Here is a 57,671-nt window from a genome sequence, read left to right as displayed (position 1 = left end):
GAACTGGGTCACCCCCACACGGTAGAGGATTGTGAATCGACCATAGGCGTGCGCATCGATCAGCTGGTGGCACACTGGTATCGGCTGCGCCCGTGGAACGGCCCGACCCAGGAAGAGGTGATGCAGCGTATTCTGGATCGGGTCAATGCCCTCATTCTGAGTGAAGGTCAAGCCAAGGCTGGCGTGCTGGACGCGCTCGACCTTATCGAAGCGCGCGGGCTGAAAGTGGGTCTGGCCACCTCCTCCCCCTTTGCCATGGTAGAGGCGGTGCTCGGCAAACTCGGCATCCGCGATCGCTTTATGGCGGTTCACTCCGCCGAGGTGGAGCGCTTCGGCAAGCCGCATCCGGATGTCTATATCCATGCTGCCGAGAAGCTCGGCGTCGAACCGGTGCACTGTCTGGCCATTGAAGACAGCTTTACCGGTCTGCTGGCAGCCAAGGCGGCCTCCATGACGGCGCTGATCGTGCCAGATCCGGCACTGGTAGGTGATCCGCGTCTGGTCATCGCCAACTACCAGCTCAGCTCGCTGGCCGAGCTGGATGCCGACATGCTGGCCAGCTGGATCAAATAAACCAGCGGGGGGCATCCAGCCCCCTGTTATTGCCAAACAACCGCTGGCAATCCCCCTCTTGTCACCCGAGTTCCGCCACCAGATGGCCCCTATCGCACAGGACCCGCCCAACCGGTTGCGGCTTGCCATCGCTCAGGCTTGATCTCTGTCATAAACGTGCGTTTGCTCGCGGTTAACTCTCTGCAGCCCGACTAGAATCAGGGTAGATAGGCGGCCCCATGGCCCGAGGAGGTTATCATGATCGAGTACACCAGCAAGCGCATCGTCTGCCCCCACTGCGGCCACCATACCCGGGTCGAACTGGATGCCAGCCAGGGTGATCAGGAGTTCTACGAAGATTGCATGGCCTGTTGCAACCCAATCCACCTGCGGCTTCACCGCGACGAAGTTCGCGACTGCCTGCAACTGTTTGTGGATGCCGACGACGAACAACTGTTTTAGTTGCGAGTCATAACAAGCCGAGCAACTGTTTTAGCTGCGAGTCATAGCAAGCCGAACAACTGTTTTAGTTGTGAGTCATAGCAAGCCGAGCAACTGTTTAGTTGTGGGCATAACCAGCCGAGCGGCTGTTAAAGGCAATTGAACAAGCCTAACAATCAACAAGGGCCTGCATGGTGCAGGCCCTTGTTGTTTGCGTGATAACCGCAATGGCAGTGAGCGTTACCCGTCTGCGCGGGCCGCCAACACCCGTTCCACGGTATCGACAATGGCCTGGGTCTGGGGATCGATCTCGATATTGGTCTGCCAGCCAGCCTTGACCCAACCGAGGTTGGTGCGGGCCAGGGTCTCGGGAATAAGGTGAACGCAAAACTCCCGCTCGCGCACCTCACCAAGGGTCAGACTGATGCCGTCGATGCCGATGTAGCCCTTGGTCAGCACATATTTCATCAACTCGGGGGCAAGGCGATACCACACCTGCCGGTTGTTGGGGGTGTCGATCACACCAGTGACCTCTGCCATGCCGATGATATGGCCAGACATGGCGTGCCCGCCGATCTCGTCGCCAAAGCGGGCAGCCCGCTCCACATTGACCTTGTCCCCTACCTGCAACAAGCCGAGGTTGGTGAGGCGCAGGGTCTCCTGCATCAGATCGAAGCTGACCAGATCCCCCTCGACCCGGGTGACGGTCAAGCAGCAGCCGTTGTGGGCAACCGAGGCGCCGAGGGCCAGCCCTTCCCCCCACGCCGGGCTCGGCATGCGGATCACATGGGTACGGAAGTTGGGTTGCGCCTCAATGGCCACCAGTTCGGCGGTCCCCTGCACTATGCCAGTGAACATCTCTCGTCTCCTGCTACGGCAAAAAGGGCAGGTTAACCTCGGGCAGAGGGTGAAACAAGGGTACAGGCTGACAAGCTTGCGCCCGATCGCTATAGTGACGCCGTTCAAATCAGGGTTAACAAGGAAAAAGAAATGCAGGTATATCAATGTTGCGAAGCGATCCGCATCGCCTATAACCAGATTGGCTCCGGTGAGCAGGGCTATGTTCCTAATGCCATTGCCGCCACTATCCGCGCCCTCAACGCCGTTGCCGCCGACGAGCGGGTGCCCGCAGATCTCCGTGAACAAGCCGCCTATGCCGCTGCCAACCTGCTGATCAGCGATCACGAAGACGCCTGATCCTGCCCTCGGGGGCGGCAACTATTTCGTCCTGGATGAATTTCAGGCTAGAATGCCTCCCCCCCTTTGCACCTTCGTCCGAATGTGCAAAGGATCTTCCCGATTTCCGCTCTTTTTACTCTTATCTGATCCACTCGGAGGTGTCAGTGCAACGTTATTGGTCCGAGGCGAAGCAGCTCGTTCGTTTAGCCAGCCCCATTCTGGTCGCTCAAGTGGCTCAGGTCGCCATGAACTTCGTCGACACCGTGATGGCAGGTCAGGTCAGCGCAGTGGACCTGGCAGCGGTCTCCGTGGCGTCCAGCTTCTGGTTACCGATCATTTTGCTGGTGCAGGGGATCATCATGGCGCTGACCCCCATCGTCTCCCAGCTCAATGGCGCCCGTAAGCGAGACGAGATCCGCCCGGCGGTGCATCAGGGCTTCTGGCTCGCCTTGATGGTGACGCCGCTGGCGATGATCGCCCTCTACTACAGCCCGCTGGCATTGGCACATATGAATGTGGATCCGGTGATGGCGGCCAAAACGACGGGTTATCTGCACGCCATCCTGTGGGGCCTGCCCGCCTTTGCGATGTTCCAGGTGCTGCGCAACTTTAGCGAGGGGCTCTCCCACACCATGCCCACCATGGTGATCGGCTTTGTCGGGTTGGCGGTCAATATTCCTGCCAACTACATCTTCATTCACGGCCACTTCGGCATGCCTAAGCTCGGTGGAGTAGGTTGTGGTGTGGCGACGGCCCTCGTGCTGTGGGCCATGCTGCTGGCGATGATCCTCTATGTGAAACTCTCCCCTCACTTCAGCAAGATCCGTCTCTTCTCCCAGCTGGTACGCCCCAATGGCAGCCGGATCTGGCGGCTGTTTCGCTTGGGGTTCCCCATCGCCATGGCGATCTTCTGCGAGGTGACCCTGTTTGCCGTGGTGGCGCTGATGCTGGCACCGTTCGGCGCTGAAATCGTGGCCAGCCACCAGATTGCCCTGAACTTTTCCAGTCTGGTGTTTATGCTGCCGCTCTCTATCGGGGTGGGAGTCACCATCCGGGTCGGCCACAGCATAGGTGAAGGGCAACCCCATCACGCCCGGGTGGCGGCCCGCACCGGTCTGCTGCTGGGGGTGAGTGTCGCGGCACTCACCGCGGCGGTGACCGTGCTGCTACGGGAGCAGATCGCCAGCATCTATACCGATGACCAGCAAGTGATCACCCTAGCGGCCACCTTGCTGTTCTTCGCCGCCATCTACCAGCTCTCCGACTCGGTGCAGGTGGTTGCGGCTGCCGCACTGCGCGGTTACAAGGATACCCAGGCGGTCTTCTACGTCACCATCGTCGCCTATTGGGGTCTGGGGCTGCCCACCGGCATGATCCTGGGTCTCACCGACTGGCTGGTGCCACGGATGGGACCGCAGGGCTTCTGGATCGGCTTTATCGTCGGCCTCACCAGTGCCGCCCTGATGCTGGGGGCAAGATTGCGCCATATCTATGGCCGCTTCGCCACTCCGGAGGCCTGCACCAGCTTGTCGCGGGCCCAGTAACCGAGCCCTGAAAAGCGACAACTCGCCTGCAAAATCAACAGGCTGCACAAGAACTGGGCAAACAGTCTGCTTTGTGCATATGGCTTGTTGACAGCCTTGGGGGGCATGGGTAGTATGCCGACCACGTCAGCAGTGCTGGCGATATGAAACGGGCATGCAGCCCGGTTCATCGAGTGGGTTTATAGCTCAGTTGGTTAGAGCACTACCTTGACATGGTAGGGGTCGTTGGTTCGAATCCAATTAAACCCACCACTTTTTCTGTGATGCGTCCTTAGCTCAGTTGGTTAGAGCACCACCTTGACATGGTGGGGGTCGGTGGTTCGAATCCACTAGGACGCACCATCTCAGAATACTGTTTATGCGTCCTTAGCTCAGTTGGTTAGAGCATCACCTTGACATGGTGGGGGTCGGTGGTTCGAATCCACTAGGACGCACCAATTTCAGTTTGAAAGAATTGAAGATCTGAACGTACAGCTCAGAAAATTCAATAAATGTGTTTGCAGATGTGGGTTTATAGCTCAGTTGGTTAGAGCACTACCTTGACATGGTAGGGGTCGTTGGTTCGAATCCAATTAAACCCACCACACCCCTGCAAGCAGTAAAAGTCGCATTGCGCACCCTGCGTCCTTAGCTCAGTTGGTTAGAGCATCACCTTGACATGGTGGGGGTCGGTGGTTCGAATCCACTAGGACGCACCAGATTCTAAAAAGCCCGCTCAATTGAGCGGGCTTTTTGCATTCTATTTTCCTGATTCACGCCGGGTAGTAGTGACCTGATGGCCAACTGACGCACCCAGCGTGGCGGGCAGTTCGGGCCCGCCACGCCCATACTATGCCCCTACTATGCGCCCCCGACAGTCACGCCAGCACAATGCGTTGGCAGCCGCTGTAGATCTCGGCCCGCCCTGGGCGGCAAAAACCCACCAAGGTCAGTCCGGTCTGCTCGGCCCGCTCAACCGCGAGCTCGGTGGCAGCCGAGATGGCGAGCAAAATCTCCACGCCAGCGCTCGCGCACTTTTGCACCATCTCGAAGCTGGCACGGCTGGTCACCAGAATGGCGCCATCCCGCCGACCACTGCGCTGCAGGTGCCCCACCAGCTTGTCCAGCGCAATATGGCGCCCCACATCTTCGCGAATGGCGAGGATGTTGCCCTCCCCATCCAGATGCACGGCAGCATGGGTGGCGCCGGTGCGCTGGCCCAGCAGCTGGAGCGGGCGCAGCGCCGTCAGCACCTTGTCGATATGAGCCACCGCCAGACGCTGGCTGTCGGGCAGCATTGGCTGGCTGCGGATCACCTGCTCCAGACTCTCGCTGCCACAGATGCCGCAGCCGGTGCGGCCCGCCATGGTGCGCCGCTTCTCTTTGAGGCGATGGACGCAGCGGTTGGCCAAGGTAATGTGCAGCTCAATCCCCTGACAGCCCTCTACCTGCTCGATGTCGTGGATATCGAGCAGGCTGTCGATGATCCCCTCAGAGAGGGAAAAACCGATGGCGAAATCCTCCAGATCGGAGGCCGAGCACATCATCACGCTGTGGGCGATGCCGTTGTAGACCAGCGCCACCGGCGTCTCGGAGGGCAGCGCCATTTCGCTGTCGCTGGTTACCGTATCGGCGCGGTAGTGCAGCACCTCGCGATGGATGGCGCAGCGGGCCAGCTCGCTCTGCTCAGGTTTCAACTCCGGCAGGGCGGCATCTGATCCGCTACTCATGGTGCGACCCCATCGATGATCTCGGGATCTCGGGCCGAGATGCCGAGCCGCTTCATTTTGGAGAGCAGCGTGGTGCGCTTCATGCCAAGGCGAGTGGCAGCTCCCCGCTCACCGGCCACGATGCCGTTGCAGTCGCGCAGGGCGGCGATGATCGCCTCACGCTCATCATGGGGGGCCTCGTTGGCAAACAGCGACGAGGTGGGCTCGTCATAGACCAGGGTCTCAATCTTGTGGTAGCCCTTGAGCGGCATCAGCTCGTCCGGCGAGAGGTTGAGCACATGGCCACGGGTCATCACCACGGCGCGCTCGATGACGTTCTCCAGCTCGCGGATATTGCCGTACCACGGCAGCGACACCAGCATCTTCATGGCATCGGCGGGGATCGAGGTGATGGTGCGGCGCATCCGCTTGGCGATCTTCTTGATAAAGAAATTGACCAGCAGCGGGATATCCTCACGCCGTTCGCGCAGGGGCGGCAACTCGATGGGAAAGACGTTGAGGCGGTAGTAGAGGTCGCTTCGAAAGCGCTTGTTCTTGACCATGGAGAGCAGATCGCAGTTGGTGGCAGCCACCAGCCGCACATCCACCGCGATAGGGTTGCTGTTACCCACCCGCTCCAGCTCGTGCTCCTGCAGTACCCGCAGCAATTTGGGCTGCAAGTCGAGCGGCATGTCCCCCACTTCGTCGAGGAACAGGGTGCCCTTGTGGGCCCGCTCGAAGCGGCCGATGCGCTGGGTCAGGGCGCCAGTAAAGGCCCCCTTCTCGTGGCCAAACAGATCGCTCTCGATAAGACCGGTGGGAATGGCGGCGCAGTTCACCTTCACCATCTCGTGGTCGCGGCGATCGCTCAGTTGATGAATGGCCTGGGCGATCAGCTCCTTGCCGGTGCCGGTCTCGCCGAGGATCAGCACGGTGCTGTCGCTCTCGGCCACCAGCCGCAGCTTCTCCAGCACGCTCTCCATCACCGCGCTCTGGTAGATGATATGGGGGAACTCCCCCTGCATCTGCGGCTCGTTGATGCGAATGGTCTTCTCTTTGGCACCGTTGGTGTTGGAGATCTCCTGCTGCGCCTGCACGTTGTTCATGGCAATCGCGGTGCGCGCCGCCACCTGCTCCAGCAGGGAGATATCGATATCGGCAAAGAAATCAGCGTTCGGGTGGGAGAGGATCAACACCCCCAGCAGGTTACCCCGATAACGCAGCGGCAAAATGCAGGAGCTCTCGGCTTCCGGCGGCAGGATCTGGGAGGTAAAGCGGCAGCGATTGCTGCAGCCGTGGCCGTGATCGCGATAGACGAAAAACGGCTCGCTGTGGCCGAGCGCCCCCTGCAGGCACTTCTGCTCGAAACAGGAGTGATCGATGATACCCGGCTGCTCACTCTGCTCGTTGTTCGCCAGATAGCTTTTGAAGCTGTCGGAGGTGGCGTTGTACTCGGCCAGACACAAGCTGCTGATGGCGAAGTGGTGCTGCAGGATGGTAAAGAGGCTCTTGGGCAGCTCGGCGATGCGCACCAGTTTGATCACCGCATTGGTGACATCCACCAGAATTTTGCAGCTGTCCCGTTCAAGGCGCAGGGAGTTGGCCTGCTCCAGGGTGCGCTCCTTGTCGAGCACGTTTTCCAGCGCAATGGCCACGATGGCCGCCAGCTGGGTCAGTTTTGCCAGCGTCTCCATGGTGAAGTTGTCGAGCCGGGTGTTGATAAACTCGACCCCACCAAGATGGCTGCGGGCGGTGGTAATGGGGAGCTGACAGTAGGAGCGCAGCCCGGCATAAATCCCTGCGGCATCGAGGGCGGGGCAGCGATTCTCAAAGCGGGCGGCTGAAAGAACGATGGCTTGCTCCTGGGTTTCCCGGGTAGGACGAGGGAAAACATGAAGCTCCGCTTTGGGGAAGACCAGGTGCTTTGGGCCGATCGCCCCCATAAAACAGAAAGTGGCCTCCTCGCTCGTGCCCATATTGAGGATCAGGTTGACCCGGGTCACACCGCCGAAACTGGCATCTATCTTGTTGAGTTTGTGGATAAAATCATCGAGCGTCACGGCCGACAAGAGGGATTTGGAGAGCAGGAGGAAACCGTCGTCCCAGATGGGAGAGATGTCGTCCAGAGGAATGGCACTCACATTTAGCATTCTGGTCTCACGTTACAGCTAGGCAGGAAAAACATCAGCAAGGACGGGGCGCTCCGTCAGATGTCGCAATAAAACACGTAGTCCATTAACGTTTAATCATAAAAATCAATACTCATTGGAATAGCATTGTATTGAGCGTTGAATCATAAGGTAGCCCTATTTTCAATACAACCATGGGGGCAAATAAGTGGGCTCATGGTTCCGGGTCGATGCCTTCCACACCTTTATTCGCCGCTCCATTCAGAGCAGATCCGTTATCGCCAGTGGACTGTCATTTTTCAGCAACCTTTTGTCACGGGTTGTCGCGCGCCCCGCACCAGGCCAACCATCTGATATTCCGCCATGAATACGCCATCCTTCGTCCGAATGCGGGGCTTGCGTCTCCCGAACCCGATGACAGCTCCTCTGGCTAACGAGCTCCCGTGTCATCCCTGCACGGCATAATCGAGGTGAGGTTGTCAGCGGCACTGATTGGCGATGAGCGGTTGCCCTTCGACAAGGCTGGGCTGCCAGACGGCGTCAAGCATCAATTTGAGTAACAGCTCGGGCGGATTATCGAGAAATCGGCCCGTTGCCTGCAGCAAACAGCCATCGGCCCGATACGCCTGGCTGGCCTGAACCTGCCCGGTTGCATCGACAATCTGGATGATACCGTTGAGTTTTCCCCGCTCACCAGGCTGACAAGAGAGTCTGAGCTCGCGCATCTCCCCCAACAGGGTGAACGCCCGACACAGTGGCGGGGTATCCTCGTAATCGGGCCAATTGAAGAACTTGTATTGCTTGGCGAGGGTTCCCGCTCGCTGGCAAAACTGGTCAAACAGCAGGGCGATGCCCTGATACTCCAGATCCAGCAGTTGCGCTTGCTCTTCAATACGTTTCATATATTTGACTCCTTACTACCGATTTGTTCGAAAATTGATTTTCCAATATTGCCTGGATGGAGCTTGAGTCCACCGAAAATAAAGCCAGCGGATAGCAGCTGAAACGCCACCAATAACCAACTGATATTTTGCGATATGTCTACCGACACCACCTGATGAGTCAGATAGACCACCAGAGCACAAAGGCCCAGCAGCAGGGTATTGACCAGCGTGGTGGAGAGAAAGGCAACGAGCCAGGCCAACTGCACGCTCAGGGCCGCCAGCACGGCGCCCATGGCGATGCGCGCGGCGATAAAACAGCCGAAGAAACCAAAGCCCAGCAGAAATATCAATTCGTCGTACCAGAGGTAACACCCCATCCCCAATAACATTGCCAACAAATAGGCTGAAACATAAAAAATCCCGAACGAGATCGTTAATTCACGGCTCATGGTGGATACCTGCCAGCTGAAAAAAGGATGAGGGGATCCGGGCTCTGTAAACAGAGCCTGGATCCACTTTATTTAACGATGATTACCCTTTGGCGGCGCTGCGCAATTTCGCCTTGAGCGCGCTGTATTCAGTCTGGACGTACACTTCCGCCTCAGCCTGACCTTCAATACGCTCAATCTTCACCGCACAGTACTTGTACTCGGGGGTGTAGGAGACCGGATCAAGGTGCTCGATGGTCAGCTCGTTGCAGGCCCCGATCCACCACTGGTAGGTCATATAGACCACACCGGCGTTAACCCGATCGTTGTAGTTGGCCCGGGTGATCACCTTGCCGCGTCGCGACGAGATCCACACCAGCGCCTGATCCTTCACCCCAAGCTTTTGTGCATCGCTCGGGTGGATCTGCACATAGCCCGGCTCATCGGCCAGGGTCTGCAGCGCCGAACAGTTGCCGGTCATGGAGCGGCAGGAGTAGTGCCCTACCTCCCGCACGGTGGAGAGCACCAGCGGATACTCGGCACAGGGCTGCTCCAGCGGCGCCCGCCATTCGGCGGCAATCAGCTGACCCTTGCCGCTCGGGGTAGTAAACACATTCCCCTCGAACAGGGTGCTGGTGCCCGGGTGATCCTCGGTCGGGCAAGGCCACTGCACGCTCTTGAGATCCGCGATCTTGTCGTAGCTGACCCCGGTATAGAGCGGGCAAAGGGCGCGCATCTCGTCCCAGATCTGTTGGGTATCGCGATACTCCATGGGATACCCCATAGCGGTGGCCATCAGCGAGAAGATCGCCCAGTCGGGCTTGACGTTCTCAGGGGGAGTAACCGCCTTGTAGAAGCGCTGGAAGCCGCGATCTGCCGAGCTGTAAACCCCCTCGTGCTCGCCCCAACTGGTGGCGGGCAAAATGACATCCGCCATCTCGGCGGTTTGGGTCATGAAGATATCCTGCACGATCACCAGATCCATGCCGCCCAAGGTGCGGCGGAACTGGGCCAGATCGGCCTCGGTCTGCGCCGGATCTTCGCCAAAGATATAGAAGGCCTTGCACTTGCCCTCCTCCACCTTGTGACTCAGCTCGGTCAGACGGTAGCCGGGCTTTTGGGAGAGGGACGGCACGCCCCACGCCTTGGCAAACTTGGCGCTGATCTCGGGGTCGCTCACCGACTGATAACCCGGGAACTGGTGCGGCAGCATCCCCATGTCGCAGGTGCCCTGCACGTTGTTCTGCCCGCGCACCGGACCGCAACCGGTGCCACGGCGACCGAAGTTGCCGGTCAGCAGCGCCAGACCCGCCAGCCCCTTGACCACATCCACCGCCTGACCGTACTGGGTCACCCCCATGCCCCACAGGATCATGGAAGCAGGCGACGCGGCATAGGTGCGAATGGCGGCGCGGATATCAGCGGCCTTGAGGCCGGTGATCCCCTCGACATATTCCGGGGTGTACTTGGCGACGGTCGCCTTGAAGGTATCAAACCCTTCGGTGTAGTTGGCGACGAACTCCTTGTTATAGAGACCCTCGCTGATCAACACGTTGGCAAAGGCGTTAACCAGCGCCATGTTGGAACCGTTTTTGAGCGGCAGCCACTGATCGGCGATGCGGGCGGTCTCCACCATGCGGGGATCACACACAATCACCTTGGCCCCGTTCGCCTTCGCCTTGAGGATATGGCGGGCAACGATGGGATGAGAGTCAGCAGCGTTGTAACCAAACACCAGCAGGCACTTGGTCTCTTGAATTTCGGGAATGGCGTTGCTCATGGCGCCGTTGCCTACAGTTGTCTCCAGACCGGAGACTGAGGGTGCGTGTCACACCCTCGCGCAGTGGTCGACGTTATTCGTCCCCAGCACTGCGCGGGCAAATTTCTGCATCACATAGTTGGCTTCGTTACCCGGGCCACGGGCAGAGCCGGTGGTCATGATGGCGTCGGCACCATATTTCGCCTTGATGGCAGCCAGACGGCTGCTGGCAAAGCCGATCGCCTCATCCCAGGAGACAGATTCGAGCTTGCCACCGCGCTCGCGGCGGATCATCGGGCTCTTGAGACGGGGGGTCAGCAGGTTGGTGTCGTTCAAGAAATCCCAACCGTAATAACCCTTGAGGCAGAGCTGCCCCTCGTTGGTCCGGCCGTTGGCGCCTTCGGCACCCACCACCTTGTCGTTTTCAACCAGCAGGTTGATCTTGCAACCGGTGCCGCAATAGGGGCAGACGGTAATGACTTTTTTCATGACTCACACTCTTGTTTGTTAACGGTAAAAGGCGGTTAACGCTAAAAGGCCTTTAACAAGAAACGGCTGAGAGACGGCGCCCAGAGCCAGCAAGGGCCAAATGCGCACGCAACTCTGATGCCTCAACCCTGTGCCAACACCGGCTGGCGCTGGCAGACCGCCATCGCCTCGGCACTGGCCAGCTGCTTCTGGCGATTCAACTCACCGAGGGATTCCGGGGTCACCAGACGCAGCGCCTGGGTCGGGCACACCTCGACACAGGCCGGGCCCGCTTCACGGTGACGGCAGAGATCGCACTTCAAGGCTTGCGCCTTGGTCTGCGGGCGCTTGAACAGCGCACCGGCAGCGGGCGCCACCTCTTTCACCACCACCGCCATGGCACCGTAAGGACAGGCCACCACACAGGATTTGCAGCCGATGCAGCGCTCCTGCAACACCTTGATGCAGCCATCTTCGGTCACGATGGCATTGTTGGGGCAGGCCACGGCGCACGGCTTGTCTTCACACTGGCGGCAGAGCACCGGCGTGGTCACCTTGCTGCCGACGATCACCTTCAGGCGCGGCTGGAAATAGCTGTCCTTGGAGACCAGATGTCCATCCTCGATGGCAAGACGCAGGCCGCCCTCCCGCTCAACGGTACCCGTGCAGGACGTTGACTGGTGTGAAACGGCGCAGGCCACCTCACAGGTACGACACCCAATACAAAGACTGGGATCTGCAATCACGAAGCTGTTCATAGAGAGGGATCCTAAATGTTTCGTTACTGCCGCACTGGCATCGCCCGGTGTGGCCAAGTGCCAACCCCGGGGGGCCCACACTCGCACAGCGACGATACAGCCGGCTCACCCACAAAGCATTTATCAGACCAAAAACGGGGGCGAACGAAATAAAATTCGCAAACAACTGAAAATAAAGGGGTAACTAGAATGGAGAACTGCGATTTTCAGGCAGGTGACGATGACGACCGTCCCGCAGAACTGTGATCGACACGACAAAAGTGACGAGCTCGACACCGGCTGACAAAGGAGTATCCCCCTGCCTTTGCAGGCCAAACGCACAAAAGAACGCCAATAAATGACTAATTTATTGATCTTGGACAGATTTTACGCCGATCACTCTTTTTCCCTCCTACCCGATTGGATAGCATGCTTCAGTTGGCAACCTGCCCCATTGAGTCGCTTTCAGGATGTTAAAAAATAATGCTGCGTAAACTAAAAGCAGCAGATTGGATATCTGACACTTAGGTTACTTAGTTTTATTAGATGAAAATTGATAATACAATCACACTATATGGTTATAAAAGCAAAGAGAAATATATGTCAATTGTACAAAGTGTTGCTAGTACGTTATCCGAAGAAGATAGAATAATATTTACATCCAAGGAAATTAAAGACCTTACATTCAAGAAACATAAAATAAAACCTACATCGATTATACCTAGCGACTATTGTTACAATAGAACCAACTATGGCATTGACAAGTCAGGAGTTCTTAAAAACAAATTCCTTTCTATAAATCCTGATGGTACATACTTATATCTGGGGTTCAACTATCCGTTTAATGGTTATGTTTATCATAAACCAAAGGATAGTAAAATAGAGATGACTGTTGGTTATTGGAATCATGGGAATTATTTTCCCATTGACCCATATCAAAATGACATAGAGGATCTATCGAGCAGCTCTTTTATTGAAGGAGCAACAAAAACAATCAGCGTGAATGCGTATGAGCGGAACACTAACGCTAGATCAATATGTATAGAACATCATGGAAACAAATGTTGGACATGTGGTTTTGATTTTGAAAAAACATATGGAGATTTAGGTAAAGGATTTATTCATGTTCATCATATCATTCCATTATCTCAAATCGGACACAACTATAAATTAGATCCGGTGTTAGATTTATTACCTTTATGCCCTAATTGCCATGCTATGGTTCATAGAAAAAAACCTGCTATGCATCCACAAGAACTGAAACTATTAATAATCGAAGTTCAAGAAAGCGAATAAATTTAAACTACTAAAAGGATTAGTAATACCATGAGAAAAGAACAGGATCCTATGACTGGATTTAAGACTTTAGAACTGGCGTTTTCTCAAGGGTTTCGCATGCAGCGAATTCCATTCAATGATGATTTTTATTATACTCGTGATAAAGCTTTTAACACTTATCGTTATACATATGCCAGACTAAAAAAGCTAAAAGTACAACAAACCGTCGTATTACATGAAAACGAACAATTGAATGGCTTACACTGCTACTGCTTATTTTATGGAACTTTACCAGAACTACGAGGTAAAGGCCTAACCTTCACATTTATTAACAAAGTTATCGATCAATTTAAAAAGGATCTGCCAAGGCGTATTCGAGAGTTTTATATAGAAACAATTGTCGACATAGATAACGCACCTTCATTATCTCTTGCAAATAATATTTTTGGTGAAGCCTCTGATGAAGGTATAGATGAAAGTACTGGATCTCCAACTAGAATTTGGCAGACAAAATTTACCCGATAAATAATAACTATTAATTCCAAATAACTTAGACACTAGTATATATAAGTGAGGATATATGTGGAAAGATAGATTTGAAGCTGCAACAACAAGTGGATTTAACCGCGATGAATTCAGTCGTGATCGTGCACGAATTATTCATTCTGCATTTTTTAGGCGACTACAGGGAAAAACTCAAGTTCTAGGGTTGGGAGAAAGTGACTTTTATAGAACAAGATTGACTCACTCCTTTGAGGTTGCACAAATTGGAGGTGGTATCGCAGAATTTCTCAAAGGGACATATTCTGATAATGAAGAAATACTGAACCTGCTACCGGAACAAAATCTCATTGAGTCAATTGGTTTGGCTCATGATATTGGCCATCCACCTTTTGGTCATGGCGGGGAAGTAGCTCTTAATTATTCGATGAGAAATCATAATGGGTTTGAAGGTAATGCTCAAACATTGAGAATTTGTACAAAGCTTGGTGAATACTCAGATTGTGGAGGGTTAAATCTAACTAGAAGGACTCTACTTGGTCTGATTAAGTATCCTGCATATCACAGTTCCGTAGTTAACAATGAAAAATATAACAATGAAGGTGGTATTAACTTAGACTCATACCACCCCCCAAAATGTATTTTTGATTGTGACGAAAGTCATGTTAATTGGATATTACAGCCATTCAATGCTGATCAAAATAAATTTCAGTCATTTAAGGATGTATCTGGAGATCACGGTAAACCGCTATATAAATCATTAGATACCAGTATTATGGAGATGGCTGACGACATTGCCTACGGTGTTCATGATCTTGAAGACTCCATTGCTCTAAGACTGGTCAGCGAGCGAAGCTGGAAAAGTGAGGTTGTAAATATAATAAAAGATCCATTAAGGATGCTCCCTTTATCTGGCCAAATTGATCTTTTAACACAACAACTTTTTTCGGGAGAAAATAAGACAAGAAAAAGAGCAATAAGCTATCTGGTTAATTATTTTATAATAAATTCAGAAATGATAAAGCAGGATGCTTTCTCACACAATTTACTTGACTATCAAGCAAAATTAAAGCAATTGCCAAATGAAGAACTTAAGATATTTAAAAAGTTCGTGGTTAAAAATGTCATCAAGACACCCGAAGTACAAACTCTAGAGTATAAAGGGCAACAAATGATTGTTAAGTTATTTGATGTCATTGCCAACAATCCGTCTAGACTACTCCCAACAAAATATTATGAAAGATATAAAAATGAAGGTCAAAATATGAGGGTTATTTGTGATTATTTAGCAGGAACAACTGATGACTATGCAACTCGTCTATATCATAAGATTTTCACTCCTTCATCAGGCTCAATATTTGATAGATTATAATTTTTAGCACATAGATTATATATGGCAGGGTGCAATAAGCGCAGCGCAGCGCATTGCACCTCTGCTCTTACGCTTTTAATGAGTGGTGCAATTCACTGCGTTCATTGCACCCTACCTATATATCCACTCTCGTTTTACTTGATAGTGGCTGCTGTTGTGACGGCCACGTTACGTTTCCGTCACCCCTTCCCTCTCACATATAAAATAAAGACTCCATTGCCACCCCATTCTGGCCTCTTTACCCACCTCACCATCCATTTATTAGTCAGCATTTTATCGTCTGTTTTTCAGCCGCTTCGATAAAAAATAGCGGCCAAAAAAGATCCGCAGATAAAGCAAACGGTTGTCCGCGTTGTGGTGGTCTATTTCAATCGTTGGATAATTAATAATCTTACTCAAATTGAACTTTTGATTATTTATAACTGAGCATAGTCCCGCAGAGTGTGTGTCATTATAAGCTTAACAACAGATGAACAGACTGTGTTCCATGACAAGCAGATCACCATTCGGTTAGTCCCCTTTCCCATCGCAATCCATTTATTCTATCCCGATTAAATATCACTATTTTGCTGATATGTCGGGCCCCTGTGCGTTGGCAAACGTGTAAACATCAAACTGACAAGATGAACTCATGAACTGTGATAAACAACAAGCCATGTCCGGCGTGATGCTGGCGGCGATTGGCGTGGTCTATGGCGATATCGGCACCAGCCCGCTCTATACCTTGCGCGAGTGCCTGTCAGGGCAATTCGGGTTTGGCGTTGAACCCGCCTCCATTCTCGGTTTTCTTTCGCTGATCTTCTGGCTGCTGATCCTGGTGGTGTCGGTCAAGTACCTCTCTTTTGTGATGCGGGCCGACAACGCCGGTGAAGGGGGCATTCTCACCCTGATGTCGCTGGCCACCCGCAATACGCCAGAGAAGCTGGTCCCCTTGCTGATCATCCTCGGCCTGATTGGCGGCAGCTTCTTCTATGGGGAGGTGGTGATCACCCCGGCGATGTCGGTGATGTCGGCCATCGAGGGGCTGCGGCTGGTCGCCCCTTCCCTCGACCCTTATATAGTGCCGCTCTCGGTCTTGGTGCTGACCCTGCTGTTTGCCATTCAAAAACACGGTACTGCCATGGTGGGCAAGCTGTTTGCCCCCATCATGCTGATCTGGTTTGCGACGCTGGCGCTGCTGGGGCTGCGCAGCATCATTCATAACCCCGAGGTGCTGGCGGCGCTCAACCCGGTCTGGGCGATGCGCTTCTTTATGACCTATCAGGGCGCCTCTTTCTTTGCCCTCGGCGCCGTGGTGCTGGCCATCACCGGGGTGGAGGCGCTCTACGCCGATATGGGCCACTTTGGCAAAAAGCCGATCCGCCGCGCCTGGTTTATGGTGGTGCTGCCCTCACTGGTGCTCAACTACTTCGGGCAAGGGGCGCTGCTGCTCGATAACCCCGCCGCCATTGCCAACCCCTTCTTCCTGCTCGCGCCGAAATGGGCGCTGCTGCCGCTGCTGGTGCTGGCGACCATGGCGACGGTGATTGCTTCGCAGGCGGTGATCTCCGGGGTATTTTCCCTCACCCGACAGGCGGTGCGGCTCGGTTATCTCTCACCTATTCGCATCGTTCACACCTCCGAACTGGAATCCGGCCAGATCTATATTCCGGTGATCAACTGGCTGCTCTATATCTCGGTGGTGATTGTGATCGTGAGTTTCGAGCACTCCAGCAATCTGGCGGCCGCTTATGGCATCGCGGTGACCGGCACCATGGTGCTCACCTCGATCCTGTTCTGCTCGGTGGCAAAAAACAGCTGGGGCTGGAACGGCTATCTGGTGGCGGCCCTGCTCGCCGCGCTGCTGGCCATCGATGTGCCGCTGTTTGCCGCCAACGTGGCGAAGATCTGGTCCGGTGGCTGGCTGCCGCTCACCCTGGGTGCGGTGATGTTCACCCTGATGACCAGCTGGAAGAGCGAGCGTTTTCAGCTTATTCGCCGCTTGAACGAGCACGGCAACTCGCTGGAGCCGATGATCGCCTCGCTGGAAAAATCCCCGCCGACCCGGGTGGCTGGCACTGCGGTCTATATGTCGCGGGTGGTCAATGTGATCCCCCATGCGCTGCTCCATAACCTCAAGCACAACAAGGTGCTGCACGAGCGGATCATCCTGCTCACCCTGCGGGTGGAAGAGGTGCCCTACGTCCACAATGTGCGGCGGGTCTGCATCGAGCAGCTCTCCCCCACCTTCTGGCGGGTGGTGGCGAGCTACGGCTGGCGCGAGACCCCCAACGTGGAGGATATCTTCCTGCGCTGCAACGCCGAGGGGTTGAGCTGCCGGATGCTGGAGACCTCGTTCTTTATGGCCCACGAGTCGCTGATCATGAAGGAGCGCCCCTGGTACCTCTACCTGCGCGGCAAGCTCTTTATGCTGCTGCAACGCAACGCCCTGCGCGCCCCGGATCAGTTTCAGATCCCGCCCAATCGGGTGATCGAACTGGGCTCGCAGGTGGATATCTGATGGCATTTTGATGACCTAAAGCACGCCAGCAAAAGAGAGAGGGAGGCTTTGGCCTCCCTCTCTCTTTGCGGTTAGGCACGGGGATGCTTCACCTCATCCCCAACCCTGCTCCCGCGAGAAGAGAAGAGAAGAGAGCGTACCGCAGGTGTAGCAAGGCGGCTGCCATATGCCGGGCGGATGCAACTGACCAACAGCTGATGTGCGACAAAAACAAAAAGCCCTGCCAGATTGGCAGGGCTTTTTACATCAACCATATAGCTGTGGAGCCAGGCTCCCGAGCCGCTTACTGGTTGTGAGTGGAGCGACGGGGGCGACGGGCTTGCGCCGGTTTGCCAGCACCATCAGCCGGACGCTGGCCACCTTGCGGCTTGGGCTTGCCACCGTTACCGGTACGTGCGCCACCGGCGTTAGCACCGGAAGAGGTACGACCTGCACCCTGACGCTGACCTTGCGGACGGGGCGCACGACGCTCTTCACTGGGATCGCGAGGCTCTTTGCGCAGCGGCGCGCCGATACCACGGGCGATGTTGTCCAGGGTCTCGCGGGAGGCTTCAAAACCGGCCACCTGCTCACACGGGATGTTCTGCTTGGTCAGACGCTCGATCGCCTTGATAAGCTTGCCTTCATCGGCAGCGACCAGGGAGATGGCGTGACCGGCAGCACCGGCACGGCCAGTACGACCGATACGGTGAACGTAGTCTTCTGCCACGTTCGGCAGCTCGAAGTTGACCACTTGCGGCAACTTGTCGATATCCAGACCACGGGCGGCGATGTCAGTCGCCACCAATACCTTGACGCTACCATCTTTGAAACCGGCCAGCGCGCGAGTACGGGCACCCTGGCTCTTGTTGCCATGGATGGCGGCAGCACTGACACCGGTCTTGTCGAGGGTCTCGGCAACGCGGTTGGCCATGTGCTTGGTACGGGTGAACACCAGTACCTGCTGCCAATCGTTGCTGGTAACCAGATGACTCAGCAGGCCGATCTTGTTGGCCTTGTCGCACGGGTGCACCAGCTGCTCGATACGCTCGGCAGTGCTGTTGCGCGGGGCAACTTCGATCACCGCCGGGTTGTTGAGCAGGCCAGTGGCCAGCTCGCGGATCTCTTCGGCAAAGGTCGCGGAGAACAGCAGGTTCTGACGCTGTTTCGGCATCAGTGCCAGGATCTTGCGGATGTCGCGGATAAAGCCCATGTCGAGCATGCGGTCCGCTTCGTCCAGTACCAGGATCTCGACTTCGTCGAACTTGACGGCGTTCTGGTTGTAGAGATCCATCAGGCGGCCAGGGCAGGCCACCAGCACGTCCAGACCACGGCGAGTTGCCATCATCTGCGGGTTGATGCTGACGCCGCCAAAGACAACGTGGCTGCGCATCGGCAAGTGTTTGCCGTAGTTACGCACGCTCTCGCCCACCTGGGCAGCCAGCTCGCGAGTCGGGGTCAGCACCAGCGCACGAATGCGGTTGGGCGAAACCCGGCGCTTGCTCTCCATCAGACGTTGCAGCATCGGCAGGGTAAAGCCTGCGGTCTTGCCGGTCCCGGTTTGGGCCGCCGCCATCAGGTCACGACCAGCCAGAACGGCGGGGATCGCTTGCAACTGAATGGGAGACGGGGTGTCGTAGCCTTGCTCGGCAACAGCACGCAACAAGGGTTCGGACAGACCGAGGGAAGTAAAACTCATAGATACCTGCTAGGGATAGTGGCGCCGGATAACGTTGTGGTGGGGCTCCTCTGCTGAGCCGATGCCATCTCACAAGTCTGGGCCTATTGAGAAAACAACGATTTCCCCGGGGAGCAGAGCAAAGGGGAAAGAATAGAGGCGCAGTCTAACGGAGTTGCCCGGGATAAACGAGAAAAATGTGACATTCCTCCCAGCACGAACAGAAAAGTCCTCTGTAGCCTCCCGAATAATCCCGTTAATCGGTGACACAAGCACCACACTATTAACTGACAACTTAATATCTGCCCCCGCAGCCATGGTGAGCGGCAGGCAGAGGCTCGGGATAGCAAAACAAAATAATGAGGTTTAGCGATGACCACGCGATGTTTTCCCCATGGTCGCAGGCTTACCCTGATGAGCTTGTTACTACTACTGGCCCCGACGCTGCAGGCCGATCCATCCCTCACGGTGGCCTGGAGTCACTGGCCCCCCTTCAGTCAGATAGATGACAAGGGACAGCTCGATGGCCTGGATGTCAGCCTGACCCGCCAGATTTTGCAACGGGCGGGCTTTACCCCCAAATTTCGTGAGCTCCCCTGGGCGCGAGCCCTGCATCTGGTGGAGCACGATCAGCTGAATGTGGCGATGGCCGCCCTGCCACTGCCGGAGCGCCAGAGCTATGCCCGCTTCTCGGCCCCCTATCGCCAGAGCGCCTATGTGCTGCTGAGCAATAACCCTATCCCCGGCCATCAGGATCGCTGGGACAAGCTCGATACTCTGGCCGCGTTGTGCAACGAGAAAGGGCTAAAGATCGGCAAGTTGCGGGGTACCCGCCCCATGCATCAGATGGATAGCTGCCCGGCGCTTAAAATGGCGACCGAATACAATGCCGATGACCGACTGATCGATCTGCTGCTGGCCCGTCGTCTCGATGGCGTCATCATGGAGTGGCAATATGCCCACTATCGGCTGGCCCAACTGGGGGCCGACCGGTTTATCAGCTGCCAGTTGTTGCTGCACCACCAACCGGTCAGCCTGATGTTTGCCAAAAACAGCGTGAGCGAAGCGCAGCTCCTCAAGGTCAACGAGGCCATTCATGCCTTGCCCAAACCCCACAGCAAGTTCTCGCCCCCCACCTGTCGCCTCAATGCCGATCCGGGGGCTGCGGATCTGCTGACCCGCACCCTCCGCAAACATTGACGAAATAATCCATCCCCCGGAAATAGCAAAGGCGACCCGAAGGTCGCCTTTGTGTTAGTGATCAAACCGGATCACCGAACAGGGGGTGATCAGCCGATAGACAGCAGCACCGATCAGCGCAGCTGCGGGGTCTGAGTTAACACCCCTTGATTCTGGCCGCGATGGCGCAGCAGGTGATCCATCAATACCAGCGCCAGCATGGCTTCGGCGATGGGCACCGCGCGGATACCGACGCAAGGATCATGACGACCCTTGGTGATCATTTCGATTGCCTCACCCTCGGTATTGATGGTCTTGCCCGGCACAGTGATGCTGGAGGTCGGTTTGAGCGCCATGCTCACCACGATATCCTGACCAGACGAAATGCCGCCCAGAATGCCGCCCGCATGGTTGCTGGCAAAGCCAGCCGGAGTCATCTCGTCGCGGTGATCGGAGCCTTTTTGCTCCACCACCGCGAAGCCGTCGCCGATCTCCACCCCTTTCACCGCATTGATACCCATCATGGCGTGGGCGATGTCGGCGTCGAGACGATCGAAGACCGGCTCACCGAGCCCCACCGGCACATGGCGCGCAATGACCTGCACCTTGGCACCTATGCTGTTGCCCTCTTTTTTCAGGTCGCGCATGTATTGATCGAGCTCCTCCAGCTTGCCCGCATCGGGGAAGAAGAAGGGATTTTGCTCGATCTGCGCCGCGTCGAACGCCTCGGCCTTGATGGGGCCGAGCTGGGAGAGGAAACCGGTGATCTCGATGCCATGCACCTGTTTGAGGTACTTCTTGGCAATGGCGCCCGCCGCCACCCGCATCGCGGTCTCACGGGCAGAAGAGCGACCGCCGCCGCGATAGTCGCGCTGGCCGTACTTCTGGTGATAGGTGTAGTCCGCATGGCCGGGCCGGAACAGATCCTTGATCTCGGAGTAATCCTTGGAGCGCTGATCGGTGTTTTCGATGAGCAGCCCAATAGAGGTGCCGGTGGTCTTGCCCTCGAACACCCCGGAGAGGATCTTCACCTCGTCCGGCTCGCGCCGCGGTGTGGTGTAGCGGGAGGTGCCCGGCTTGCGCCGATCCAAGTCCCCCTGCAGATCCGCTTCGCTTATCTCCAGCCCCGGTGGGCAGCCATCGACCACGGCGCCCAGCGCCAGACCGTGGCTCTCGCCAAAGGTGGTGACCCGAAAGAGAAGACCAAAACTGTTCCCTGCCATGCGTGCTCCTGCTTAGTTCTTGTAGATGGCGAAATGATCCTGATACTGCACCAGCTCTTCACGGGTCATCACGAACACCCCGTGACCGCCGTTCTCGAATTCAACCCAGGTAAAGGGGATCTCGGGGAACTGGGCTTCCAGATGGATCATGCTGTTGCCCACTTCGACCACCAGCACGCCGTTATCCTTGAGGAAGTCAGCGGCATGGGCCAGCATGCGCTTGGTCAGTTTCAGGCCGTCAGAGCCCGACGCCAGTGCCAATTCAGGCTCGTGACGGAACTCCTCCGGCAGATCCGACATATCTTCGGAGTCCACATAAGGCGGGTTGGAGACAATCAAATCGTACTTGTCACCGGCTGGCAGATCGCGGAACAGATCGGAGCGGATCGGAATAACCTGCTGCTCCACCCCGTGATCGTCAATATTGCGCTCGGCCACGTTCAACGCATCGATGCTGATGTCGATGGCATCTACTTCGGCTTCCGGGAACTCGTGGGCCATGATGATGGCGATGCAACCGGAGCCGGTGCAGAGATCCATGATGCGGGTCGGTTCATGCTTGAGGAACGGCGCGAAACGGTTCGCCACCATTTCGGAAATCGGCGAGCGCGGGATCAGTACCCGTTCATCGACATAAAACTCCCAACCGGCGTACCAGGCCTTGTTGGTCAGGTAAGCGGCAGGCACCCGCTCCTGTACCCGACGAATGATCAGCTCCGCCAAACGATGGCGCTCGCTGCTGGTCAAACGGGAGTGGCGCATGGCCGGGTCTACATCCGGTGGCAGATGTAACGCGGGCAGTACCAATTGCACAGCCTCATCCCAGGCGTTGTCGGTTCCGTGTCCGTAGAAAATCCCGGCGTCGTTGAAACGACTCATGGCCCAACGCAACATGTCCTGGATGGTGTGCATCTCGGCAACCACCTCATCGATAAATATCTTGTCCAAATCCACCTCCAAGTCGAGTAATATCCGGCCCGAGCACCCACTGCATAGCGGGCACGACGCATACCTAGTAAAAAAATGAGCATCTGATGAAAAAAACGCCCTCACAGACAGAAGAGGAAACCCTGCTGTTCCGCGATGCGATAAAAGGTACCCGGAAAATCAAGCAAGATACCATAAGGGCCGAGTTACGCCCGGTCAAGCAGAAACGCGAATTGCGTGAAACCCGCGAAAAGCTTGGGGTTGACCACTATTTCAGCGATGAGTATCAGCCTCATCTCGAGGAAGATGGGCCGACCCGTTACGTGCGGGAGGATGTATCAAAATTTGAACTGAAAAAGCTCAAGCGGGGCATTTATCCGCCGGAGATCTATCTCGATCTGCACGGCATGAACCAGCAGCAAGCAAAACAGGAGCTGGCCGCCCTGCTCACCCTCTGCCAAAAAGAGAACATTCACGTTGCATCTGTGATGCACGGCATCGGCAAGCATATTCTCAAACAGCGTATTCCCAGCTGGCTGGCCCAGCACCCCAATGTCCGCGCCTTCCATCAATCCCCCCGTGAATGGGGTGGCGACAGCGCCATTCTGGTATTACTCGATATCGAAGAGTAGTTGGCCATCCATGCGCCCTATACTGACTATCAATAGGTTATTGACAGTGGAGGTCGCATGTTTACACAAGGCTCCCATGCCGACATCAAGGCATCCCTCGATGCCATTGGCGCCGCCGTGGCAGTGTTCAGTCTCGATAAAGATGACCATTTTGTGCTGGTCTCGGCCAACGATACCTTCGCCAATGCCTTCGAGCTGGATGTGCTTGGCTGCATTGGCAAGCCGCTAAGCGAACTGTTCCCCCGCTACATCACCAACACCATCGAACAGCCAATGCACGAGTGCGTCAGTCAACAGACGGGGATCGAAAGCGAGCTGCCCATCGATACCCTCTCTCGCACCAGTTGGTGGCGCTTTGTGCTCTCTCCCATCATGCCCGAACAACCGCGCATCATCCGCATAATCGTCACCGCCATCGACATCACTGCCAAAAAGCAGCTGGAAGAGGCGCTCGCCACCAGCCGACGTCGCTTTGAAGCCGTCGTCAACTCAGCCTATGACGGCATCATCAGCGTCAGCAGCGAATCGCGCATCGAGCTGATTAATACCGCCGCCTGCGAGATGTTTGGCGTCGATCAAAGTGTAACCGTTCACCGGCAGGGGCTTGACGCACACAACTCGGCAGGGATGGGGTAATCCGTTTTCTCGATGCAAGCACGAACAACTGCGCGCAGCCAATCCTGCGGGCAACGTCCCAGTCGTTTGCCGTCTCCACCAATGACAGTATTCGCTGACGAAACAGTTCCCCACGATGTGAACACACACCATAGCTCCCTTTGCGCCACAGTACATAGCCGCGCAGCGCTCGCTCCGCTTCGTTATTCGTCAGCGGAATATCGTCATCATTCATAAACTGCCACAGCATTTCGTCATCCTTGATGAGCCACTCGCAGCGCCCCCGATACCGCTTCGAGCAAAGCAGTGTCCCTCGCTCTAACTGCTTTAACCAACTCTGTCGATAGTGCCTGAGCCGGCGCAGATACAGTTCCTTGCTGATTTCACCATTCTCATAGCGGTGGCGAGCGCGAAACACACTGTTGGCCAGCAGCACCAGCCTTGTGCCGATGGGCTGATTAACCTGCTCACCACTCTGAGCGATGGCGGCCACGTTGCGCAGCACATGGGCCCAGCAAAGCTGACGCTGACTCGTGTCTACAAACCGGTAAGCGGCATACTGGTCCGTCACCAGCACGCCTGCAGGCTCCTGCCCCAGCAGCCGTTTGGCGGCATCGATACCACGACCGTAGGCTGTCATGAAGCAGACCGCTATCTTGCTTAGCGCCATCCACATCCACCGCCGCTCGCCACCCCGTTGATGACGGGTCTCGTCGGCATGGATGAGCGAGGCCGACTGCACCTGCTGCTTGATGGCCTGATGGGTAGGCGTCAGCATGGCACTGACCCGCCCTTGTGCTTCGCTGATAGCCCCGCGACTGAAGCCCAGACCAACGTGCTGTTTAAGCTGCTGCTGTATCTGGCTGACGCTCTGATGGAATTGACCACTTTGCAGGGCGATGTAACTGAGCAGGTTCGGGCCCATCTGGGTGTCACTGACCGTGTCGGGCAGCGTCGCCTCTGCCGTGTTGATGCAGTGAGTACAGGTGGCACGGAACAGTTGATGCTCGGTAACGAAGTAACTCACCTCTGGCAGCTCAAACACCTGATGCACCCGATAAGGGCAGCGAATTCCCCCTTGAAGTGACCATCGCCAAGATCAACCTTGGTCAGACCACAGAGATGACCGCCATCTTGCGGGATATCTCCGAGCGAGCCCGGTTGGTGGAAGAGTTAAAAGTGGCCGCCACCACGGATCCGCTTACCGGTATTGCCAACCGGCGCCGTTTCGGTGAACTGGTCAATGCCGAGATGCAGCGCTGCCAACGTTTTGGCCGCACCATGAGTCTGCTGATGATCGACATCGATCACTTCAAACAAGTCAACGACACCTATGGCCACCAGCAGGGGGATCAAGCGTTGTTGAGTCTGGTTAACCGGATCGGCAAACAGCTACGGGAGGTCGACATGCTGGGCCGCTGGGGCGGAGAAGAGTTTATCGTGCTGTTGCCGGAGACGGCGCTGGATCAGGCTTGGGCCAGCGCAGAGCGGATCCGGCTGGCGGTGGCGTCGGCGGCCCACCCACTGGCAGACTCCCTCGAAGTAACCCTCACCATCAGTATCGGGATCAGCACCAGCAAGGGCCCCCTCGACAGCGTCGAACAGATGATCACCCGGGCCGACACCGCCCTCTATCTGGCCAAAAAACAGGGCCGTAACTGCTGCCGCAAAGAGGTGCAGGAACCGACCTGATGGCACACTCATCTTTCTTGGTTAAAACCGCAGACTACTTCCCTTTCGGATAACGGGGATAGTCATCCTGGATCGGCAACCAAGGCAGTTGGCTGGCGGTATGGATGTGATAGGTCGGCGAGACACTCTCCGGATTATCAAGAGAAGCGATGGCCAGAGTCAGATATTCGGGATATTGAATGCTGCGATAACTGAGAGTGGCACCACAGGTTGCACAAAAACCGCGGCGAATAGTCTCCGACGACGCATACTCGGTCGGTTTACCGCACAACCACTGCACCTGCTCTACCCGAAAATCCATCCAGGCTCCGACAGGCGCCCCTGTAGTGCGCTGGCAATCCCGGCAGTGGCAGAAATCAGCAGCAAAAGGTGCCGCCAGCACCTTGTAGCGGATAGCACCGCAATGACAGCCCCCATCCATATCACGCACCTCCTCGATTATTTTGCAATCCCGCAAGATTACCCCGCTCGTAGTCAAAATTAAATACGCTTAATTACGCCCCATCCCCCGTCAAGAAATAGGTACATGAAATCTTTACATCCAATATTTCGACGTTCTATAAAAACACGAAAAATATGTGCATAACAGGCGTAATCTGCAGCCAGATTACCTAGCAAAAAACCAAACGCAACATGATTAAATTGCTCGACAGCAGGCATTAACACAGTGCTCGGCCATTAACCATCAAGGTTGTTTGATAGTCGTAGCCCGACGAAAATTAAAATGCGAAAATAAATATGCTCAATAAATAGAGCGATGCCCCCGGCTGACTCAGCACATTGATAGATGGATATCTGCATCAACACTGCCAAATATTATCTGCCATTAATCAAATATGTAAAAAAAGGGGGCCAAGCCCCCTCTCCTTAACCCATTAACGGCTGGACTATCTCTTTATTTGGCCGTCACCAACGCCCATGGGCCACCTTTGGCGGGATCATCCCCCTGCGTCCACCATTTGGCCTGATAGACGGCACCCTTGTAGCTCACCTTGCTGCCAGCGGTATAGACCTTGCTGACATCCCAGGCCGCATTGCCATTAATGGGCGGATCGACCGGATCTATCGGTGCAGGATCAAGCTTGGCGACGATCCGCACTTTAGGCCAACTGGCGTGCGATCCATAAAAATTGGTCACGCACTTCTCGTAATCACCCGGCACCAGCGCAGAGTAAGCGGTCTGGAAACCCACCAGCTCGCACTCAAAGGAGTAACCACCCGGGCGATCCGGATAGTATTTCCAGTTACCATCCCAGTTGGTGTAGAGCACATCGGTGGCGCCGTTGAGATTGAGGCTGCCATAAGGGGTCTGCTGCCAGCAGGTGTTCTTCTCATCCCCCTTGACCGGGATCTGGTAGTGCTTGGCCAGCCCTTCCCAGTAGCGGATGCGATTGACCGGTTGCCCCTTGTCCTTGTTCTGCTCACCGCACTCGATGCCACCGTTGATGACGTTGATGGTGGTGCCAAAGCCGTAGCCGATACCGGCGTCAGTTTCCCGCTTGGAGGGCACCCAAGTGCGATCAATCACGTGCAGCATGGCTGGTTTCGGGGCCTGCGGAGTGAGGAAGAACCAGATGGCCGAAGCGAGGTTGAGCCAGGAGTCTGCCACCAGCCCAGGGTTGTTGAGCAGCACCGAGGCATCGCCATCAAACATCACCTCGGAGAAGGCGCCGTAGTTAAAGTGGTAGGAGAGCTGCTTGGCGCCGCGGCCGAAGTATCCTTGACCGGTGCTGCAGGGCCACTTCTTGTTCTGCCAGTCATTCTGGCCGCAGCCGGTGGTGTAGCCGGTCTGTCCCTCTGACCAGCCCATCTCCCGTACATGCACCAGCGCCTGCTGCCACTCTTCCAACCCCTGCGGGTTATCTGAGACGTTCTCCTTGGCGATATGGCCACCGGTCTCCTGCGAAAAATGCGCAAAGGCGGTCACAATGGATTTTTTACAGATGGCATCAGCATCACGCCCGTCAGTATATTCCCCGCAGAACGCCGGGAATTTACCGATGGCTCGCAAGAAGCGGACATAAGTATATTCCGGCGCAGCCATCTGGGTTAAATATTCCCATTCAGATTGGGGAAATACCCGTTCAACCCGTTTTACGTTGTCAGGATTGCTTGCCAGACCCGGTTCAATGGCATCAACGATTTTATTGGACCGGGTGGCCAATGCCTTGGCCCATATTGCATACATGGGATTGGCCGTCTTGGCTTTTTCCACGGCGGCCAGATCCGGTGCCGCAATCACATATCCTCCCGCATTTTGCGGATCGGGTTGAATATTCATGGCTGCACTCATTGCGGCATAGCTTGGCAATGCGCAGGCAGCAGCGATCAGCCAGGCGCAACGCTTGGGTTTGAACATGTGTATCGTCCTTGTTTGGGAATAACGCGCTCCAAGAGTAGGTGTTTCAACCACTAAATTCACGATGAGAATTAAGGAATAGACGGAATTTGTGAGCCATTTCACCTTGTGATATCCAGCACACCTGAAACGAAGCAAAAGAACTCAAACGAAAACAATAAAGCGTGATCTGTCGCCAGTTTTTGCCCGAGTGAGACGATCAGTCGAGCTGCCAGCAACTCATTATTCGAGATGCAAAAAATGGCTGACACGCTCAGCCTGTCAGCCATCATCAATGTTCAAGAAAAATGCTCAAAAGAGCCCGGCGTCAGGCGCGCACGGCACGGATCAGAATATTGCGCGGGGTCATGGGTTTGGCACAGAACTCCCCCACTTCGACCCGATAGCCCTGCTCTTGCATAAAGAGCGCGCGATCCAGTGCCAGCCAGATCTCGAGGGGACGGCGAAACAGGTGGCGCACCAGCTCCATGCGGGCAACATCACCAAAGCGGCGCTCCCCTTGCGCCAGCAATGCGGGATAGTCGAGTCCGGCAGGCAAGGTTATGCCCTTGCGCTCTGCCGCCCACCCGCAAAATGCCTCGAAACTGCCGGTCAGCTGACTCTTTTGCATATTGGGCACCGGCAGATACTCATCCACCCCGCGCACCTGCCGCTGCAGGCAGTCAAATCCGAGCCGCCATATCACCTCCAGCTCTCGCAAGCGGGCGATCCGCGCCCCGCCGGTCACAGTCTCCTGCAACGGCAGCTTGAGATCCGCCTTACTCAACACCAGCTCGCTGGCCTTTGCCGCCGCAGACAGCGGGCGATAGTGGCTGGTGCGGATCAGGTGATAGCAGCAGGGGGAGATGGTCACCCCGCTGGCACTGCGCTCGGCCACCCGCTCCAAGAGATGGGTATGCAGCTCGCCGCAGGCATGGAGCGCCATGGCGTGGTGCTCGGGGGCGATCAGCGCCGCCGACTCGGGGGCAAAGGCATCGGCGCAGGTAAAAGTCATATTGGCGCCATCCCGCTCGGCCAGCAGCCGCCCTTCGTCGCAGAGCTGCGGTTGCAGTTCAAGGCTCAGGATCGGAGCTTGTCGGTGGAGCGACACCAGCCGCCCGAGGTGGCCCTTGCCGGCACACCACTCCAGATAAGGGCCCTGGTGGACGGGCAAGCAGGCAGTGAATGACTCGATCTGGGCCTGTTTGCGCCCCGGCATATTCAATGCCATTGCCTTGCTGCAGGTGATGGGTTCAGGGGGAAACAGGGCAAGCTGGCTCAGTTGTTGCAGCTCGGCCCCTTCGGCAATCCAGGGCGCCAGCAAGCAACTGAGGGCCCCCATATCCCCATCAAACTCGGCCAGCTGGGCCAGGGTCAATCCATTGAGCAGGGCTGCCAGATCAGGGGCCTCATCAGCAAAGGCCATCGCCAAATGATGGTATGGCTGATATTGCCACCAGCGCCGGTAGCGGGTGAGCAGTCGATCCAGTTGTTGAAAACGTTGAGCCAGCACGCGCGCCCCTGCCTTGCAGTCAAAAAAGAGGCTCATTCTAGCGATCCCGCTTCAAAATGCACCCTCAATACCCGGTAAATCCACCGTTAACAGCAAGCGGCGCGCCTTTCGCTCGCAGCCATCAACCAGGGTGACCTGACAAAGTAGGCGGTTTTATGCTATATTCCGCCCCCTCTTTCACGCGCCCCGCCCCTCGCGGGTCGCTTTACCACTAGCTATGGGACCAACAACATGACCATCAACGCCATCCTGCAAGCGCGCGCGGGCGCCAAGTGTGAACTGTGCAGCGCCGAGCAGGCGCTGACCGCCTTCGTGGTGCCTCACTCCCCCGCCAGCGACGATGATCACAGCGTTGCCATCTGTGACACCTGCCGTGGTCAGCTGGAACAACCGGATACCCTGGTAGTCAACCACTGGCGTGGCCTGAGTGACAGCATGTGGAGCCAGGTGCCTGCGGTGCAGGTGATGGCATGGCGTCAGCTGAAAGCACTCTCCGGCAAGGGGGAAGTGTGGGCTCAGGATCTGCTGGACATGATGTACATGGAAGACGAGGCCAAGGCCTGGGCCGAAGCCGGACTGGCTGACGAAGATGACGACAGCGTGCCGACCGTTGACTCCAACGGCGCCGTGTTGCAAGAGGGCGACTCCGTCACCCTGATCAAGGATCTGGAAGTGAAAGGCGGCGGTTTCACCGCCAAGCGCGGCACCCTGGTCAAGGGCATCCGTCTGACCAACAACCCGCTCCATATCGAAGGTAAGGTCAACGGCGTGCAGATCGTACTGGTCGCTGCCTACCTGAAAAAGGCCTAAGCCAGGCGCGACCGCTCTGCTGGCAACAGCATGAGCACAACGAGAAAGGATGGCGTCACGCCATCCTTTTTTATGCCTGCTTGCCGCTCTCAGCCAACCGCCAGCAGCAAAAAGGCGCATCCGGATGGACGCGCCTTTTTTACATTGCCACTGCCGTTAACCGGCAGCGGGAACGGTCACTCAGGAGGAGAGTTTGCCGTCCAGCTCTGCAATTTTGGCTGACCAGTAGGCCGGGCCGGTTTCGTGGATATTGTTGCCTTCGGAGTCGACCGCAACGGTCACCGGCATATCTTCCACTTCAAACTCGTAGATCGCTTCCATGCCGAGATCGGCAAAAGCCACTACCCGCGCCTTCTTGATGGCCTTGGCCACCAGATAGGCGGCGCCGCCCACCGCCATCAGATAGACGGCCTTGTGCTGCTTGATGCTCTCGACGGTTTTCGGGCCACGCTCGGATTTGCCGATCATGCCGATAAGGCCGGTGTCACCCAGCATCATGTCGGTGAACTTGTCCATCCGGGTGGAGGTGGTGGGGCCAGCCGGGCCAACCACTTCGTCACGCACCGCATCGACCGGACCAACGTAGTAGATGAAGCGGTTGGTGAAATCGACCCCTTCCGGCAGCCCTTCGCCATTTTTCAGCATGTCGGCGATGCGCTTGTGGGCGGCGTCACGACCGGTGAGGATCTTGCCAGAAAGCAGCACGGTATCACCGCTCTTCCAGCTGGCCAGCTCGGCCTTGGTGATGCCATCGACGTTGACACGGCGCACGTTGCCACCCGCTTCACGGGTGATTTCCGGCCAGTCGCTCAGTTTCGGCGGGGTCAGTTCGGCGGGGCCTGAACCATCCAGTTCGAAGTGAACGTGACGGGTGGCGGCGCAGTTGGGGATCATCACCACCGGCTTGGAGGCGGCGTGAGTCGGGGCAGATTTGACCTTCACATCCAGCACTGTGGTGAGGCCGCCCAAACCCTGGGCACCAATCCCCAGCTTGTTGACCTTATCGTAGAGCTCGACCCGCAGCTTCTCTTCGGTGGTCTTGGGACCACGGGCGATCAGCTCCTGAATGTCGATGTGCTCCATCAGGGCCTCTTTGGCCAGTACCGCCGCTTTCTCGGCAGTACCGCCGATGCCGATGCCCAGCATGCCGGGTGGGCACCAGCCTGCGCCCATGGTCGGCACGGTTTTCAGCACCCACTCGACCACATCATCGGAGGGGTTGAGCATCACCATCTTGGATTTGTTCTCGGAGCCGCCGCCTTTGGCCGCGATGCTCACTTCTACCTTGTTGCCGGGGATCATGTCGATATGCACCACAGCAGGGGCATTGTCTTTGGTGTTCGTGCGACTGCCAGCCGGATCGGCCAGCACCGAGGCGCGCAGCGGATTGTCAGGATTGGTGTAGGCACGGCGGGTGCCTTCGTCCACCATCTCCTGCACTGTCATGTCGCTGTCCCACTGGACTTGCATGCCGATCTTGACGAAACAGGTCACGATACCGGTGTCCTGGCAGAGCGGACGATGACCTTCGGCGGACATGCGGGAGTTGATCAGGATCTGGGCCAGCGCATCTTTGGCGGCCGGGTTGGCCTCACGGTCATACGCCGCTTTGGCAGCCTGAACAAAATCTAACGGGTGGTAATAGGAGATGTACTGGAGGGCATCTGCGATAGAATCGATGAAATCCTGTTTTTTTATAATGCTCATATCATCCTCACTGGTCCTTTTCCCTGCCAGACGGCAGAGCAAGGGCTTCCATATGATGGGCCGTGCTGACGTGCTGGCTAAAAACTATCAACCAGCAAAAAACGAACGACACGGCAGTTTTTTCTTAAGTCACCGACACCTATGATACGCTTGCCCACCAGCACCGACTAGGGTTCAGGGACTAAACTGTTGCCTGTGTAACATAAAATGACGCCAACACTTCATATCCATCATCTAGACCATAGCGCTGAACTCCATCAGCTTTTTGCCCGCCTGCAACATCAGCCGTGGGCCATGTTACTGGAATCGGCGGGGCCACTCGGCGCCGACAACGGCTTTGATATCATCAGCGCCGATCCGCTGGCGACCCTCGAGACCAGAGGTCTTGTCACCACCCTCAGCCAGCATGACCACGTCAGCGAACACCATGGGGATCCCCTCGCCCTGCTGGCCCGCACCCAGCAACAACTGCTGGGGGAGCGGGATCTGTGCGCCACTCGCCTTCCCTTTATTGGCGGCGCCCTCGGTCTGTTTGGCTATGATCTGGGCCGCCGCTTCGAGCGGCTGCCGGTGCAGGCCGCCGCCGATATCGCGGTACCCGACATGGCGGTGGGCATTTATGACTGGGCGCTGCTGCGCAATGTGGCGACCGGTGACTGGCAGCTGGTGCACTGGGGGCATGAAGCAGGCCTTGCCAAACGGCTGGCCTGGCTTGAACAGCAACAGGCCAAACCGGCCCCCGCTTTTGCCTTGCAGGGGTCATGGCAGAGCAATATGAGCCGCGCGGAATATGGCGAGAAGTTTGCCCGCATTCAGGAATACCTCGCCGCGGGGGATTGCTACCAGATCAACCTGACCCAGCGTTTCAGCGCCCCCTATCAGGGGGATGAGTGGCAGGCCTACTGCCTGCTGGCAGCCGCCAACAAGGCCCCCTTCTCTGCCTTTATCCGCCTGCCAGACAGCGCGCTGCTCAGCCTCTCCCCCGAGCGGTTCCTGCTGCTCGATGGCCGCCATATCGAAACCAAGCCCATCAAGGGCACTCGCCCTCGCCACCCTGATCCGGCCACCGATCGGCAAGTAGCGCTGGAGCTGGCACAGGCCGACAAGGACAGATCAGAGAATCTGATGATCGTTGATCTGCTGCGCAACGACATCGGTCGGGTCAGCCGACCAGGCTCGGTCAGCGTGCCTCATCTCTTTATGGTGGAGTCGTTTCCGGCGGTGCACCATCTGGTCTCCACCATTCACGGGGAGCTCGATGCACGCTGGCAAGGGGTCGATCTGCTGCGCGCCTGTTTCCCGGGTGGCTCGATCACCGGCGCCCCCAAGATCCGCGCCATGGGGATCATCGAGGAGCTGGAGCCCCAGCGGCGCAATGCCTATTGCGGCAGCATCGGCTATCTCAGCCAGCACGGTCGGATGGATACCAGCATCTGCATTCGCACCCTGATCGCCGAAGCGGGTCGTCTGCACTGTTGGGCCGGTGGCGGCATCATCGCCGACTCCGATGCCGACAGCGAATATCAGGAGACCTATGACAAGGTCGCCCGCATCCTGCCGCCCCTCTCGGCGCTGTAACCGCCCCCACCGTCAGGCCACCGTACAGGAGAACGCCCCCGCCATGGATCGCCACGAACTGTTGACCCGCTTCCAGTTGCAGCAACCCGCGCCGGCCCATCGCCTCGCCATTGGCGGGCTCAGTCCGGCGGCGGTGTTGATCCCGGTGGTGATGCGCAACGAGGGTCTCAGCGTGTTATTGACCCGGCGCAACCCCCGACTGCGTCATCATGGGGGGCAGATCAGCTTCCCGGGCGGGCGACAGGATCCGGGCGATGAGAACCTGATTGCCACGGCGCTGCGGGAAACCGAAGAGGAGCTCGGCATTCCGGCGCAGCTGATCGAGGTGATCGGCACCCTCAACCCGCTCAATACGGTGTCACGATTCGAGGTGCTGCCGGTGTTGGGGCTACTCGATGGCAACTATCCCCTCATTCTGAGTCCGGATGAGGTGGATCACGCCTTTGAAGTGCCGCTGGCCCATCTGCTGGATCGGCGCAACCACATCCCCCTGACCCTGACCAGAGGGGGGAAACAGCACACCCTCTACTGGATCCCCTGGCAACAGCACTTTATCTGGGGGGCCACCGCCAGCATGATCTGCCAACTTGCCCACCACCTTGCAAGATAACAATTCACCTACATTTGCCAGAGCGAAATTTAATCATTAACACTAAACTAACGTGCCAAATGGTAAACAAAAATTGAATTTTTAGTATTTCGCTCACATTTCCATAAAAAAGTAGGGTTTTTAGCCTTTAAAAAATGAATCTGATCAACATTTTTGATTAAAAAAACCGTATCCTTGCGCCGACTTAATAAGAACCACACATTCGGGGTGAGATAGATGTCTAATACTGTCACTGGCACGCAAGATGCTGCGACTGCAACGAAGCCACAAACCGGCTTCACTCAATCCACTGGTTGGCAAAAACGTGACTCTACCTGGGTCATCAGCCTGTTCGGCACCGCGGTCGGCGCAGGTATCCTGTTCCTGCCGATCAACGCGGGCATGGGCGGCTTCTGGCCGCTGGTAGTGATGGCGCTGCTGGTTGGCCCCATGACCTATCTGGCCCACCGTGGTCTGGCTCGTTTCGTACTCTCCTCCAGCAAGCCCAATGCTGACATCACTGAAGTGGTAGAAGAGCACTTCGGCGTGGGAGCCGGTAAATTAATCACCCTGCTCTACTTCTTCGCCATCTACCCCATAGTGCTGATCTACGGCGTTGGTATTACCAACACCGTTGAGAGCTTCATGGTCAACCAGCTGCAGATGAGTGCACCACCGCGCTGGATGCTCTCTATCGTGCTGATCCTGGGCATGATGTCGGTGATGCTGGCCGGTGAGAAGTTGATGCTGAAAGTGACCGAGTTTCTGGTCTATCCGCTCATTGCCATTCTGGCCGGTATCTCTTTGTACCTGATCCCGGACTGGACCGGTGCTGCACTAGCGCAAGTGCCCTCCGCCAAGGATTTCGCCTCTACCCTGTGGCTGACCATCCCGGTACTGGTGTTCTCTTTTAACCACAGCCCGGCTATTTCCAGCTTTGCAGTGGCCCAGCGCCGTGACTACGGTGATCAGGCGGTCCAGAAATCTGATGCCATCCTCAAGCGCACCGCTGGCGTACTGCTCTGCTTCGTGATGTTCTTCGTCTTCTCTTGTGTGATGAGCCTGACGCCTGCCCAGCTGGCTGAAGCCAAGTCCCAGAACATCGCCGTGCTCTCCTATCTGGCCAACCAGCATGCCAGCCCCATCATCTCCTACTTCGGTCCGCTGGTTGCGTTTGTAGCTATCGTATCCTCCTTCTTCGGTCACTATCTGGGTGCCCGTGAAGGTCTGAAAGGGATGATAGTGCAGAACATGCGCAAATCTGGCAGAGAGCCGAATGCCAAGAAAGTCGAGATGTTCATCATCGCCTTCTTCATCCTGACCCTGTGGGGCACCGCCATTGCCAACCCCTCCATCCTGGGCATGATTGAATCCTTGGGCGGCCCGATCATCGCCACCATCCTGTTCATCATGCCGATGTACGCCATCAAGCGTGTACCGGCCATGGCGAAGTATCAGGGCCATATCAGCAACGTATTTGTCGCTGTGATGGGGATGATCGCTATCTCCGCCATCCTGTTCCAATTGGTTGGTTAATCCCCGCCTCTGATAGCAAAAAGCCAGCCGGTTAACCGGCTGGCTTTTTTTATTGCGTTTGTCCCGCCCTGAATATGTTCTACACCTCATCATGCGGTTATTGCGGTGTCGTAATCCGAACTCACACAACCATCAGGGGCCGCGCCCTTATCCCGTAGCGGCACAATGATACCGTCAGCGACCCAATTCAAACCTCAGCCAACAAAAATGCCAGTCGGGTAAGCGACTGGCATCTCTTGCAAAGCACGCACCATCTCTGGCTGATTAGAGCGGCTGCACTTCCAACACGAATGGCGTGATACCGGTGATTTCAGGAATGCCGATCATCAGCGTATCTTTCTGACCATTGCTGTTACCCGGCTTCATGGTCAGATAAGCGGTGACACTGGCGTTACGATTGGCAAAATCGCGCATCGTTGTTTCCCAGAGCCCCTCATAAATTTTTCCGTCTTTGATATCAGCAGACCCTTTTAAGGTATTGAAGCTGCATGAGCGATTATTCCAACCGGTCAGCGTCAGCTTGTTCAGATCTTTAGTGTTGGCCTCTGTCTCACCGCTGACAGAACACCCCTCTTTAAACAGGATGGTCAGCTTGATCCCCGAACCATTGTTGCTGCGCTCGGTTTTGAAATCCTGAAACAGTGCGCTCTCCCCAAGGTTGTACCAAGAATCCGCATTGATCGGCGCGGTTACCATTGGCTGCAATGCCACTTGGCCGCCCCAATTCTGAATAGTGAGCGCTGAATCGATTTTGGCTTTAACGGCTCGATAATCGAGCACCCAGAGTGACTGGCTGCTTCCCGCCGTACCAGGCACAGACGCCATCTTGACCAATCCATCGACATTGGTGTTGGACTTTTGCTCTGCCGAGTCAAAGACACTGGGCTGGCTTTTGCTCACCAGCAACGACAACGTCAGTGGGTAGCCCTCACCTTTGTTCAGAGAAGAAAAGCCTTGAGGGAAGGTATAAGTGCTGACTGTGGTGCTTCTTTTTTCAGCAATGTTCATCGCCCAACCCGTGCCCTCTGTGGACGCCGGATAGACAAAACCCACCGCACGATAGCTGTCGTTGACCGGGCGGTTGATTAACTGCCCCTGAGCGTCCATCAGGACGGGGAGATAGACGCCAGCATCCGGCAGCGCCCTTGGTTGTGGCTCCGGTGGTGTGGTACCACCACCACTATCCCCACCGCCGCCGCCACAACCAGCCAACCCCAATGCCCCTACCATTGCCAACCAAAGTGTTGTTTTCTTCATTATTGAATCTCTTTTTTAGCCTGAACTTTATTATTCCGCTGCTATTTTAGGGGGGCGGTTCTCCCGCTGTCTGCCTGCCATTTGTAACCAAACATTTCGTCAAAATAGATGTTCTCTTGCGCACAGCTCCCCTCAACAAATCTTGGCCAGCTGATATAAAAAGCCCCTCACAGAGAGGGGCTGAATCGAATAGGCAAGCTACCGGATCACCCTTCGCGGCTGGGCAGCGCTGCGGTCTCCAGCAGGGTTTCATCTTCGGCCATGCAAGCAGCCGCGGTGAACAGCACGTCGGTGGAACTGTTGAGCGCTGTCTCGGCAGAATCCTGCAGCACGCCGATGATAAAGCCGACGGCCACCACCTGCATGGCGATGTCGTTGCCGATACCAAACAGGCTGCACGCCAGCGGGATCAGCAGCAAAGAGCCACCGGCTACGCCGGACGCGCCACAGGCACTGATGGTGGCAACCACGGAGAGCAGCACAGCAGTCGCCAGATCCACTTCCATCCCCAAGGTATGTACCGCCGCCATGGAGAGCACGGTAATGGTGATGGCCGCACCGGCCATGTTGATGGTGGCACCCAGCGGGATGGAGACCGCATAGGTATCTTCCGGCAGACGCAGTTTTTCACACAGGGTCATGTTGACCGGAATGTTGGCGGCAGAGCTGCGGGTAAAGAAGGCGGTCACGCCGCTCTCTTTGAGGCAGGTCAGTACCAGCGGATAGGGGTTGCGCTTGATCTTCCAGAACACGATCAGCGGGTTAACCACGAAGGCGATAAACAGCATGCAGCCGATCAGCACCACCAGCAGTTGGGCATAGCCAAACAGGGCGTCGAAGCCGGTCTCGGCCAGGGTCGAGGCAACCAGACCCAGAATACCGAGCGGGGCGCAGCGGATCACCGCTTTCACTATGGTGGAGACACCGTGAGAGAGATCGGTGATCAGCGCCTTGGTGCTCTCGTTGGCATGGCGCATGGCGATCCCCAGACCAATGGCCCACGCCAGGATCCCGATATAGTTGGCCTCCATCAGCGCCTTGACCGGGTTGGTCACCACGTTGAACAGCAGGGTCTGCAACACCTCGGTGATGCCACCCGGCGGGGTGATCTCGGCGGTGTTGGCCACCAGATGGAGGTTGGTGGGGAACAGGAAGCTAGCTACCACTGCGACCACGGCCGCAGAGAAGGTGCCAAACAGATAGAGCAGCAGGATCGGTCGCATGTTGGTCTTCTGACCCTGCTTGTGACCGATGATGGCCGCCATGACCAGTACGAATACCAGCAGCGGCGCCACCGCTTTCAGTGCGCCAACAAACAGGCTGCCGAGCAGACCTGCCGTTTTCGCCCACTCGGGTGCAAACAGAGCCAGCAAGATACCAAATACCAGACCAACCAGGATCTGGCTGACCAGACTGGTGCTATTGACCAGCCGAAGGAGGGGGTGTTGTTGTGTCATCAAAAAAGTCCCTAAGCACCGTAGTGCATGAATCATGAGTCCTGTCAGCAATCTTGCACCCGAGAAACCCCTGTCGCCCGAGTGTGGTGTCTGTGGCCAGCCTTCTGTCGGGCCGATCCGCCAGTCACCGGATTGCATGACGGAATATCCCATTCGCCATCTTTTTTTTCCAGAGACTCACCAAAAAATATCCCGTTTCCATCACAAAAAACCGCAACAAAACCTTAACTACAGCGCAACCACCCATTTTTGTACGTTTTATCAACACTCTCTACCTTCGCCTTCGCGACCATCCCTGTGCCATCCGTGACCGGCTTCGCTGTGCTATCATCCCCCATTTGCTGCGGAGCCTTGCCATGATCCCATCCCTGCTCAACCAATATTTTGGTTTCTCCGAACTCAGACCAGGTCAGGAACAGGTCATCAGCCGGGTGCTGGCTGGCCAGAGTGCCGCCGCCATCTTTCCCACCGGCTCCGGCAAGTCTCTCTGTTACCAGCTGCCTGCTCTTGCCCTGCCCCATCTGACCCTGGTTATTTCGCCACTGATTGCGCTGATGCACGATCAGCTCGCCTTCCTGAAAGGCAAGGGGATCAGCGCCGCGACCCTCGACTCAAGCCAGAGCCCGGAAGAGAGCCGCAGAGTGATGCAGCAGGCGCTGGATGGTCAGCTCAAGATCCTGATGATCTCGGTAGAACGACTCAAGAACGAGCGCTTTCGCCGCTTTATCGAGCAAGTGCCCCTGTCACTGCTGGTGGTTGACGAAGCTCACTGCATCTCGGAGTGGGGCCACAACTTTCGCCCCGACTACCTCAAGCTGCCAAGCTATCGCCATGAGTTGAAGATCCCGCAGGTGTTGCTGCTGACCGCCACCGCCACCCCGGCGGTTATTCAGGACATGCAGGCCAAATTTGGCATTGAGCCAGCGGGGGTCGTGGTCACCGGTTTCTACCGTTCAAATCTTGATCTGGCGGTCATGCCACTGGCACCCGATGCGCGGGATGGCTGGCTCGCGCAGGCGCTTGCCCAAGAGCCGACAGCCCCCACCATCGTCTATGTCACCTTGCAGCACACCGCCGAAGCGTGCGCCGAGCAACTCATGGGGCAAGGGATCAACGCCCGCGCCTACCATGCCGGACTCGACTCGGCGCTGCGCAGTCAGATCCAGCACGACTTTATGGCAGGCAAGGTGGCTTGCATCGTCGCCACCATCGCCTTTGGCATGGGGATCGACAAAGCGGATATCCGGCGGGTCATTCACTACGATCTGCCCAAATCCATCGAAAACTACAGCCAGGAGATTGGCCGCGCCGGGCGGGATAGCCAGCCATCACGCTGCATCGTGCTGGCCAACCAGAGCCAGTTGCCGGTGCTGGAGAACTTCGTCTACGGCGATACGCCGGACTTGAGTGCCATCCTTCAGCTGCTCGCCATCATCGGACAGAGCGGTGCCGAGTGGGAGTTCACTCTGCTACGCCTCTCCAATGAGACCAATATTCGCCAACTGCCACTGAAAACCCTGCTGGTCTATCTGGAGATGGCGGGCATCATCACTCCTGCTTACAGCTACTACGCCGACTACCGCTTCAAGTTTGTGCTGGATAAAGGCGAGATCCTGAACCGCTTCAATCCGGATCGCCGCCAGTTTCTGGGGCAGCTGTTCGCCTGCGCCCCGCAAGCACGCAGCTGGTGCACCATGGACTTTGACGCGCTCTGGCAGGGCTATCAGGGGGAGCGGCAACGGGCCGTTGCGGCGCTGGACTACCTGCAACAACAAGGCTGGATCGAGCTCGAAAGCAAGCAGATGACCGAGGTCTACCGGATCACCCGTCAAGGGTGGGACAACGAGCAGGAAGCAACCGCCCTGCACGCCCTGTTCCTGCAAAAAGAGCAGAGCGAGCTGGCCAGACTGCAAGCCATGCTCGACTTTTTCACCTCCCGGGAGTGCCTGAGCCACCGCCTCGCCCGCTATTTCGCCGATGAAGCGGCGCCGGCTCACTGCGGCCACTGTTCGGTCTGTCGCGGCGAGGTGGCGCATCTGCCTCCCCTGCCCCAACTGGCCATGCCAAACGAGGCAGGGATCCGCGCCTGGTGCGATCCGCTGATAGCCAAGACCGGCTCGGTAGATACCCGGGTGCTGGCCCGTTTCCTGTGTGGTATCGCCACGCCGCTGACCAGCCGGGTCAAGGCCAAATCGCTGGCGGGCTCTGGCCAGTTGGCCGCACACCCGTTTGCCCGTGTCCTGGCGGCGGTGCAGCAGGCCTATCCCTGATCGGTGTTCACATACGCCCTCTACACCCACCAGCAGACATTCACTTCTGCAGGCGCTGGAAAAAGAAGACCCTCGCGGTTGCGAGGGTCAAGCCAACGGAAACGTGCTTAAACAGAGCTTGGTGAGGCAACAGTCAACTCTCTTGCTAAAGCGTCTTGCTGATCACACGCTGCCAATCTAGGGCACCCGAAATGTAGCGTCAATGTAAAAAATAGAGCTTTAACACCAAACAGTTCAACTGACGTTAACGTGCACGTAATGATGATTTTGTTCATAATGGCGTTAGCCGTTGTCCCCACTGATTTTCCCTTCCCGCCGTCTCACTCGCGCAACAAGTTTCCACTCCCTGATAAACATTTATTTTTTATGTCTTTGACATTTACCTCACTATCGTGGCAAAAATAATTTAACAGTCAGTAACATAGCGGTGTTGTTGACTGACCCGGCCCGCATAAGGAACGAGCTGGTTTCTTCAGAATTTAACCAATCCACCGTGATGGACTACTGGGTGCCGTTGACTAGTCTTTAACTAGGTACCACACAACAACAGTGTTCCACTTTTTCAGGGTAAGCGACTATAACGAGGGCAAAGTTATGGGCATATTCGAGCATTACCAACAGCGATATGAGAAAGCAAGGGAAGAGGAGTACACCATTCAGGAGTTCCTGGATATGTGCAAGCAGGACAAAGCCTGCTACACCTCTGCAGCAGAACGCCTGCTGACCGCCATCGGTGAACCTGAGATGGTAGATACCTCTGCCAACCACCGACTGAGCCGCCTGTTCTCCAACCGTGTCGTGGCACGCTATCCCGCATTCAAGGATTTTTACGGGATGGAAGAGGCCATCGAACAGATTGTCTCCTACCTCAAACACTCCGCTCAGGGGCTGGAAGAGAAGAAGCAGATCCTCTATCTGCTGGGTCCCGTTGGCGGCGGTAAATCCTCGCTGGCAGAGAAGCTCAAATCACTGATGCAAAAGGTACCTATCTACCGCATCAAGGGCTCACCGGTTAATGACCATCCCTTCTGCCTGTTCGACATTGAAGAGGATGGCGAGATCCTCGAAAAAGAGTACGGCATCCCGCGCCGCTACCTGCGCCCCATCATGTCCCCCTGGGCAGCAAAACGGCTGCACGAGTTTGGTGGCGACATTACCCAATTCAAAGTGGAGAAGGTCAATCCTTCCATCCTCGATCAGATCGCCATCGCCAAAACTGAACCGGGTGATGATAACAACCAGGATATATCCTCGCTGGTCGGTAAGGTCGACATCCGCATGCTGGAGCACTTCGCCCAGGATGATGCCGATGCCTACTCCTACTCCGGTGCGCTGTGCAAAGCGAACCAGGGGGTGATGGAGTTTGTCGAGATGTTCAAGGCGCCCATCAAGGTGCTGCACCCGCTGCTGACAGCGACCCAGGAGGGAAACTACAACGGCACCGAAGGGCTCTCCGCCCTCCCCTTTGACGGCATTCTGCTGGCCCACTCAAACGAGTCCGAGTGGCAGCAGTTCCGCAACAACAAGAACAACGAAGCCTTCCTCGACCGGGTCTACATCGTCAAGGTGCCTTACTGCCTGCGCGTGTCGGAAGAGGTGAAGATCTACGAAAAACTGCTGATCAACAGTGAACTGACCGAGGCCAAATGTGCGCCGGGCACCCTCGAGCTGTTGGGCCAGTTCTCAGTTCTCTCTCGCCTGAAAGAGCCAGAGAACTCCAGCCTCTACTCCAAGATGCGGGTCTATGATGGCGAGAGCCTCAAAGACACCGACCCCAAGGCCAAGAGCTATCAGGAGTACCGTGACTACGCCGGTGTGGATGAAGGGATGCATGGTCTGTCGACCCGTTTTGCATTCAAGATCCTCTCTCGCGTCTTCAACTTTGACCACGCTGAGGTAGCGGCCAACCCGGTGCATCTCTTCTATGTACTGGAACAGCAGATTGAGCGTGAGCAGTTCCCGCAAGAACTGCATGATCGCTATCTGGAGTTCATCAAGGGTTACCTGACCCCACGCTATGTGGAATTTATCGGCAAAGAGATCCAGACCGCCTATCTCGAGTCGTATTCAGAATACGGTCAGAACATTTTCGATCGCTACGTCACCTACGCCGATTTCTGGATCCAGGATCAGGAGTACCGTGACCCCGAAACCGGCCAGCTGTTTGACCGTTCGTCGCTCAACAGCGAGCTGGAAAAAATTGAAAAACCGGCCGGGATCAGCAACCCGAAAGATTTCCGTAACGAAATCGTCAACTTCGTGCTGCGTGCCCGGGCCAACAATGCAGGCCGTAACCCCAACTGGACCAGTTACGAGAAGCTGCGCACCGTGATCGAGAAGAAGATGTTCTCCAACACGGAAGAGCTGCTGCCGGTTATCTCCTTCAACAGCAAAACCTCGGCCGAGGAGCAGAAGAAGCACGATAACTTTGTCGAACGGATGATGGAGAAAGGCTACACCCGCAAACAGGTGCGACTGCTCTCCGAATGGTATCTCAGGGTACGCAAGTCATCCTGACCCTGCCGTGGTTCAAGGGGGAGTTATGGCGCATTTTATCGACCGCAGGCTCAACGGCAAAAACAAAAGCGCTGTCAATCGGCAGCGCTTCATTCGCCGCTACAAGAAGCAGATAAAACAAGCGGTCTCGGATGCTGTCTCCAAGCGCAGCATTCAGGACGTAGACAAAGGCGAGAACATCAGTATCCCGACCAAGGATATCGGTGAACCCCATTTCCATCAGGGGCAAGGCGGTAAACGGGAGATGGTGCATCCCGGCAATGACCAGTTCATCTCTGGTGACAAGATTGACCGCCCCAAAGGAGGGGGCGGTGGTCAAGGCTCTGGTGAGGGGCAAGCATCCAATCAGGGAGAAGGGGCTGACGACTTCGTGTTCCAGATCTCCAAGGATGAGTATCTCGACCTGCTGTTTGAAGATCTGGAGCTGCCACGACTGCAGAAAACCCAGCTCAACCAGCTGATGGAGATGAAAACCTACCGGGCTGGCTACACCTCCAATGGCGTACCCGCCAACATCAACGTAGTGCGCTCACTGCAAAACTCACTGGCTCGGCGCATGGCGTTGCAGGCGGGCAAGAAACGTCAGCTCCATGAGCTGGAAGATCGGCTGGCCCTGCTGGCCACCGATCCCAACGAACACTTTGCCGAAATAGCCCAGCTTGAGAAGGAGATCAGAGAACTGAAGCGGCGGATCAATGCAGTGCCGTTTATCGACACCTTCGATCTGAAGTTCAACAACTTCGTCAAGCGGCCGGTTCCCTCCAGCCAGGCGGTGATGTTCTGCCTGATGGACGTGTCAGGATCCATGGATCAGGCCACCAAGGAGATGGCCAAGCGTTTCTATATCCTGCTCTACCTGTTCCTGAGCCGGACCTACAAGAACGTCGAGGTGGTCTATATCCGCCACCACACCCAGGCCAAGGAGGTGGACGAACACGAGTTTTTCTACTCCCAGGAGACCGGCGGCACCATCGTCTCCAGTGCGCTCAAGATGATGAACGACATCATCAACGAGCGTTATCCGGCCAATCAGTGGAACATCTATGCGGCGCAGGCATCCGATGGGGATAACTGGGCCGATGACTCACCACAATGCAAGGAGATCCTGGCACGGGACATCATGCCGCGAGTGCGGTACTACTCCTACATCGAGATCACCACCCGCGCCCACCAGACCCTGTGGCACGAGTATGAGTCGGTGGCCAGCCAGTTCCCCCACTTTGCGATGGAACATATTCGCAAGGTTGAGGATATCTATCCGGTGTTCCGTGAACTGTTCAAGAAACAAGCGGCGTGAGGAGGTCCTATGATCGAAACCGAAAAAAGAGTAGCGCCACTGGATGACGGACCGGACTGGAACTTTGAGCTGCTGGAGACCTACCACCAGGAGATTGCCCGGGTCGCCCGATCGTACAAGCTCGACACCTATCCTAATCAGATCGAGGTGATCACCGCCGAGCAGATGATGGATGCCTACTCCAGTGTCGGTATGCCGCTCGGTTACCAACACTGGTCATTTGGCAAACGCTTTATCCATACCGAGCGCAACTACAAGCGCGGCCAGATGGGGCTGGCCTACGAGATCGTCATCAACTCGGACCCCTGCATCGCCTATCTGATGGAGGAGAACACCATGCCGATGCAGGCGTTGGTGATGGCCCACGCTTGCTATGGCCACAACTCCTTCTTCAAGAACAACTATCTGTTCAAGGCGTGGACTGATGCCTCCTCCATCATCGACTACCTGCTGTTCGCCAAAAAATACATTACCGAGTGTGAAGAAAAACACGGTATTGACGCAGTAGAGCGATTGCTGGACTCCTGTCATGCCCTGATGAACTACGGGGTGGATCGTTACAAGCGGCCGCAGAAGATCTCGATGGCCGAGGAAAAACGGCGCCAAAAAGCACGGGAAGATTACCTGCAAACCCAAGTCAACGAGCTGTGGCGCACCCTGCCCAAGCAGCATAAAGCAGCGGGGGTCGAGGACAGACGCTACCCTGCCGAACCTCAGGAGAACATTCTCTACTTCATCGAGAAAAATGCCCCCTTGCTGGAGCCCTGGCAGCGGGAAGTGGTGCGGATCGTGCGCAAGATCAGCCAATATTTTTATCCGCAAAAACAGACCCAGGTGATGAACGAGGGGTGGGCCACCTTCTGGCACTACACCATCCTCAACCACCTCTATGACGAGGGCAAGCTGAGCGATAGCTTCATGATGGAGGTGCTGCACAGCCACACCAACGTGGTCTATCAACCGGCCTATAACAGTCGCTACTACTCGGGGATCAACCCCTATGCGCTGGGGTTTGCCATGTTTACCGACCTGCGCCGCATCTGCGAGAACCCGACCGAGGAGGACAGATACTGGTTCCCCGATTATGCTGGCAGCAACTGGGTCGAGACCCTCCATTTTGCCATGCAGAACTTCAAGGACGAGAGCTTTATCAGCCAGTTCTTAAGCCCCAAGGTGATGCGGGACCTGAAGCTGTTCGCCATCGATGACGATGACCTCAAAAACTATCTGAAGGTCTCGGCCATCCATAATGACGAGGGGTACCGTCAGGTGCGCAATACCCTGTCGGCCCAGTACAACCTCAGCAATCTGGAGCCCAATATTCAGGTCTACAACGTGGCCGTGAAAGGGGATCGCTCCCTCACCCTGCGCTACGTGCCCCACAACCGCATCCCCCTTGGCGACTCGCGCCATGAGGTGCTCAAGCACCTGCATCAACTGTGGGGATTCGATGTGGTGCTGGAGCAGGATAACGGCGATCTGCCGGCGGATATCATCGGCCGCTGCCCGGAGCGAAAACCGGGGATCTGACCGGTTACCTGATCTCTCGACGGCCCACTTCGGTGGGCCGTTTTTTTATCTGCCTTCGCCTCTGCCAGCATCATCGCAGCCCAAGCCACACAACCCGAATAAACAACAACATAGAAAAAGGCCCGCACTGTGGTACGGGCCTCTTTGTCTTGCGGTCAATCTGCCACGGTTATCAGTAGAAGGTCTGCTGCTCTGCAGCCATCGCCTTGAGGCGAGCACAGGGGGCGAACCGGTCGTCGTGACGCTTCTGGTAATACTCAAGACGACCAACCAGATGATCGATCCCTAGCTTGTCCATATAGCGGAACGGGCCGCCGAGGAACGGCGGGAAACCGATGCCGAAGATGGCACCGATATCGCCATCACGGGCCGAGGCTACCACACCGCTATCTAGCGCCATGGCGGCTTCGTTGAGCATCAGCAGCACGCAGCGCTCGGCGATTTCCTGGCGGGCAAGCTTGGCTGAAGGTTTGATCCCGAGCACGCCATAGACGCTCTCGTCCACCTTCTTCTTGCCCTCTTTACCGGTCAGGCGATTACGCGGGGCCGCCTTGCCGTAGAGGTAGAAGCCCTTGCCGTTCTTGCGGCCCTTGCGATCGTTTTGCAGCAGCTTGTCGAACGCCTTGGGCGCCTGGAACTGCTCGCCGCCCAGCTCTTTCTCGAGAATGGGGGAGATCTTGGCACCCACATCGATCCCCACCTCATCAAGCAGGGTAATGGGGCCGACCGGGAAGCCGAAGTCCAGCAGCGCGCTGTCCAGCACCTCCACCGGCTCCCCTTCCAGCACCAGTCGCGCCGCTTCGTTCATGTAAGGGGCGAGGATGCGGTTGACGTAGAAACCGGCTTCGTCTTTCACCACAATGGGCGTCTTGCCCTGAGCACGGGCAAAAGCCAGGGTGGTAGCGACCGTCTCGGCACTGGTGCCGGCGTGGGGGATGATCTCCGCCAGCGGCATCTTGTCCACCGGGCTGAAGTAGTGCAGCCCCACGACTCGCTCCGGGTGCGCCGCCTCTGCCGCAATCTGGTTGATGGGCAGAGAAGAGGTGTTAGAGGCAAACACTGTGTGCTCACCGCACTCGCGCTCCACATCCTTCACCATCTGGTGCTTGAGCGCGAGATCTTCAAATACCGCCTCCACCACCATATCGATCCGATGAAAACCGGAGTAGTCGACGGTACCGGTCAGCAGGCTCATCTGTTTTTCCAGCTCGCTGCGCAGCAGTTGGCGACGCTTGAGCTTCTTGGCCAGAATGTCGTAGCTGTAGCGCATGGCATTGCCGATACCGGTGCTTGCCACATCCTTGATCCGCACCGGCACGCCCGCCTTGGTGGCGGTGACGAACGCAATGCCACCGCCCATCAGACCACCGCCCAACACGGCAGAATGGGCCACCTTGCGCGGCTCGGCCCCTTGATAAGTGACCTCTTTCTTCATCTCGGTAGTAGCAAAAAAGATAGAACGCAGAGCTGCAGATTCAGCCGTCATCACTAACTCGCCAAAGTGACGGGATTCGGCGGCGAGACCGGCCTTCATCCCCTCCTCCACACCGATACGCACCACCTCGAGGATCCGCTCCGGCGCCGGGTAGTTACCACGGGTCTTGGCTTTCACCCCTTTGCTGGCCTGATCGAACAGCACCTTGCGGCCCAGCTTGTTGGTCTCCAGCACCTTGCCTTGCAGATCCCGCTTCAATTGATGGCGCGGTTTGCCTTTTTTGGCCAGTTTGATGGCGGCATCCAGCAGAATGGAGGGCGGCACCACATCGTCCACCAGCCCCAGCTTTTTGGCTTGTTTAGCACGCACCTGCTTGCCGGTCAGCATCAGATCCAGCGCCTTGGCCACCCCGATCAGACGCGGCAAGCGCTGGGTACCACCCGAGCCTGGCAGCAGGCCAAGCTGGACTTCCGGCAACCCCAACACGGTTTTACCGTGCTCGGTCACCACCCGGCCATGACAGGCCAGCGCCAGCTCCAGCCCGCCACCGAGGCAGGGGCCGTGGATAGCGGCGATCACCGGAATGGTCAGCCCCTCGATCTCGGCAAAGATCTCCTGACCTTCTCGCGACAGAGTCTCGGCATCCTTGGCACTGGTGCAGGCGGCCAGCATGGTGATGTCGGCACCGGCGATGAAGGAGTCCTTCTTGCCGGAGGTGATCACCAGCCCAATCAGATCCTTGTTACGCTTCACCTCGGCCAGCACGGTGCGGATCTCCTCCACAAAGGCAGCCTTGAGGGTATTCATGCTCTCGCCCGGCACATCCATGGTGAGGATGCCGATACCATCTTTGCGAACATCCAGGGAAAAAGTCTTAGCGCTCATCATTCAACCTCCAACACCATAGCCACGCCCAATCCACCCGCCGCACAGGCGGTGTTGAGCCCAAATCCCCCGCCGCGACGACGCAGCTCGTGCAGGGTCTGGGTGATCATCCGCGCACCGGTCGCGGCAAAGGGGTGGCCATAGGCCAGCGAGCCACCGAGGACGTTAAATTTATCCATGTCCACTTCACCGATGGCCTGATCACGGCCCAGCTTGTCACGGGCAAACTCGGGGCTGGCAAACATCTTGAGGTTGGCCAGGGTCTGGGCGGCAAAGGCTTCGTGCATGTCGATCAGGGTCAGATCGCTGAGCGTGATACCGGCTCTGTCCAGCGCCAGCGGCGTGGCATAGGAGGGGCCCATCAGCATGTCTTGCCACACGTCAATGGCCGAGAAAGCGAAACTGCGGATATAGCCCAGCGGCTCGAGACCCAGCTCTTTCGCACGCCCTTCCCGCATCAGCAGCACGGCGGCGGCGCCATCGGTGAGCGGCGTGGCGTTGGCCGCTGTGACTGTGCCATGGACCCGGTCAAACACCGGCTTGAGCTTGGCGTAGCTCGCCAGATCGGAGCTTTCACGGATATTGTTGTCCCGCTCCAGCGGTGACTTGTAAGGGGGCACATGGGCGGTAAACACCTCGCCGCTGAGCTTGCCTTGCGCCCATGCTTCTGCAGCCAGGGTGTGGGAGCGATGAGCCAGCGCATCTTGCGCCTCACGGCTGATATGGTGGCTCTTGGCCATCTGCTCGGCCGTCTGCCCCATGGAGAGGCCAGTGGAGTATTCCGCCACCGCCGGTGGCACCGGCATCAGATCCTTGATCCTCAATGTCCGCAGAATATTGAAGCGCTGTTGCAGATTGCGCGCCTTGTTGAGATCCACCAGAGTGCGAGCCAGCTTTTTACTCACACCAATCGGGAGCACAGAAGAGGAGTCGGCACCGCCAGCAATGGCGATATCCACAGTGCCAGCCATGATCGATTCAGTGACATTGGCCACCGCCTGAAAACTGGTGGCGCAGGCGCGGGAGACGCTATAGGCATCCGTGGCAATGCTCATGCCAGTGCCGAGCACGATCTCGCGGGCAATGTTGGGGGCTTCCGGCATCTGCACCACCTGACCGAACACCAGCTGATCGATGAGGGCAGGGTCGAGATCGGTGCGGGCGAGCAGCTCGCTCACCACCAGTTTGCCGAGATCGACTGCAGGCACGCCATGAAAGGCGGTGGCCTGCTTGGCAAAAGGGGTACGCAGCCCCGCCACGACGGCAATCCGTTCGCCCTGGCGAGTCGTCAGTTTCAATGGCTGTTTCATCCTGGCTCCTTGGTTAAACGCAAAGATTAAAAGGTAGAGGTCTGACCTCATTGCGCCACATCTTAACAATCCACTCACAAGTTTCATACAGCTGATTGAAACTAAATTAAGCGCAGCAAGGCCCCTTCACTCGCCCTTGGGGAGCAACTGGAGTATAAAAAGATCAACTTCCATAAAAACAACGGGTTTATCGCATGGCAGCGGCCGAGTTCAGCGCGCTTAGGGACTATCTTGGCAGTCAAATTCTGGGGCAGGAGGAGCTCATCGAAGGGCTCTTGATCGCCCTGTTATGTGAAGGACATGTGTTAATCGAAGGGGCCCCCGGTCTTGCCAAAACCCGCGCCGTCAAAGCGCTCGCTGGTGCCGTCGAGGGGCGTTTTGCCCGTATCCAGTTTACCCCCGATCTGCTCCCTGCCGATCTCACCGGCAGCGAAGTGTTTCACCCGCAAGATGCCAGTTTTGTATTCCAGCCGGGCCCCCTGTTCAACCATCTGGTGCTGGCAGACGAGATCAACCGGGCGCCCGCCAAGGTGCAATCGGCGCTGCTGGAAGCCATGGCCGAACATCAGATCACTGTGGGCAAAAAGAGCTGGCGGCTACCGCCACTCTTTATGGTCGCCGCCACCCAGAACCCTATCGAACAGGAGGGGACCTATCCCCTGCCGGAGGCTCAGCTCGACCGCTTTCTACTCAAGCTGATAGTGGATTACCCGAGCCCCACCATGGAGCTGGCCATCTTGCAGCTTAACGCCAGCGGCGAGCAGCTTGGCGCTGCGCCGGTGACCCTGAGCCAGACCACCTTGCAACATGCCCGCAGCGAAGTACTGGCGGTCAGCATGCAGAGCAGACTGGAGCACTATCTGGTGGAGCTGGTCTGTGCCACCCGCCCGGGCAGCGGCCTGTGCCCCGCCCTTGAGCCATTGATTGCCGTGGGCGCCAGCCCACGGGCCACGCTGGGGCTGGCGCGATCTGCCCGCGCCCGTGCCTGGCTCGCGGGGCGTGACTATGTGCTGCCAGAAGATATCCAGCTGCAGGCCTATCCGGTGCTGCGCCACCGCCTGATCCCCAGCTATCAGGCACTGGCTGACAATCTGGACAACGACATCCTGATCGCCCAACTGCTGGATCAGGTGCCATGCCCCTAGATCCCGGCCTGCATCCCGACATAGATCTGTCGCTGCCACGGCTGCTCAATATCCGGCTCTGGGCCAAGGCCAGGGCCAGGCCGAAAACAGGCTTGAGCAGCAGTGAACGCGGCAAACCGGGGCGCTCGCCTGGGCTCACCTTTCGGGAACTTCGTGCCTATCAGGCGGGTGACGAGGTACGCCATATCGACTGGCGGGTCACGGCGCGCCTCGGTCGCCCCTACACCCGCCTCTACAGCGAGGAGCTGGATCAAGCGCACTGGCTGCTGCTCGATCTCTCTCCTGCCATGTATTTCGGCTCCACGCTGCAGCTCAAGGCGCGCCTCGCCTGCGAGCTGGCGGCGGCCCTGATCTGGCAAGGGGAGAAGCAGCACAACACCCTGATCTGCCATGGGCTTATCCCCCATCGCCAGAGCCAGCGCGGCAGCGTGCTTCCCCTGCTCGAATCCCTCTGCCATTACTACCAGCAAGGGCTAACACGCCGGACGCTCTCCCACTCGCTGGCCGACACCTTGGCCAGCGTGAAGCTGCCCCACGGTGCCAAACTGACGCTCATCACCGACCACAGGCCCTGCGAGTCGGCGCTCTGTCAGCAGTTGCAGCTGCTCTCGCGGCGCCACGATATCCACTATTGGCAAATCCGCGATCCCCTCGAAGCCGCCCTGCCCCCTGACGGCCAGCTGCCAGTGGCCATCGATAGGCCAGCCCAGCACTATCAGGGCTGGCTGGATGGGGGCCATGCCGGTTTCTCCCGCCGCTACCAGCAAGCCGCCGAGCAGCAGCTGGCCCACGGCAAGCAGCAGTTATTGCCGCTGGTACAGCGCCTCTATCTGCTCGATAACAGCCAGACGCTGCAACAACAGTGGCAGGAGGGGTTATGTCATCAGGGGTAATAGCGCCAACGGATCTCGACACGGCCAGTCCCGCCTCCGAGGCCATGACCGCACAGTTGGCCGCCCTGATGCGAGACATCCACCCGGGACCTGATCTGATTGAGCAGAGTCTGGACCCCAAAATACAGGCGTTACTGTGGCTACTGATCACAGGCTTATTGCTGCTATTGATCGCTCTGATTGCCCGGCGGTTGCTACGTTACCGCCGCTGGTGCCGCCAGCTGGAGGGAGATCCGGCGCTACTGGTGGCACGCATACACGAGGCGCTGCGCCATGAAGCGCTGCAACGCTGGCCCGAGGCACGCCAGTTGCAGGGAGAGGCGTGGCTCGCCTTCGTCGATCGTCACGGCGGCAGCAATTTCAGCCAGTTCTCCCATCACTGGAGCAGTTGGCTCTATGGCAGCCAGAACCCAACCCGCGAACAGTGCGAACAGCTGCGGCAAGATTATCGCCGCTGGGGTCAAACCCTTTTCTTACAATTTTCTCCCCGCTCAGGGCGCAAAACCGCGCGGAGACATTCATGACCCTGGCCTGGCCCTGGTTTGCGCTGGCGCTGGTGCTGCCCTTGCTGGTGCGCTTCGGTTTACCGCCCCTGCGCCGTGGTTATCTGGCTCACCCCGGGTTTGCCCTACTTCGCCCCCACGCCGGATTGCCGCTCTGGCGCGCCATGCTGCTCTGGTGCGCCCTTATCCTCGCCCTCTGCCGCCCCCAGTTATGGGGTGAACCGGTTATCCGATATGAAGGGAGCCGGGATCTGCTGATCGCGGTCGATCTCTCCGACAGCATGCGCACCCCGGATATGCTCGACAGCGGCGAGCAGCAGGCGCGGCTAACGGCGGTGCGCCAGCAGCTCAAGGCGCTGATCGCCAAGCGGGCCGGTGACAGGGTTGGCCTCATCGTTTTTGCCGATCACGCCTACCTGCTCTCTCCCCTTACTCAAGAGATCCCGGCGCTGTTGACCTTGAGCGACGAGCTCGATTTTGATCTGGTCGGCCGCACCACCGCACTTGGTGAGGCCATTTTGCTGGCACGCCAGCATGGGGACCCTAATCGCCCGACCGCTCTGCTGCTGGTGACCGATGGCCGCAATACTGCCGGCAATGCCGACCCACAGCAGGAGGCCAAACTCGCTGCGGCGCAGGGAATACGGATCTATACGCTGGGGGTCGGTGCCGATCCCGATACCTTTATCCAACCCTACGATGAAGCGGGCAGCGGTCAGGCCGATCCCAGCAGCGAGCTAGACGAGCCGCTCCTTAAAGAGCTGGCACAGATCGGCAAGGGGCATTACTTTCGGGCACGCACCCAGAGCGATCTGGATGCCATCAACGCGACCCTCAATGCCCTTGAACCAGCCCCCATGCCAATTGCCCACTATCAACCGGTGACCGAGCTCTACCCCTGGCCGCTGGCACTGCTTGGTGGCTTGCTGCTTCTGCCTGCGGGGCGCGGCAGGCTGGAATTTCGCAAGATGCGTAGCTGGCTGGCCCGAGGCGCGCGCAGATGGAGCTGATCTTGTTGCGGCCCCTGTGGCTGATCGCTCTCATCGCCTGGCTATGGCAGGGGTGGCGCCGCCGTCGCCAGCCCCCGCTGCTCGCCCCAGCCATGCACGCTTATCTGCTGCCATCATCCCGTCCCGAGCGCCCCTGGCTCTGGCTGGCGACACTGCCGATCATTTTGGCACTGTGTGGACCGGCACTGCGCAGTGAACTGCAACAGCAGCCTGCTGCGCCGCTCGATATCTGGTTGTTGGACTTGTCACGCTCAATGACCGCAACCGACCTCAAGCCGGATCGCGCCACCCGGGTCAGATGGCAGTTGCAACAACTGCTCAGCCGCGCCGAGGGCGAGCGCATTGCGCTGATCCTCTACGCTGGTGATGCCTACCTCACCATGCCGCCCACCCGGGATCATCAGGCCCTCGCGTTACTGCTGCCCGACTTGCGCCCCGATATCATGCCGCTGCAGGGCAGCAACCCGGCACGGGCCATTGAGCTTGCCATGCAACAGCTTGCCCCCGGTGAGCAGGCGCGTCTGCTGCTGATCACCGACGACCTCACCACGAACCAGATGGAACAAATTAGCGCCTTGTGGCCCTGCCAGCAGCGCCTGCTTTGCCGCGACACCCAACCGGCTCGCCTCGATATTCTGCTCGCCAGCAGCGGCCAAGCGGCCTCCATGCCCGCCATTCCTGCCAATGAGCTGGGTTTTGCTACCAGCCTGCCCGCACAACTGCCTGCCCCCGATAGTCAGGCCATGGCCGCGCTGGCCAATCGCCTCGGCGGTGAGCTGCAGTGGCTTGGTAGCGACGCGCCGCGCTTTGCGCCGCTGCCCGCCACTAGCTCGGCCCTCACCCCTGCGCCACTCGATTTAGGCCCCTGGCTGCTGCTCCCCTTGTTACCGCTGGCCTTGCTGGCCAGAGTCGGCGCCCGGCTGATGGTGGCGCTGATCATGGGACTACCGCTGCTCGTCCCTCAGGATCTGCAAGCAGCAGATGGGATGGCACAGCGCGCCATGCAGGCTTATCAACAGGGGGAATTTCAACAAGCCGCCCGCACCTTTAATGATCCGATCTGGCGTGGCAATGCCTGGTATCGGGCCGGCGCCTATCGGCAAGCCATCGCAGCCTATCAGCAAGCGACGAGCGCCACCGCCCACTACAACCGCGGCAACGCCCTGCTGCAACTGGGTGAGTTTGCCCCCGCCAAAGAGGCCTATCTGGCTGCCCTGGCGCTGGAACCCGGCCATGAAGATGCGCTCTATAACCTCTCACTGTTACAAGGCGCAGCGGCGGCGGCCCCCGACACCAACAACAGCAAGCAACCCGAACCAGCGGCTGATCAGCAGGTGACGGCAATGCCCCTGCCCCCCTCTCCACCCGTATTGCTGCTGGAGCAGCGACTGCGCAAAGAGGCACTGCGCCGGGACCTGATCAAGGTGGAGGAGCCCTGGTGACGCGGGCAGGATGGGGACTGTTGCTCGCGCTGGTGAGTCCGCTTGGCTGGGCCTTGCCGCCCCGAGCAGAGCTGCTGCCGGGTGCCGACCCCAGCGATTGGCTGCTGATCATCGAAGCGGATGGCGAGCGCCAGAGCAGCGAGCTGGAGATCACCCCCTTGCTGCGCCAGTTTGCGGTGGGCAGAGTGACCATGAGCCGGGTCACCACCCCGGTACAACAACTGACTCGCTGGCAGATCCCGCTGCACCAGAGCGATTCACCCGCGAATACAGAGGTGATAATTGCCCCGCTCAAGCTGGGAAATGAGTTCACCCCCTCCCTCACCCTGCCATTGAGAGAGGCGAAAACAGCAGCGCTGCCACAACCCGCAGCCCCATCGCCCCTCGAGATGCAGGCAAGCCTTGATCATCAGGGCCCGCTCTATCCCGGCCAGCCAGTGATCTACCGCCTGACCCTCTGGCTGCCCACCAGCATGCAAAACCCGGGACTGAGCGAGCTGAGCTCAACCCACTTCACCATCCGTCGCCTCGGCAGTGATGAGTGGATCGCCCCTGCGCAAGCTGGGCTGCCCGGCCGACTGACCCGCAGTTGGCTGATCCAGGCAAAAGCAGCGGGGCTCTGGCATATCGACTCCCCCCGCTTGCAAGGCCAGTTGATACAACAAGGGAGCAACCCACAGCGACTCTCAGCCAGGGCGGCCCCTCTTGCGATACGGGTAGACAAGGCCCCCGCCACTGCGGTGGCATCCCGCCTCACCCTGACACAACGACTGGAACCCGGCACCTCCACAGAGGTGGGGGAACCGCTGATCCGGATCCTGACCCTGACCATGGAAAATGGCGATGGCAGCCAACTCCAGCTTGCCCGGCTGATGGCTCATCAGCTGCCAACCGGGGTGCAAGCCCATCCTGATGGCGAGCAGCAACAGGAACGCTATCGCGAGGGAACACTGCTGTTTGAACGGGAGTGGCGACAAACACTGGTCGCAGAGAACAGCGGCAAGTATCAGCTCCCCCCCATTGCCGTGCCCTGGTTCAGCACCCAAAGTGGCCGGATTGAGCAAGCCAGTCTGCCCGCTATCGACCTGACAGTCCTCGCAACGGCTCGCCCACAACCAGAGAGTCAGCCGCCACAGATGCCAAGGCCAGAGAGCCTCTGGTGGGTGCTGCTCGCGCTAGCCCTTCGTGCCGTGCAGCGCCACGGGCCACGCTGGTGCGCCTTCTCTCGACTGCAACAGGCATTGGCCCGGCATCAACCAGAGGCAAGCCGCAAGGCGCTGATCCACTGGGCTACCTTGCGCTGGCAGGTTCCCTATTATCAATTAGGCCAGTTGCCCGGCGCTGGGCATAATCAGATCCGTGACGCGCTAAATGAGCTCGAACGAGCCTGCTTTGCCCCCCCGGCAGCTGGCCAGCCCCTGCAGTGGTGCCCCCTTGCGCGTGCCCTGACACCCCATGAAACGATGGCCATTTCACAGCTGATTTACCTGTTGGCTCGCTTGAAACGACGCCCCTGCGACTAGCCTCTTGACAAGGATTGCCCCATGGCTCTGCTGTTTTTTAGCAAAAAACGCGCTCAACAGCATATGGGTGGAAATGATCCGGCCACTGCGCCGGTCTCTACTCCTATGGCTGACAAACAAACCAAATTTGAAGCACTGGTCCATGCGCTGCACGGGGATCTCTACCGGTATGGCTACTGGCTGACCCGTGATCCCAACGTGGCGGAAGATCTGGTGCAAGAGACCTTCCTGCGTGCCTGGAAGGCGATCGACACCCTGCAGGATGACAAGGCAGCCAAGGGGTGGCTGATCACCATCCTCAGACGGGAGAACGCCCGCCGCTTTGAACGCAAGCAGTTCGATGTGGTCGATCTCGATGATTTCCCGCAAAGTGATCCTGACGCCTTACACAGCGAACAGGAGATGGAAAACGAATGGCTGCGCCGTCACATCACCCGCCTGCCAGAGGAGTATCAAGAACCACTCCTGCTGCAAGTCGTAGGGGGATTCAGTGGCGAGGAGATAGCCAAGATGCTCGGCCTGAACAAAAACACTGTCATGACCCGACTGTTTCGCGCCCGCAACCAGATCAAAGAGGCGATGGAACAGAAAAACCAAGCAAGAGGACACGGACATGGATGAACTCGAATTTCGCCGCAACGCCATGATCCAGCCCAACGATCAACAGCCTGACTTTCTCGAGACTGCCGATGCCAGCCAGGCCAATCGCCACTACCTCGACGAGATGAAGCAGTTTGACAGAACCCTCAAGCGCGCCATGCAGGTAGACGTCCCCGCTGGACTGGCCGAGCGGATCCTGCTCAAACAAGCCATGTTGCAAGATATGCCCGATGACAATATTCATCCCCTCAACAGCGCCACCACATTAGCCAGCGATCGGACACAGTCCCCCTGGCGCCAGATCGCCATGGCTGCATCGGTGGCCTTCTTGTTGGGGATGAGCACTCGCTGGATCAGCCTGCCAGAAGCGACCCCCACCGCCAGCTCCCTCGCCCAAGTGGCGATGGCCCATGTCTATGACGAAGCGCCCTTTATCCAGGGAACGGATGAGAGGGTCAACTTGCACAGCATCAACAGCAAGATGGAAAAATACGGGGCAACCCTGAGCGGGATGAATGGACTTGACGTCACCTATGCCAATCACTGCTCGTTTTACCAGGGGCCGGCCTTACACATGGTGATCCAGGGGAAGATGGGACCCATCACCCTGTTTTTGGTGCCCAAACATGTCCCCCTCACCCTGCAACAGGCCAGCTTTGAAGATGGCACCCTCAAAGGGGAAATAGTCCAACTCAAAGGGGCCAACATGGTGCTGATTGGCGAGATGAAGGAGCCACTCGCCCCCGTTGCCACGGCACTGCAGTCGCGCTTGCACTGGGCCATTTAACAAAGCTTGACAGCCCCTGAATGACAGGTGGCGGTGGTAAGCCGCTGCCTGCTCTATCCCCTTGCGCCTCTTTACCGCTGATTTGCGGCGTTGTTGCCCAAATCAGCCATCAGGTCACAACGTCCCCAGCCCCAGGTGACCGCTACACTCGGGGCTTTCTGACAGGCAGACCAAGGGTATTTAGCTTGTTTATAGCGCTTACATACGCCATGACTTCTCCCACTTGGCCGTTGTAGTTACGCAGACTGATTTTCCCCGCCAGCAACTGCTTGAACCGATACATCGCCGTCTCTGCCAGCGAGCGCCGATGATATCCCGACATCTTCTTCCAGTGCGCCAGCCCTTCCTTGCGCA

At 57.4% G+C, this 57,671-nt stretch carries 44 protein-coding genes, 5 tRNA genes and 4 pseudogenes (1 of these 53 running past the window's edge); 33 read left to right on the top strand and 20 right to left on the bottom strand.

The annotated features are described in order from the left end of the window. Together hxpB and CF137_RS04180 are read left to right on the top strand one after the other, a co-directional pair. Window positions 1-573, top strand: the 3' portion of a protein-coding gene (hxpB, locus tag CF137_RS04185) for a hexitol phosphatase HxpB (RefSeq protein WP_139718128.1). 87 nt of this gene lie to the left of the window's left edge; only the last 573 of its 660 coding nucleotides appear in the window; its start codon lies off the left edge, out of view; its stop codon occupies window positions 571-573. A 237-nt stretch (window positions 574-810) separates the two neighbouring features. Then, window positions 811-1,014 (top strand): CPXCG motif-containing cysteine-rich protein, encoded by a 204-nt coding sequence (locus tag CF137_RS04180; protein ID WP_042023780.1) that lies wholly within the window; start codon window positions 811-813, stop codon window positions 1,012-1,014. A gap of 219 nt (window positions 1,015-1,233) precedes the next feature. Here the strand turns inward: CF137_RS04180 and CF137_RS04175 are convergent, their stop codons facing one another. After that, entirely contained in the window at window positions 1,234-1,851 is a 618-nt protein-coding gene (locus tag CF137_RS04175) for a riboflavin synthase subunit alpha (protein ID WP_139718127.1), read from the bottom strand. Window positions 1,852-1,983: 132 nt separating this feature from the next. On the opposite strand from CF137_RS04175, the gene CF137_RS04170 reads away from it, so the two are divergent. From CF137_RS04170 to CF137_RS04140, 7 genes are all read left to right on the top strand, one after another. Then, window positions 1,984-2,190 (top strand): YaeP family protein, encoded by a 207-nt coding sequence (locus CF137_RS04170; protein WP_042023783.1) that lies wholly within the window; start codon window positions 1,984-1,986, stop codon window positions 2,188-2,190. A 146-nt stretch (window positions 2,191-2,336) separates the two neighbouring features. Next, a complete protein-coding gene (locus tag CF137_RS04165) occupies window positions 2,337-3,716 on the top strand; it encodes an MATE family efflux transporter (RefSeq protein ID WP_139427132.1) in 1,380 nt (459 codons plus the stop codon). 175 nt (window positions 3,717-3,891) lie between these two features. Then, a tRNA-Val gene (locus tag CF137_RS04160) sits at window positions 3,892-3,968 on the top strand. A gap of 13 nt (window positions 3,969-3,981) precedes the next feature. Continuing rightward, window positions 3,982-4,058: transfer RNA gene (locus CF137_RS04155), tRNA-Val, on the top strand. Window positions 4,059-4,076: 18 nt separating this feature from the next. After that, window positions 4,077-4,153: transfer RNA gene (locus CF137_RS04150), tRNA-Val, on the top strand. Window positions 4,154-4,223: 70 nt separating this feature from the next. Beyond that, a tRNA-Val gene (locus CF137_RS04145) sits at window positions 4,224-4,300 on the top strand. A gap of 37 nt (window positions 4,301-4,337) precedes the next feature. After that, window positions 4,338-4,414, top strand: a tRNA-Val gene (locus CF137_RS04140). A gap of 159 nt (window positions 4,415-4,573) precedes the next feature. On the opposite strand, the gene fdhD is transcribed toward CF137_RS04140, so the two are convergent. From fdhD to CF137_RS04110, 6 genes are all read right to left on the bottom strand, one after another. Continuing rightward, window positions 4,574-5,425, bottom strand: a complete 852-nt coding sequence (gene fdhD, locus CF137_RS04135; protein WP_162515830.1) for a formate dehydrogenase accessory sulfurtransferase FdhD — start codon at window positions 5,423-5,425, stop codon at window positions 4,574-4,576. Further along, window positions 5,422-7,554, bottom strand: a complete 2,133-nt coding sequence (locus CF137_RS04130) for a sigma 54-interacting transcriptional regulator (RefSeq protein WP_139718126.1) — start codon at window positions 7,552-7,554, stop codon at window positions 5,422-5,424. Before CF137_RS04130 ends, fdhD begins: the two co-directional genes overlap by 4 nt. A 458-nt stretch (window positions 7,555-8,012) precedes the next feature. Beyond that, a complete protein-coding gene (locus tag CF137_RS04125; RefSeq protein ID WP_139718125.1) occupies window positions 8,013-8,435 on the bottom strand; it encodes a hypothetical protein in 423 nt (140 codons plus the stop codon). Next, complete coding sequence (locus CF137_RS04120; protein ID WP_101324493.1) at window positions 8,432-8,866, bottom strand: hypothetical protein; 435 nt, start codon at window positions 8,864-8,866, stop codon at window positions 8,432-8,434. The genes CF137_RS04125 and CF137_RS04120 overlap by 4 nt, the downstream gene beginning before the upstream one ends. An 82-nt stretch (window positions 8,867-8,948) precedes the next feature. Further along, window positions 8,949-11,093 carry a formate dehydrogenase subunit alpha gene (gene fdhF, locus CF137_RS04115; protein WP_139718124.1) on the bottom strand — a complete coding sequence of 715 codons (2,145 nt, stop codon included), beginning with the start codon at window positions 11,091-11,093 and terminating at the stop codon, window positions 8,949-8,951. A 122-nt stretch (window positions 11,094-11,215) separates the two neighbouring features. Then, window positions 11,216-11,830, bottom strand: a complete 615-nt coding sequence (locus tag CF137_RS04110) for a 4Fe-4S binding protein (protein ID WP_042023801.1) — start codon at window positions 11,828-11,830, stop codon at window positions 11,216-11,218. Window positions 11,831-12,409: 579 nt separating this feature from the next. Here CF137_RS04110 and CF137_RS04105 point away from each other — a divergent pair. From CF137_RS04105 to kup, 4 genes are all read left to right on the top strand, one after another. Next, window positions 12,410-13,105 carry an HNH endonuclease gene (locus CF137_RS04105; RefSeq protein WP_139718123.1) on the top strand — a complete coding sequence of 232 codons (696 nt, stop codon included), beginning with the start codon at window positions 12,410-12,412 and terminating at the stop codon, window positions 13,103-13,105. Between the two features lie 30 nt (window positions 13,106-13,135). After that, a complete protein-coding gene (locus CF137_RS04100; RefSeq protein WP_139718122.1) occupies window positions 13,136-13,612 on the top strand; it encodes a hypothetical protein in 477 nt (158 codons plus the stop codon). A 55-nt stretch (window positions 13,613-13,667) separates the two neighbouring features. Next, on the top strand, window positions 13,668-14,960 hold the full coding sequence (locus CF137_RS04095; protein WP_139718121.1) for an anti-phage deoxyguanosine triphosphatase: 1,293 nt from the start codon (window positions 13,668-13,670) through the stop codon (window positions 14,958-14,960). A 631-nt stretch (window positions 14,961-15,591) separates the two neighbouring features. Beyond that, window positions 15,592-17,460 (top strand): low affinity potassium transporter Kup, encoded by a 1,869-nt coding sequence (gene kup, locus CF137_RS04090; protein ID WP_139718119.1) that lies wholly within the window; start codon window positions 15,592-15,594, stop codon window positions 17,458-17,460. 283 nt (window positions 17,461-17,743) lie between these two features. Here kup and CF137_RS04085 read toward each other — a convergent pair whose 3' ends face one another. Beyond that, window positions 17,744-19,138 (bottom strand): DEAD/DEAH box helicase, encoded by a 1,395-nt coding sequence (locus CF137_RS04085; RefSeq protein ID WP_042023806.1) that lies wholly within the window; start codon window positions 19,136-19,138, stop codon window positions 17,744-17,746. Between the two features lie 351 nt (window positions 19,139-19,489). Between CF137_RS04085 and CF137_RS04080 the strand changes: the two genes are divergently transcribed. After that, window positions 19,490-20,317, top strand: a complete 828-nt coding sequence (locus CF137_RS04080; protein WP_139718117.1) for a substrate-binding periplasmic protein — start codon at window positions 19,490-19,492, stop codon at window positions 20,315-20,317. Between the two features lie 113 nt (window positions 20,318-20,430). On the opposite strand, the gene aroC is transcribed toward CF137_RS04080, so the two are convergent. Both aroC and prmB read right to left on the bottom strand, forming a co-directional pair. Next, on the bottom strand, window positions 20,431-21,519 hold the full coding sequence (gene aroC / locus CF137_RS04075) for a chorismate synthase (RefSeq protein ID WP_139718115.1): 1,089 nt from the start codon (window positions 21,517-21,519) through the stop codon (window positions 20,431-20,433). 12 nt (window positions 21,520-21,531) lie between these two features. After that, window positions 21,532-22,467, bottom strand: coding sequence for a 50S ribosomal protein L3 N(5)-glutamine methyltransferase (gene prmB, locus CF137_RS04070; RefSeq protein ID WP_042024068.1), 936 nt, complete (start codon window positions 22,465-22,467; stop codon window positions 21,532-21,534). A gap of 86 nt (window positions 22,468-22,553) precedes the next feature. Between prmB and smrB the strand changes: the two genes are divergently transcribed. Beyond that, the gene (gene smrB / locus CF137_RS04065; protein WP_101324500.1) at window positions 22,554-23,078 is read left to right on the top strand and encodes an endonuclease SmrB; all 525 of its coding nucleotides are present in this window, start codon (window positions 22,554-22,556) and stop codon (window positions 23,076-23,078) included. A 57-nt stretch (window positions 23,079-23,135) separates the two neighbouring features. Then, a pseudogene (locus CF137_RS04060) lies at window positions 23,136-23,660 on the top strand (PAS domain-containing protein); the annotation flags it as partial. 8 nt (window positions 23,661-23,668) lie between these two features. Here the strand turns inward: CF137_RS04060 and tnpC are convergent. Next, a pseudogene (gene tnpC / locus CF137_RS04055) lies at window positions 23,669-24,756 on the bottom strand (IS66 family transposase); the annotation flags it as partial. On the opposite strand from tnpC, the pseudogene CF137_RS04050 reads away from it, so the two are divergent. Further along, a pseudogene (locus tag CF137_RS04050) lies at window positions 24,756-25,385 on the top strand (GGDEF domain-containing protein); the annotation flags it as partial. The pseudogenes tnpC and CF137_RS04050 overlap by 1 nt on opposite strands. 34 nt (window positions 25,386-25,419) lie before the next feature. Here the strand turns inward: CF137_RS04050 and CF137_RS04045 are convergent. The 3 genes from CF137_RS04045 to CF137_RS04035 all read right to left on the bottom strand — a co-directional run bounded on the left by CF137_RS04045 (window position 25,420) and on the right by CF137_RS04035 (window position 29,272). Beyond that, window positions 25,420-25,806 carry a GFA family protein gene (locus tag CF137_RS04045; RefSeq protein ID WP_101320255.1) on the bottom strand — a complete coding sequence of 129 codons (387 nt, stop codon included), beginning with the start codon at window positions 25,804-25,806 and terminating at the stop codon, window positions 25,420-25,422. Between the two features lie 474 nt (window positions 25,807-26,280). Further along, the gene (locus CF137_RS04040; protein ID WP_139718113.1) at window positions 26,281-27,744 is read right to left on the bottom strand and encodes a chitinase; all 1,464 of its coding nucleotides are present in this window, start codon (window positions 27,742-27,744) and stop codon (window positions 26,281-26,283) included. Between the two features lie 307 nt (window positions 27,745-28,051). Then, window positions 28,052-29,272, bottom strand: a complete 1,221-nt coding sequence (locus CF137_RS04035; protein ID WP_139718111.1) for a methyltransferase — start codon at window positions 29,270-29,272, stop codon at window positions 28,052-28,054. A gap of 195 nt (window positions 29,273-29,467) precedes the next feature. On the opposite strand from CF137_RS04035, the gene CF137_RS04030 reads away from it, so the two are divergent. Further along, window positions 29,468-30,046: a PhnA domain-containing protein gene (locus tag CF137_RS04030; protein ID WP_042023815.1), complete on the top strand. Its 579-nt coding sequence runs from the start codon at window positions 29,468-29,470 to the stop codon at window positions 30,044-30,046. Window positions 30,047-30,226: 180 nt separating this feature from the next. On the opposite strand, the gene CF137_RS04025 is transcribed toward CF137_RS04030, so the two are convergent. After that, window positions 30,227-31,753 carry a fumarate hydratase gene (locus tag CF137_RS04025; protein WP_101324645.1) on the bottom strand — a complete coding sequence of 509 codons (1,527 nt, stop codon included), beginning with the start codon at window positions 31,751-31,753 and terminating at the stop codon, window positions 30,227-30,229. Between the two features lie 294 nt (window positions 31,754-32,047). Between CF137_RS04025 and pabB the strand changes: the two genes are divergently transcribed. The 3 genes from pabB to CF137_RS04010 all read left to right on the top strand — a co-directional run bounded on the left by pabB (window position 32,048) and on the right by CF137_RS04010 (window position 35,456). Further along, the gene (pabB, locus tag CF137_RS04020) at window positions 32,048-33,331 is read left to right on the top strand and encodes an aminodeoxychorismate synthase component I (protein ID WP_240038506.1); all 1,284 of its coding nucleotides are present in this window, start codon (window positions 32,048-32,050) and stop codon (window positions 33,329-33,331) included. Window positions 33,332-33,374: 43 nt separating this feature from the next. After that, window positions 33,375-33,941 (top strand): CoA pyrophosphatase, encoded by a 567-nt coding sequence (locus CF137_RS04015; protein ID WP_139718178.1) that lies wholly within the window; start codon window positions 33,375-33,377, stop codon window positions 33,939-33,941. A 216-nt stretch (window positions 33,942-34,157) separates the two neighbouring features. Continuing rightward, window positions 34,158-35,456: a serine/threonine transporter gene (locus CF137_RS04010; protein WP_139718107.1), complete on the top strand. Its 1,299-nt coding sequence runs from the start codon at window positions 34,158-34,160 to the stop codon at window positions 35,454-35,456. A gap of 264 nt (window positions 35,457-35,720) precedes the next feature. Here the strand turns inward: CF137_RS04010 and CF137_RS04005 are convergent, their stop codons facing one another. Next, the gene (locus CF137_RS04005) at window positions 35,721-36,713 is read right to left on the bottom strand and encodes a hypothetical protein (RefSeq protein WP_139718106.1); all 993 of its coding nucleotides are present in this window, start codon (window positions 36,711-36,713) and stop codon (window positions 35,721-35,723) included. A gap of 206 nt (window positions 36,714-36,919) precedes the next feature. Further along, on the bottom strand, window positions 36,920-38,170 hold the full coding sequence (sstT, locus tag CF137_RS04000; RefSeq protein WP_139718104.1) for a serine/threonine transporter SstT: 1,251 nt from the start codon (window positions 38,168-38,170) through the stop codon (window positions 36,920-36,922). Window positions 38,171-38,526: 356 nt separating this feature from the next. On the opposite strand from sstT, the gene CF137_RS03995 reads away from it, so the two are divergent. From CF137_RS03995 to CF137_RS03980, 4 genes are all read left to right on the top strand, one after another. Beyond that, window positions 38,527-40,440, top strand: a complete 1,914-nt coding sequence (locus tag CF137_RS03995; protein ID WP_139718102.1) for a RecQ family ATP-dependent DNA helicase — start codon at window positions 38,527-38,529, stop codon at window positions 40,438-40,440. Between the two features lie 594 nt (window positions 40,441-41,034). After that, window positions 41,035-42,957 carry a PrkA family serine protein kinase gene (locus CF137_RS03990; RefSeq protein ID WP_042023831.1) on the top strand — a complete coding sequence of 641 codons (1,923 nt, stop codon included), beginning with the start codon at window positions 41,035-41,037 and terminating at the stop codon, window positions 42,955-42,957. 25 nt (window positions 42,958-42,982) lie between these two features. Next, window positions 42,983-44,254 (top strand): YeaH/YhbH family protein, encoded by a 1,272-nt coding sequence (locus tag CF137_RS03985; protein ID WP_042023833.1) that lies wholly within the window; start codon window positions 42,983-42,985, stop codon window positions 44,252-44,254. A 9-nt stretch (window positions 44,255-44,263) separates the two neighbouring features. Further along, the gene (locus tag CF137_RS03980) at window positions 44,264-45,784 is read left to right on the top strand and encodes a SpoVR family protein (RefSeq protein WP_068978805.1); all 1,521 of its coding nucleotides are present in this window, start codon (window positions 44,264-44,266) and stop codon (window positions 45,782-45,784) included. 172 nt (window positions 45,785-45,956) lie between these two features. On the opposite strand, the gene fadJ is transcribed toward CF137_RS03980, so the two are convergent. Beyond that, on the bottom strand, window positions 45,957-48,104 hold the full coding sequence (gene fadJ, locus CF137_RS03975) for a fatty acid oxidation complex subunit alpha FadJ (RefSeq protein WP_139718177.1): 2,148 nt from the start codon (window positions 48,102-48,104) through the stop codon (window positions 45,957-45,959). Further along, the gene (fadI, locus tag CF137_RS03970) at window positions 48,104-49,414 is read right to left on the bottom strand and encodes an acetyl-CoA C-acyltransferase FadI (RefSeq protein ID WP_139718100.1); all 1,311 of its coding nucleotides are present in this window, start codon (window positions 49,412-49,414) and stop codon (window positions 48,104-48,106) included. Before fadI ends, fadJ begins: the two co-directional genes overlap by 1 nt. A 194-nt stretch (window positions 49,415-49,608) precedes the next feature. Between fadI and CF137_RS03965 the strand changes: the two genes are divergently transcribed. The 8 genes from CF137_RS03965 to CF137_RS03930 are packed head-to-tail and all read left to right on the top strand — an operon-like array spanning window position 49,609 to window position 57,317. After that, on the top strand, window positions 49,609-50,559 hold the full coding sequence (locus tag CF137_RS03965) for an AAA family ATPase (RefSeq protein ID WP_139691732.1): 951 nt from the start codon (window positions 49,609-49,611) through the stop codon (window positions 50,557-50,559). Next, a complete protein-coding gene (locus CF137_RS03960) occupies window positions 50,550-51,452 on the top strand; it encodes a DUF58 domain-containing protein (protein WP_139718098.1) in 903 nt (300 codons plus the stop codon). Before CF137_RS03965 ends, CF137_RS03960 begins: the two co-directional genes overlap by 10 nt. Then, window positions 51,437-51,976, top strand: coding sequence for a DUF4381 domain-containing protein (locus CF137_RS03955; protein WP_139718096.1), 540 nt, complete (start codon window positions 51,437-51,439; stop codon window positions 51,974-51,976). The genes CF137_RS03960 and CF137_RS03955 overlap by 16 nt, the downstream gene beginning before the upstream one ends. Continuing rightward, window positions 51,973-52,965, top strand: a complete 993-nt coding sequence (locus CF137_RS03950) for a VWA domain-containing protein (RefSeq protein WP_139718094.1) — start codon at window positions 51,973-51,975, stop codon at window positions 52,963-52,965. The genes CF137_RS03955 and CF137_RS03950 overlap by 4 nt, the downstream gene beginning before the upstream one ends. After that, window positions 52,956-54,407 (top strand): VWA domain-containing protein, encoded by a 1,452-nt coding sequence (locus CF137_RS03945; RefSeq protein ID WP_139718091.1) that lies wholly within the window; start codon window positions 52,956-52,958, stop codon window positions 54,405-54,407. Before CF137_RS03950 ends, CF137_RS03945 begins: the two co-directional genes overlap by 10 nt. Window positions 54,408-54,427: 20 nt before the next feature. Next, window positions 54,428-55,930: a BatD family protein gene (locus CF137_RS03940; protein WP_139718176.1), complete on the top strand. Its 1,503-nt coding sequence runs from the start codon at window positions 54,428-54,430 to the stop codon at window positions 55,928-55,930. Between the two features lie 21 nt (window positions 55,931-55,951). After that, window positions 55,952-56,551, top strand: coding sequence for a sigma-70 family RNA polymerase sigma factor (locus CF137_RS03935; RefSeq protein WP_139691741.1), 600 nt, complete (start codon window positions 55,952-55,954; stop codon window positions 56,549-56,551). Beyond that, entirely contained in the window at window positions 56,544-57,317 is a 774-nt protein-coding gene (locus CF137_RS03930; RefSeq protein ID WP_139718089.1) for a DUF3379 domain-containing protein, read from the top strand. Before CF137_RS03935 ends, CF137_RS03930 begins: the two co-directional genes overlap by 8 nt. Window positions 57,318-57,459: 142 nt before the next feature. On the opposite strand, the pseudogene CF137_RS03925 reads toward CF137_RS03930, so the two are convergent. After that, window positions 57,460-57,671, bottom strand: a pseudogene (locus CF137_RS03925) (IS5/IS1182 family transposase); the annotation flags it as partial.

The organism is Aeromonas sobria, from assembly GCF_006243315.1.
Lineage (GTDB): Bacteria > Pseudomonadota > Gammaproteobacteria > Enterobacterales > Aeromonadaceae > Aeromonas > Aeromonas sobria_A.
The sequence above is the reverse complement of the archived record's forward strand: the minus strand, read 5'-3'. Positions and strand labels throughout refer to the sequence as shown.

Coding starts and splice junctions, on each gene's coding strand:
- CF137_RS04010 (WP_139718107.1), top strand. CDS start 34,158: ATGTCTAATACTGTCACTGGCACGCAAGATGCTGCGACTGCAACGAAG.
- CF137_RS03985 (WP_042023833.1), top strand. CDS start 42,983: ATGGCGCATTTTATCGACCGCAGGCTCAACGGCAAAAACAAAAGCGCT.
- CF137_RS04025 (WP_101324645.1), bottom strand. CDS start 31,753: ATGAGCATTATAAAAAAACAGGATTTCATCGATTCTATCGCAGATGCC.
- CF137_RS03950 (WP_139718094.1), top strand. CDS start 51,973: ATGACCCTGGCCTGGCCCTGGTTTGCGCTGGCGCTGGTGCTGCCCTTG.
- CF137_RS04100 (WP_139718122.1), top strand. CDS start 13,136: ATGAGAAAAGAACAGGATCCTATGACTGGATTTAAGACTTTAGAACTG.
- CF137_RS03935 (WP_139691741.1), top strand. CDS start 55,952: ATGGCTCTGCTGTTTTTTAGCAAAAAACGCGCTCAACAGCATATGGGT.
- aroC (WP_139718115.1), bottom strand. CDS start 21,519: ATGGCAGGGAACAGTTTTGGTCTTCTCTTTCGGGTCACCACCTTTGGC.
- CF137_RS04125 (WP_139718125.1), bottom strand. CDS start 8,435: ATGAAACGTATTGAAGAGCAAGCGCAACTGCTGGATCTGGAGTATCAG.
- CF137_RS04110 (WP_042023801.1), bottom strand. CDS start 11,830: ATGAACAGCTTCGTGATTGCAGATCCCAGTCTTTGTATTGGGTGTCGT.
- CF137_RS04080 (WP_139718117.1), top strand. CDS start 19,490: ATGACCACGCGATGTTTTCCCCATGGTCGCAGGCTTACCCTGATGAGC.
- CF137_RS04180 (WP_042023780.1), top strand. CDS start 811: ATGATCGAGTACACCAGCAAGCGCATCGTCTGCCCCCACTGCGGCCAC.
- CF137_RS04120 (WP_101324493.1), bottom strand. CDS start 8,866: ATGAGCCGTGAATTAACGATCTCGTTCGGGATTTTTTATGTTTCAGCC.
- CF137_RS03980 (WP_068978805.1), top strand. CDS start 44,264: ATGATCGAAACCGAAAAAAGAGTAGCGCCACTGGATGACGGACCGGAC.
- CF137_RS04035 (WP_139718111.1), bottom strand. CDS start 29,272: ATGAGCCTCTTTTTTGACTGCAAGGCAGGGGCGCGCGTGCTGGCTCAA.
- CF137_RS04170 (WP_042023783.1), top strand. CDS start 1,984: ATGCAGGTATATCAATGTTGCGAAGCGATCCGCATCGCCTATAACCAG.
- pabB (WP_240038506.1), top strand. CDS start 32,048: ATGTTACTGGAATCGGCGGGGCCACTCGGCGCCGACAACGGCTTTGAT.
- CF137_RS04015 (WP_139718178.1), top strand. CDS start 33,375: ATGGATCGCCACGAACTGTTGACCCGCTTCCAGTTGCAGCAACCCGCG.
- CF137_RS04175 (WP_139718127.1), bottom strand. CDS start 1,851: ATGTTCACTGGCATAGTGCAGGGGACCGCCGAACTGGTGGCCATTGAG.
- smrB (WP_101324500.1), top strand. CDS start 22,554: ATGAAAAAAACGCCCTCACAGACAGAAGAGGAAACCCTGCTGTTCCGC.
- CF137_RS03990 (WP_042023831.1), top strand. CDS start 41,035: ATGGGCATATTCGAGCATTACCAACAGCGATATGAGAAAGCAAGGGAA.
- fadJ (WP_139718177.1), bottom strand. CDS start 48,104: ATGAGCGCTAAGACTTTTTCCCTGGATGTTCGCAAAGATGGTATCGGC.
- CF137_RS03955 (WP_139718096.1), top strand. CDS start 51,437: ATGTCATCAGGGGTAATAGCGCCAACGGATCTCGACACGGCCAGTCCC.
- CF137_RS04085 (WP_042023806.1), bottom strand. CDS start 19,138: ATGAGTTTTACTTCCCTCGGTCTGTCCGAACCCTTGTTGCGTGCTGTT.
- fadI (WP_139718100.1), bottom strand. CDS start 49,414: ATGAAACAGCCATTGAAACTGACGACTCGCCAGGGCGAACGGATTGCC.
- CF137_RS04040 (WP_139718113.1), bottom strand. CDS start 27,744: ATGTTCAAACCCAAGCGTTGCGCCTGGCTGATCGCTGCTGCCTGCGCA.
- CF137_RS03995 (WP_139718102.1), top strand. CDS start 38,527: ATGATCCCATCCCTGCTCAACCAATATTTTGGTTTCTCCGAACTCAGA.
- CF137_RS04105 (WP_139718123.1), top strand. CDS start 12,410: ATGTCAATTGTACAAAGTGTTGCTAGTACGTTATCCGAAGAAGATAGA.
- CF137_RS04095 (WP_139718121.1), top strand. CDS start 13,668: ATGTGGAAAGATAGATTTGAAGCTGCAACAACAAGTGGATTTAACCGC.
- CF137_RS04030 (WP_042023815.1), top strand. CDS start 29,468: ATGACCATCAACGCCATCCTGCAAGCGCGCGCGGGCGCCAAGTGTGAA.
- fdhD (WP_162515830.1), bottom strand. CDS start 5,425: ATGAGTAGCGGATCAGATGCCGCCCTGCCGGAGTTGAAACCTGAGCAG.
- CF137_RS03930 (WP_139718089.1), top strand. CDS start 56,544: ATGGATGAACTCGAATTTCGCCGCAACGCCATGATCCAGCCCAACGAT.
- kup (WP_139718119.1), top strand. CDS start 15,592: ATGAACTGTGATAAACAACAAGCCATGTCCGGCGTGATGCTGGCGGCG.
- sstT (WP_139718104.1), bottom strand. CDS start 38,170: ATGACACAACAACACCCCCTCCTTCGGCTGGTCAATAGCACCAGTCTG.
- CF137_RS03965 (WP_139691732.1), top strand. CDS start 49,609: ATGGCAGCGGCCGAGTTCAGCGCGCTTAGGGACTATCTTGGCAGTCAA.
- CF137_RS04045 (WP_101320255.1), bottom strand. CDS start 25,806: ATGGATGGGGGCTGTCATTGCGGTGCTATCCGCTACAAGGTGCTGGCG.
- CF137_RS04005 (WP_139718106.1), bottom strand. CDS start 36,713: ATGAAGAAAACAACACTTTGGTTGGCAATGGTAGGGGCATTGGGGTTG.
- CF137_RS03960 (WP_139718098.1), top strand. CDS start 50,550: ATGCCCCTAGATCCCGGCCTGCATCCCGACATAGATCTGTCGCTGCCA.
- CF137_RS03945 (WP_139718091.1), top strand. CDS start 52,956: ATGGAGCTGATCTTGTTGCGGCCCCTGTGGCTGATCGCTCTCATCGCC.
- CF137_RS04130 (WP_139718126.1), bottom strand. CDS start 7,554: ATGCTAAATGTGAGTGCCATTCCTCTGGACGACATCTCTCCCATCTGG.